The sequence below is a fragment of the Limimaricola variabilis genome, assembly GCF_014195545.1.
Taxonomy (GTDB): Bacteria; Pseudomonadota; Alphaproteobacteria; order Rhodobacterales; family Rhodobacteraceae; genus Limimaricola; species Limimaricola variabilis.
In genome coordinates this window covers 164,393-215,823 of the sequence record NZ_JACIBX010000005.1, presented here as the reverse complement: position 1 = coordinate 215,823, position 51,431 = coordinate 164,393, and the positions used below count along the sequence as shown (strand labels likewise).

General features: G+C 67.4%; 48 protein-coding genes, 2 tRNA genes and 2 pseudogenes (1 of these 52 cut by a window edge). 24 read left to right on the top strand and 28 right to left on the bottom strand.

The window, feature by feature from the left end; translation table 11 throughout:
* Positions 1-465: 465 nt before the first annotated feature.
* A complete protein-coding gene (locus FHS00_RS09055; protein ID WP_183472017.1) occupies positions 466-846 on the top strand; it encodes a hypothetical protein in 381 nt (126 codons plus the stop codon).
* Between the two features lie 566 nt (positions 847-1,412).
* Positions 1,413-1,505: pseudogene (locus tag FHS00_RS17720) on the top strand (IS5/IS1182 family transposase); the annotation flags it as partial.
* A 203-nt stretch (positions 1,506-1,708) separates the two neighbouring features.
* Here the strand turns inward: FHS00_RS17720 and FHS00_RS17970 are convergent.
* The 3 genes and pseudogenes from FHS00_RS17970 to FHS00_RS09040 form a co-directional block, all read right to left on the bottom strand.
* Positions 1,709-2,032 (bottom strand): twin-arginine translocation signal domain-containing protein, encoded by a 324-nt coding sequence (locus tag FHS00_RS17970; protein ID WP_183472015.1) that lies wholly within the window; start codon positions 2,030-2,032, stop codon positions 1,709-1,711.
* 111 nt (positions 2,033-2,143) lie between these two features.
* Positions 2,144-2,260 (bottom strand): annotated as a pseudogene (locus FHS00_RS09045) (IS5/IS1182 family transposase); the annotation flags it as partial.
* Between the two features lie 575 nt (positions 2,261-2,835).
* Positions 2,836-2,925 (bottom strand) — tRNA-Ser (locus FHS00_RS09040).
* 206 nt (positions 2,926-3,131) lie between these two features.
* On the opposite strand from FHS00_RS09040, the gene FHS00_RS09035 reads away from it, so the two are divergent.
* The 7 genes from FHS00_RS09035 to FHS00_RS09005 all read left to right on the top strand — a co-directional run bounded on the left by FHS00_RS09035 (position 3,132) and on the right by FHS00_RS09005 (position 9,627).
* Complete coding sequence (locus FHS00_RS09035) at positions 3,132-3,941, top strand: SPOR domain-containing protein (RefSeq protein WP_183472013.1); 810 nt, start codon at positions 3,132-3,134, stop codon at positions 3,939-3,941.
* 84 nt (positions 3,942-4,025) lie between these two features.
* A complete protein-coding gene (locus FHS00_RS09030) occupies positions 4,026-5,279 on the top strand; it encodes a D-alanyl-D-alanine carboxypeptidase family protein (RefSeq protein ID WP_183472011.1) in 1,254 nt (417 codons plus the stop codon).
* A 4-nt stretch (positions 5,280-5,283) separates the two neighbouring features.
* Complete coding sequence (gene tmk, locus FHS00_RS09025) at positions 5,284-5,916, top strand: dTMP kinase (RefSeq protein ID WP_343064598.1); 633 nt, start codon at positions 5,284-5,286, stop codon at positions 5,914-5,916.
* Entirely contained in the window at positions 5,913-7,004 is a 1,092-nt protein-coding gene (locus tag FHS00_RS09020) for a DNA polymerase III subunit delta' (protein WP_183472008.1), read from the top strand. Before tmk ends, FHS00_RS09020 begins: the two co-directional genes overlap by 4 nt.
* 6 nt (positions 7,005-7,010) lie before the next feature.
* Positions 7,011-7,829: a TatD family hydrolase gene (locus tag FHS00_RS09015; RefSeq protein WP_183472005.1), complete on the top strand. Its 819-nt coding sequence runs from the start codon at positions 7,011-7,013 to the stop codon at positions 7,827-7,829.
* Entirely contained in the window at positions 7,826-8,626 is an 801-nt protein-coding gene (locus FHS00_RS09010) for an MBL fold metallo-hydrolase (RefSeq protein ID WP_183472003.1), read from the top strand. Before FHS00_RS09015 ends, FHS00_RS09010 begins: the two co-directional genes overlap by 4 nt.
* Positions 8,627-8,700: 74 nt before the next feature.
* Positions 8,701-9,627, top strand: a complete 927-nt coding sequence (locus FHS00_RS09005) for an AEC family transporter (protein ID WP_221188766.1) — start codon at positions 8,701-8,703, stop codon at positions 9,625-9,627.
* An 85-nt stretch (positions 9,628-9,712) separates the two neighbouring features.
* Here the strand turns inward: FHS00_RS09005 and FHS00_RS09000 are convergent, their stop codons facing one another.
* The 5 genes from FHS00_RS09000 to FHS00_RS08980 all read right to left on the bottom strand — a co-directional run bounded on the left by FHS00_RS09000 (position 9,713) and on the right by FHS00_RS08980 (position 15,094).
* Complete coding sequence (locus tag FHS00_RS09000) at positions 9,713-10,567, bottom strand: ABC transporter permease (RefSeq protein ID WP_021692072.1); 855 nt, start codon at positions 10,565-10,567, stop codon at positions 9,713-9,715.
* Positions 10,568-10,570: 3 nt separating this feature from the next.
* Positions 10,571-12,127 carry an ABC transporter permease gene (locus FHS00_RS08995; RefSeq protein ID WP_183472037.1) on the bottom strand — a complete coding sequence of 519 codons (1,557 nt, stop codon included), beginning with the start codon at positions 12,125-12,127 and terminating at the stop codon, positions 10,571-10,573.
* Positions 12,128-12,234: 107 nt separating this feature from the next.
* Positions 12,235-13,359, bottom strand: coding sequence for an extracellular solute-binding protein (locus FHS00_RS08990; RefSeq protein ID WP_183472001.1), 1,125 nt, complete (start codon positions 13,357-13,359; stop codon positions 12,235-12,237).
* A 111-nt stretch (positions 13,360-13,470) separates the two neighbouring features.
* Entirely contained in the window at positions 13,471-14,571 is a 1,101-nt protein-coding gene (locus FHS00_RS08985; RefSeq protein ID WP_183471999.1) for an ABC transporter ATP-binding protein, read from the bottom strand.
* 436 nt (positions 14,572-15,007) lie between these two features.
* A tRNA-Leu gene (locus FHS00_RS08980) sits at positions 15,008-15,094 on the bottom strand.
* A gap of 172 nt (positions 15,095-15,266) precedes the next feature.
* On the opposite strand from FHS00_RS08980, the gene lipB reads away from it, so the two are divergent.
* The 4 genes from lipB (at position 15,267) to FHS00_RS08960 (ending at position 18,707) form a co-directional block, all read left to right on the top strand.
* Positions 15,267-15,941: a lipoyl(octanoyl) transferase LipB gene (gene lipB, locus FHS00_RS08975; protein WP_183471997.1), complete on the top strand. Its 675-nt coding sequence runs from the start codon at positions 15,267-15,269 to the stop codon at positions 15,939-15,941.
* A 251-nt stretch (positions 15,942-16,192) separates the two neighbouring features.
* Positions 16,193-17,896: a cytochrome c oxidase subunit I gene (gene ctaD, locus FHS00_RS08970; protein ID WP_183471995.1), complete on the top strand. Its 1,704-nt coding sequence runs from the start codon at positions 16,193-16,195 to the stop codon at positions 17,894-17,896.
* A 71-nt stretch (positions 17,897-17,967) separates the two neighbouring features.
* Positions 17,968-18,471, top strand: a complete 504-nt coding sequence (locus tag FHS00_RS08965; RefSeq protein WP_183471993.1) for a DUF2244 domain-containing protein — start codon at positions 17,968-17,970, stop codon at positions 18,469-18,471.
* An 83-nt stretch (positions 18,472-18,554) separates the two neighbouring features.
* On the top strand, positions 18,555-18,707 hold the full coding sequence (locus FHS00_RS08960) for a hypothetical protein (RefSeq protein WP_183471991.1): 153 nt from the start codon (positions 18,555-18,557) through the stop codon (positions 18,705-18,707).
* Positions 18,708-18,779: 72 nt separating this feature from the next.
* Here FHS00_RS08960 and FHS00_RS08955 read toward each other — a convergent pair whose 3' ends face one another.
* Complete coding sequence (locus FHS00_RS08955; protein ID WP_183471989.1) at positions 18,780-18,962, bottom strand: DUF3008 family protein; 183 nt, start codon at positions 18,960-18,962, stop codon at positions 18,780-18,782.
* 60 nt (positions 18,963-19,022) lie between these two features.
* A complete protein-coding gene (locus FHS00_RS08950) occupies positions 19,023-19,481 on the bottom strand; it encodes a GatB/YqeY domain-containing protein (RefSeq protein WP_183471987.1) in 459 nt (152 codons plus the stop codon).
* 152 nt (positions 19,482-19,633) lie between these two features.
* Here FHS00_RS08950 and carA point away from each other — a divergent pair, with 152 nt between their 5' ends.
* Positions 19,634-20,794 (top strand): glutamine-hydrolyzing carbamoyl-phosphate synthase small subunit, encoded by a 1,161-nt coding sequence (gene carA / locus FHS00_RS08945; protein ID WP_183471985.1) that lies wholly within the window; start codon positions 19,634-19,636, stop codon positions 20,792-20,794.
* Positions 20,795-20,861: 67 nt separating this feature from the next.
* Complete coding sequence (locus tag FHS00_RS08940) at positions 20,862-22,613, top strand: glycosyltransferase (protein WP_183471983.1); 1,752 nt, start codon at positions 20,862-20,864, stop codon at positions 22,611-22,613.
* Here the strand turns inward: FHS00_RS08940 and FHS00_RS08935 are convergent.
* Positions 22,567-23,220 (bottom strand): GntR family transcriptional regulator, encoded by a 654-nt coding sequence (locus FHS00_RS08935; RefSeq protein WP_183471981.1) that lies wholly within the window; start codon positions 23,218-23,220, stop codon positions 22,567-22,569. The genes FHS00_RS08940 and FHS00_RS08935 overlap by 47 nt on opposite strands.
* Before the next feature lie 103 nt (positions 23,221-23,323).
* Between FHS00_RS08935 and FHS00_RS08930 the strand changes: the two genes are divergently transcribed.
* Positions 23,324-23,989: a pyrimidine 5'-nucleotidase gene (locus tag FHS00_RS08930; RefSeq protein WP_183471979.1), complete on the top strand. Its 666-nt coding sequence runs from the start codon at positions 23,324-23,326 to the stop codon at positions 23,987-23,989.
* 37 nt (positions 23,990-24,026) lie between these two features.
* Positions 24,027-25,214 (top strand): FAD-dependent monooxygenase, encoded by a 1,188-nt coding sequence (locus FHS00_RS08925; protein WP_183471977.1) that lies wholly within the window; start codon positions 24,027-24,029, stop codon positions 25,212-25,214.
* Here FHS00_RS08925 and FHS00_RS08920 read toward each other — a convergent pair.
* Positions 25,211-25,666 (bottom strand): Lrp/AsnC family transcriptional regulator, encoded by a 456-nt coding sequence (locus FHS00_RS08920; RefSeq protein WP_183471975.1) that lies wholly within the window; start codon positions 25,664-25,666, stop codon positions 25,211-25,213. The genes FHS00_RS08925 and FHS00_RS08920 overlap by 4 nt on opposite strands.
* A complete protein-coding gene (locus FHS00_RS08915) occupies positions 25,663-26,118 on the bottom strand; it encodes an Lrp/AsnC family transcriptional regulator (protein ID WP_183472035.1) in 456 nt (151 codons plus the stop codon). Before FHS00_RS08915 ends, FHS00_RS08920 begins: the two co-directional genes overlap by 4 nt.
* A gap of 141 nt (positions 26,119-26,259) precedes the next feature.
* Between FHS00_RS08915 and ilvC the strand changes: the two genes are divergently transcribed.
* Together ilvC and FHS00_RS08905 are read left to right on the top strand one after the other, a co-directional pair.
* The gene (gene ilvC / locus FHS00_RS08910; RefSeq protein ID WP_183471973.1) at positions 26,260-27,282 is read left to right on the top strand and encodes a ketol-acid reductoisomerase; all 1,023 of its coding nucleotides are present in this window, start codon (positions 26,260-26,262) and stop codon (positions 27,280-27,282) included.
* A gap of 180 nt (positions 27,283-27,462) precedes the next feature.
* Positions 27,463-28,020 carry a hypothetical protein gene (locus tag FHS00_RS08905; RefSeq protein WP_183471971.1) on the top strand — a complete coding sequence of 186 codons (558 nt, stop codon included), beginning with the start codon at positions 27,463-27,465 and terminating at the stop codon, positions 28,018-28,020.
* Positions 28,021-28,072: 52 nt separating this feature from the next.
* Here FHS00_RS08905 and FHS00_RS08900 read toward each other — a convergent pair whose 3' ends face one another.
* On the bottom strand, positions 28,073-28,414 hold the full coding sequence (locus FHS00_RS08900) for a hypothetical protein (RefSeq protein WP_183471969.1): 342 nt from the start codon (positions 28,412-28,414) through the stop codon (positions 28,073-28,075).
* 424 nt (positions 28,415-28,838) lie between these two features.
* On the opposite strand from FHS00_RS08900, the gene FHS00_RS08895 reads away from it, so the two are divergent.
* Positions 28,839-29,756: a DMT family transporter gene (locus FHS00_RS08895; RefSeq protein ID WP_183471967.1), complete on the top strand. Its 918-nt coding sequence runs from the start codon at positions 28,839-28,841 to the stop codon at positions 29,754-29,756.
* A 2-nt stretch (positions 29,757-29,758) separates the two neighbouring features.
* On the opposite strand, the gene glmM is transcribed toward FHS00_RS08895, so the two are convergent.
* From glmM to FHS00_RS08855, 8 genes are all read right to left on the bottom strand, one after another.
* Positions 29,759-31,102, bottom strand: a complete 1,344-nt coding sequence (gene glmM / locus FHS00_RS08890) for a phosphoglucosamine mutase (RefSeq protein WP_183471965.1) — start codon at positions 31,100-31,102, stop codon at positions 29,759-29,761.
* Positions 31,099-32,097 carry a dihydropteroate synthase gene (folP, locus tag FHS00_RS08885; protein WP_343064597.1) on the bottom strand — a complete coding sequence of 333 codons (999 nt, stop codon included), beginning with the start codon at positions 32,095-32,097 and terminating at the stop codon, positions 31,099-31,101. The genes glmM and folP overlap by 4 nt, the downstream gene beginning before the upstream one ends.
* Positions 32,094-32,978, bottom strand: coding sequence for a dihydroneopterin aldolase (locus FHS00_RS08880; protein ID WP_183471963.1), 885 nt, complete (start codon positions 32,976-32,978; stop codon positions 32,094-32,096). Before FHS00_RS08880 ends, folP begins: the two co-directional genes overlap by 4 nt.
* Positions 32,979-33,060: 82 nt before the next feature.
* On the bottom strand, positions 33,061-33,786 hold the full coding sequence (locus FHS00_RS08875; protein WP_183471961.1) for a cell wall hydrolase: 726 nt from the start codon (positions 33,784-33,786) through the stop codon (positions 33,061-33,063).
* 191 nt (positions 33,787-33,977) lie between these two features.
* On the bottom strand, positions 33,978-36,482 hold the full coding sequence (locus FHS00_RS08870) for a putative PEP-binding protein (protein WP_221188776.1): 2,505 nt from the start codon (positions 36,480-36,482) through the stop codon (positions 33,978-33,980).
* A gap of 124 nt (positions 36,483-36,606) precedes the next feature.
* Entirely contained in the window at positions 36,607-38,667 is a 2,061-nt protein-coding gene (gene glyS / locus FHS00_RS08865) for a glycine--tRNA ligase subunit beta (RefSeq protein ID WP_183471957.1), read from the bottom strand.
* On the bottom strand, positions 38,667-39,188 hold the full coding sequence (locus tag FHS00_RS08860) for a DUF6446 family protein (RefSeq protein ID WP_183471955.1): 522 nt from the start codon (positions 39,186-39,188) through the stop codon (positions 38,667-38,669). The genes glyS and FHS00_RS08860 overlap by 1 nt, the downstream gene beginning before the upstream one ends.
* Positions 39,185-40,105, bottom strand: a complete 921-nt coding sequence (locus FHS00_RS08855; protein ID WP_183471953.1) for a glycine--tRNA ligase subunit alpha — start codon at positions 40,103-40,105, stop codon at positions 39,185-39,187. The genes FHS00_RS08860 and FHS00_RS08855 overlap by 4 nt, the downstream gene beginning before the upstream one ends.
* A gap of 175 nt (positions 40,106-40,280) precedes the next feature.
* On the opposite strand from FHS00_RS08855, the gene FHS00_RS08850 reads away from it, so the two are divergent.
* Positions 40,281-42,029, top strand: coding sequence for a serine protease (locus FHS00_RS08850; protein ID WP_183471951.1), 1,749 nt, complete (start codon positions 40,281-40,283; stop codon positions 42,027-42,029).
* Between the two features lie 3 nt (positions 42,030-42,032).
* Here the strand turns inward: FHS00_RS08850 and FHS00_RS08845 are convergent, their stop codons facing one another.
* The 4 genes from FHS00_RS08845 to metZ all read right to left on the bottom strand — a co-directional run bounded on the left by FHS00_RS08845 (position 42,033) and on the right by metZ (position 47,602).
* Entirely contained in the window at positions 42,033-43,607 is a 1,575-nt protein-coding gene (locus tag FHS00_RS08845) for a thiamine pyrophosphate-dependent enzyme (protein ID WP_343064596.1), read from the bottom strand.
* Positions 43,608-43,657: 50 nt separating this feature from the next.
* Positions 43,658-45,106: a TrkH family potassium uptake protein gene (locus FHS00_RS08840; protein WP_183471947.1), complete on the bottom strand. Its 1,449-nt coding sequence runs from the start codon at positions 45,104-45,106 to the stop codon at positions 43,658-43,660.
* An 87-nt stretch (positions 45,107-45,193) separates the two neighbouring features.
* Complete coding sequence (folE2, locus tag FHS00_RS08835) at positions 45,194-46,318, bottom strand: GTP cyclohydrolase FolE2 (RefSeq protein WP_183471944.1); 1,125 nt, start codon at positions 46,316-46,318, stop codon at positions 45,194-45,196.
* Positions 46,319-46,426: 108 nt separating this feature from the next.
* Positions 46,427-47,602, bottom strand: a complete 1,176-nt coding sequence (gene metZ, locus FHS00_RS08830) for an O-succinylhomoserine sulfhydrylase (RefSeq protein ID WP_183471942.1) — start codon at positions 47,600-47,602, stop codon at positions 46,427-46,429.
* 160 nt (positions 47,603-47,762) lie between these two features.
* Here metZ and FHS00_RS08825 point away from each other — a divergent pair, with 160 nt between their 5' ends.
* Complete coding sequence (locus FHS00_RS08825; RefSeq protein WP_183471940.1) at positions 47,763-48,464, top strand: glutathione S-transferase N-terminal domain-containing protein; 702 nt, start codon at positions 47,763-47,765, stop codon at positions 48,462-48,464.
* Positions 48,465-48,469: 5 nt separating this feature from the next.
* Here FHS00_RS08825 and FHS00_RS08820 read toward each other — a convergent pair whose 3' ends face one another.
* On the bottom strand, positions 48,470-49,081 hold the full coding sequence (locus tag FHS00_RS08820) for an inner membrane-spanning protein YciB (protein WP_183471938.1): 612 nt from the start codon (positions 49,079-49,081) through the stop codon (positions 48,470-48,472).
* Positions 49,082-49,233: 152 nt separating this feature from the next.
* Here FHS00_RS08820 and FHS00_RS08815 point away from each other — a divergent pair, with 152 nt between their 5' ends.
* The gene (locus FHS00_RS08815; protein ID WP_183471936.1) at positions 49,234-49,719 is read left to right on the top strand and encodes an MgtC/SapB family protein; all 486 of its coding nucleotides are present in this window, start codon (positions 49,234-49,236) and stop codon (positions 49,717-49,719) included.
* Here FHS00_RS08815 and ftsY read toward each other — a convergent pair.
* Positions 49,716-50,939, bottom strand: a complete 1,224-nt coding sequence (ftsY, locus tag FHS00_RS08810) for a signal recognition particle-docking protein FtsY (protein WP_183471934.1) — start codon at positions 50,937-50,939, stop codon at positions 49,716-49,718. The two genes, FHS00_RS08815 and ftsY, sit on opposite strands and share 4 nt — an antisense overlap.
* Before the next feature lie 118 nt (positions 50,940-51,057).
* Here ftsY and FHS00_RS08805 point away from each other — a divergent pair, with 118 nt between their 5' ends.
* Positions 51,058-51,431, top strand: partial view of an alkane 1-monooxygenase gene (locus FHS00_RS08805; protein ID WP_183471932.1) — the 5' portion only. The gene runs 673 nt beyond the window's last position; 374 of the gene's 1,047 nt are visible here — the first part of the coding sequence; its start codon is at positions 51,058-51,060; its stop codon lies beyond the right edge, outside the window.

The following is a 51,431-nucleotide window of genomic DNA, read 5'->3' as shown; positions in this document are numbered from 1 at the left end:
CTCGGTCGTCAGCCAGAAAAGGTTGCTCATTGATCATGCTCCTCGGGGAGCCTGAATCACGCAGCCTCATCAAGATCAATGGGTCCTGAGCCTAGTGAATCTGCTCTGGTGACGGATGCGGGGCCATCCCTTTACAGCAGCGAGCGCGATTTTGATTGACCCTAAACGCGGCGCGCAACGTCAAGGATAATGAGCCAACCAATATCACCGTCCTTCGCGGCCGCGCTTCTGATGTAGCCCGGCGCGAGCCCTCAAAGGCATCAATATCCTTGAGACTCCAAGAAGCAGGCTGACACGACACCCCCTCCCGCAGCATTCTCAAGAGTGCAGATAAAAACGAGCAGATAGCGATTAATCCGCAACTTCCGGCCCCACGCGTATCTCGCGTTTTCGTGAGCAGACCTCAGGGAACGGGGTGGCGGCCAACCCGTTGGATTGCGAATATTCGGTTCAAAAGGACATGATATGCTGACCAAGATAATGACTGTCGCCGCCTCGACGGCCTTTGTGTTGAGCGCCACCACTGCTGTAGCTCAGCGCATCCCTTTCGCCGAGATTGACGTCGATTCCGACTCGATGCTGTCGAATGAGGAACTCGTCGCCGCCTTTGGTGCCGATGGTGCCGCGACCCTGATGGCGGATGATAGTAATGACGACGGCATGCTTAGTATGCAGGAAATCCGCGTAACGGCTGACATGGATACAGCGGAACCGACTGAGCGGGCCGAATCACTCGACACTGAAGATCCCGATTATCGGGACGAAGAAACCCCCCTTAACCCGACCACCGATTTCGGTGAAGGCTTCATTGAGGAGGAGGACGAGTCCGAAGGGGATGACGGATAAGTCTATACCCTGACGGTCCTCACGTGAGTTCAAATTGGGCCGATTGGGCGGATGCCTGATCGGCCCTCAATCTTTATGCATTGCCGTATAGCCTATATCCGACTTTCAAGCCTATTCCGGCAAGGTGAAGGACAATCTTGCCACGACTCGCCACAATATATACGCGGCCATACTGCGTCTCCGAAGATCGAGGTGGACGAGCCTTTGAAAAAATTGCCTAGGCTCACAACATTCGTTCCTCTGGCTGGGCCGAGGCGAGAAGAGCGCCGGGCAGGACGTTCAAGCCTTCTGGTTAATAGCACGCAAGACCCGCAACTTGGCTATGGATTGCCAGGAGCGCGAGCACGAAGCTCGCCGCCGCTTGAGCATTCTGCGGGAGACGGCGTAGAGCCTCGAACAGTTTGCAGCCGTCAATCGGCAGCGCCGATCCCAGAATTTTGGGGCCCTGCCTAGTGCAGGGTTTTATGCCTTCATGATGATACGCCCTGAGACCAGCTAGGCTCAGGACCCATCAATCTGTTTACGGTCGCGTCGGCTATGTGACTTGGCCCGGACCTGATGGCGTTATGAGCGATCTGTTCTGCCTGACTGAGGGTCAGATGAACTGGCTTCGGCTATGCTTTCCGAGGAGCCATGGCAAGCCGAGGGTCGATGGTCGACCCCCTCTTCTGGCTCTGAAACTCAATGAGCCTAGAGCCTAGCTATGAGTGAAGGCCATGGAAGCAGCGGGGAAATAATTGCTTCGGGCGCTGGGACGACCGAGATTGCGCGGACTATCTACCTGTATCGGCAGACAGTCTGGCGGATCAAGGCCGACCCAGCGGCTGCTGAAGCAGCGCTAGTGCGGTGGGGATATCGAAGCCTAGCGGTGCCGATCTGAGGTGAGGCTGCTTGCACTCGGTCCGTTGCCCCTTTTGTCGGCTTTTTCAGGTTTGTCGGCTTTTTCAGGTTTGTCGGCTTTTTCAGGTTTATCGGCTTTTCCTGGTAGGGGTGTGGGTTCTCCTATCGCTGGTGGTTTTGGAGGTAGTGGTTCGCCAACAGGCGGTAGTACTACTCTCGGACCGCTGATCGGGGGTTCGACAATAGCAACACGGACTTCGCTTCCATCGTGAACTACTGTCACCGACACAGTGCCCAGAACAGCGGCAGCGGTTAAGGCGCCTACCGTCTTAATAAAATCACGCATGTTGAGCCCTCACATGATGCACAACTATAGCCTGATTCCATCAATCTTGAGGAAACTAAGTTTTATTTAGAATCAAAGTCTATGTTTTTTGAACTAGGCTCTAGACCCGGTAAACTTCAGGTCCAGAAGAGGGGGTCGACCATCGACCCTCGGCTTGCCATGGCTCTTCGGAAAGCATAGCCGAAGCCAGTTCATCTGACCCTCAGTCAGGCCGAACAGATCGCTCATAACGCCATCAGGTCCCGGGCCAAGTCACATAGCCGACGCAACCGTAAACAGATTGATGGGTCCTGAGCCTAGGGCAGGAACGGACCCCGCCTTACGCTTCACGCATACGAGTTGGGGCCTACTGATTCGAGATGGCGGATTGCTCGCTTCCCGCTGCCCGCCTGTCAGATGGCTGGACCCGCCGGGTGTACAAGTGCAAGGCCGAGGCCGCCCCCCAGCCTCGGCCTATTGCTAACCCCAACCCTTGCCATGAAGTACTCCGTAGGGGGTGCAGGGGTATGGTAGCGCGAATCCATGCCAGCTCCCAAACCGGGAGCATAGGCCAGCGTTGTCAGGGCATACGGCTGACAAACGCCTCAACAGCCACCCCGCTGCAACACATATTTCCGGGTTGCTCCGCATCATCAAAGGCGCTGGGCAAGGCCTGAGCCGGACAGTCGCGCGCGGGTCTAGTTACCCGACATTCTACGTCCTGCCTGTCGCATCGCGGCGCATCCAAGCGCAAATGGCATAGCGGGCTTAATGGCGGGTAGAGATGAGAAAAAGAATGATTATCAAATAAAATCAATGCCATTTGGCGGAGGAGGTGGGATTCGAACCCACGGTACGCTCTCACGCACGGCGGTTTTCAAGACCGCTGCAATCGACCACTCTGCCACTCCTCCGGCCGGGATCGCCTAAGCGCTGGAGCGCGATTCGGGAAGAGGCCCGTCTTCGCGAATTTCCGCAAGTCCGCGCAGCTACCGGCTTTCCATGCCGCGAGGCCGCCGATATGGTCGGCTCGCGCCGCCCGTTCCGGCCAGCCCGACGGCGGCGCGCAGAAAACAGTCGGCCGGACAACGGCACGATCGGGGCAAACGAGGAACGAGACATGCCAGCCACCATTCTCGCGCGGCCGGTCATCATGCTGACCGGCGCGCTGCTCACGCTTGGCGCCTGCGGTGAGACCGGTTCCGGTGGCGTGGCCTCGGACACGGCCCGCACCGAGATCGTCTCGCGCGATGTCGAAGCGCCGGGCGTGTTCCAGGTCACCGAGCCGGGCCTGTGGGACGGCCGCCCCTCCCTGGGCGGCGTCTGGGTCGCCTATCCCGAGGTCGACGTCGAGCAGATCGGTCAGGTGGTGATCCGCAACCAGGCCAATGGCCGCTTCGTGATCGGCGCGCTGTTCCGGCGCGAGCGTGAGACGCCGGGTCCGGCGCTGCAGGTCAGCTCCGAGGCCGCCGAAGCGCTGGGCATGCTGGCCGGCGCGCCCGCGACGCTAAACGTCACGGCGCTCCGCCGGGATGATTCCGGCACGCCGCAGGCCCCCGGCGCGATGACCGATTTCGACGCTGCCGAGCCGATCGCCGCTGTGCCGCTGCCGCCCGCCGAAGGCACCGCGCCCGCGACGACGTCCGAGCCTACGCCGACCGCGGCCGCGGCGGCCCCCGCCCCGGCCGCGAGCGATCTCGACCGGCCCTTCATCCAGCTCGGCATCTTCTCGGTCGAGGCCAATGCCCGCAACACCGCCACCGCGATGGAAGTCGAGGGGCTTACCGCCAAGGTCGTGGCCTCCGAGATCCAGGGCGCGCCCTACTGGCGGGTGGTGGTCGGCCCGGCCGCCGATGCGGCGGCGCGCGATGCCGCTCTCGCTCGCGTGAAGGCGCTGGGCTTCACCGACGCCTATTTCGTGCGAAACTGACGCGATCCGGGCCCCGTCGGGCCCGGACCGCCCAACCCGACCGGCCGCCCCGGCGCGGCCCGCCAACCGACCGGAGCGACCCTGATGATCCGTGCCGTCTTCCTCGCTGCCGCGACGCTCGTGGCCCTCGTGCCGCTGGCCCGTGCCCAGAGCTTCGATACGCCCGCCCGCGCGGCCTACGTGCTCGACCACACCACCGGCACAGAGCTTCTGGCCAAGAACGCGGACGAGCCGCTGCCGCCGGCCTCGATGTCCAAGCTGATGACCCTCTACATGGCGTTCGAGGCGGTGGCCTCGGGCCGGCTGTCGATCGACCAGCGCCTGCCGGTCTCCGAACATGCCGCCTCCTATGGCGGCTCCTCGATGTTCCTCGACACCACCGACCGTGTCCGGGTCGAGGACCTGCTGCGCGGCGTGATCGTGCTGTCGGGCAACGACGCCTCCGCCGTGCTGGCCGAGGCGCTCTCGCCCGACGGAACCGAGGCGGGCTTCGCGCAGCTGATGACAAAGCGGGCCCGCGAGATGGGCATGATGAACTCCACCTTTGCCAACTCGAACGGCTGGCCGGACCCGTCGCAGCGCATGTCGATGCGCGATCTCGGCATTCTCGCCAGCCACCTGATCTCTGATTTCCCGACCTTCTACCCGATGTTCGCCGAGCAGGAGTTCGAGTTCGACGGACGCGTGCCCTCCAACAGCCAGAACCGCAACCCGATCCTGGGCTTGGGCATCGGCGCCGACGGGCTCAAGACCGGCCACACCTCCGAGGCCGGTTACGGCCTCGTTGGCTCGGCCAAGCAGGGCGAGCGGCGTGTGATCTTCGTGGTCACCGGTCTCGACAGCAACGAGGCGCGACGGGTCGAGGCCGAGCGGATCGTCAACTGGTCGTTTCGCCAGTTCGCGCAGCGTGACATCGGCGAGGCCGGCACCCGGATCGCCGAAGCCGAGGTCTGGATGGGCGAGCGCGACCGCGTCGGCCTGACGCTGGCCGAGGATGTCTCGCTGCTGCTGCCGATCACGGCGCGCGACGATGTCGAGGCCGAGGTGGTCTACCAGGGTCCGATCGAGGCGCCGATCGAAGCCGGTCAGGAACTGGCCGAGCTGGTGATCGCGCGCGAAGGCATGCCGGCCACCCGGGTGCCGCTGGTGGCCGAGAACGCGGTCGCGCGCGGTGGTTTCCTGCCGCGCGTCCGGGTCGCGGCCACGGTGCTGTTCGACCGCTTCGGCCCCGAGGGCGTCTCTCTTCCCGGGCTGGACCCGTTGGGCGGCGTGCCGCGGGCGGAGCCCGAGGCCGAGCCCGCCCCGGATGCCGAGGCGGCGACCGGCGACGAAACCTGAGCACGTGGCACGCAGCCTCTTCATCAGCTTCGAGGGCATCGACGGCTCGGGCAAGTCGACCCAGGCGCGTCGCCTGCATGACAGCCTGCGGGCCCGGGGGCTCGACCCCGTCCTGACCCGTGAGCCCGGCGGCAGCCCCGGTGCCGAGGAAATCCGGCAGCTCCTGCTCACCGGCGATACGGCCCGCTGGTCGGCCGAGACCGAATTGCTGCTGTTCACCGCCGCGCGGCGCGACCATCTGGAGCGGACCATCGGACCGGCGCTGGAGGCGGGCCGCCCGGTGATCACCGACAGGTTTGCGGATTCCACCCGGGTCTACCAAGGTGCGACGCGCGGCGATCTGCGCGACATGGTGGACCGGTTGCACGCACTGACGATCGGCACCGAGCCTGATCTCACTTTCCTCATCGACATGGACCCGGCGACCGCGCTGGCGCGCGGGCTCGCCCGCGGTTCCGGAGAGGATCGGTTCGAAGAGATGGGCCTCGGCTTCCAGCAGACGCTGCGCGCCGGATTTCTTGAACTCGCCGCCGCTTCACCCGACCGCTTCAGGGTGATCGATGGCGATCGCGCGCCGGAGGCCTTGGCCCGGGAGATCGCCGCCATCGCCCTGCCCCGCCTCGGTCTCGCGCCGTGAGCGAGGATCTCCCCGATCCGACCGGCCTGCCGGGCCTGCCGCATCCGCGCGAGACGGCACAGCTCTTTGGCCAAGACGCCGCCGTCGAGGAGTTCCTCGCTGCGCAGGCGGGAGGGCGGCTGCATTCGGGCTGGCTGCTGACCGGCCCGGCGGGGGTGGGCAAGGCCACGCTCGCCTATCGCATCGCGGCGCATCTGCTGGGCGGACACGGCGCCGATCGCGGTCTCGACCTGCCGGCGGATGACCGCGATCTGCGGCTGATCCGGGCGGGGTCGCACCCGCGGCTCTTCGTGCTGCGGCGCGGACCGAACGACAAGGGCGACCGTCTGTCGGCGCAGATCCGTGTCGAGGAAATGCGCAAGCTGCGCAGCTTCTTCCACCTCAGCTCCACCGATGGCGGCCACCGCGCGGTCATCGTCGACGCCGCCGACGAGATGAACGTCTCGGCCGCCAACGCGCTGCTCAAGGAGCTGGAGGAGCCACCCGCCGACACCACGCTCATGCTGATCGCGCACCAGCCCTCGGCGCTCCTGCCGACGATCCGTTCGCGCTGCCGCGTGCTGCGACTGCGCCCGCTCGCGCCCGAGCCGATGGCGCGGGCCTTGGAACAGGCCGGGGTGACCGGCGCGGCGCCCGAGGCGCTGTCGGTCCTCGCCGCGGGATCGGTGGGGGCCGCTGCCCGGGTCGCGCAGGCCGAGGGCGTCGCGCTTTATGGCAAGTTGGTGGCGCTGCTGTCGGGGCTGCCGCATCTCGACCGTCCGCGCGCGATCGCCATGGCCGACAGCTGCGGCGGCAAGGGGGCCGAGACGCGCTTTCCCCTGCTGCTCGACCTGATCGACCTGCTGCTGGTACGCGCGGCGCGGGCCGGACTCGCGGGCGCGCCGGAGACCGAAGCTTCGCCGGGCGAGGCGCGCCTTCTTGTCACGCTGGCGCCTGATCCGGCGGCGGCACGGCGCGTCGCCGGGCTGCAGCAGGAGCTGTCGGCGCGGGCGCGGCACGGGCGGGCGGTCAACCTTGACCCATCGGCGCTGCTCCTAGATATGCTGCTGAGGATCGAAGCGATGGCGACCGGTGTCGCCGCAGCCTGAGGCCAGATGACTTCTCCAGATTTCCAACTTGTCGACGCGCATTGCCACCTCGACTTTCCCGACTTTGCCGAGGAACGGGACGCGGTGATCGCCCGCGCCATCGAAGCTGGCGTGACGCGGATGGTCACGATCTGCACCCGGCTGACGAACGTGGATACCGTGCGCGCCATCTCGGACGCGCATGACCCGGTGTTCTGGGCCGCGGGCACCCATCCGATGAGCGCCGCGGACGAGCCGCTGGCCTCGGTCGAGGATCTGCTCGCGCTGGCCGAACATCCCAAGATGGTCGGCATCGGCGAGACCGGGCTCGACTACCACTACACCGCCGACAGCAAGAGCGTGCAGCAGGAGAGCCTGCGCATCCATATCGAGGCGGCCCGGCGCAGCGGCCTGCCGCTGATCATCCATGCGCGCGATGCCGATGACGACATGGCGCGGATCCTGTCGGAGGAACACGCGGCCGGGGCGTATCAATGCATGATGCACTGCTTCTCCTCCTCGGCGGCACTGGGCCGCGCGGCACTGGATCTCGGCTTCTATCTGTCCATGTCGGGCATCGCCGCCTTCCCGCGCTCGAAGGAGCTGCGCGAGATCTTCGCCTCGGCGCCGCTCGACCGCATTCTCGTGGAGACCGACAGCCCCTATCTCGCGCCGCCGCCCCATCGCGGCCGCCGGAACGAGCCCGCCTACACCGCCCATACTGCCAAGGTGGGTGCCGAGCTGTTCGACCTGTCCCTGCCCGATTTCGCGGCCCGGACATCGGCCAATTTCGATCGGCTCTTCGCCAAGGCGGCTGCCTGGTCCTCGCTGAGGAGCCAGGCATGACCGACCGGCTGGAGGCGCGCATTCTCGGCTGCGGCTCCTCGGGCGGCGTGCCGCGGCTCGGCAATCTGTGGGGCGACTGCGACCCGTCGGAGCCGCGCAACGCCCGCACCCGCTGTTCGCTGCTGCTGACCCGTCACGGCGTGAACGGCGCAACCCGCGTTCTGGTCGACACGTCGCCGGACCTGCGCGCCCAGCTTCTGGCAGCCGAGGTCGGCGAGCTTGACGGCGTGGTCTGGACCCACGCCCATGCCGACCACGTGCACGGCATCGACGATCTGCGGATGATCGCCTTCAACATGCGGGCGCGGCTGCAATGCTGGGCCGACGCGCCGACGCGCGAGGCTTTGCTGGCGCGTTTCGGCTACGCCTTCGAAACGCCGCCAGGTTCCTCCTACCCGCCGATCTGCGACCTGCACATGCTCGAAGGCGAGGCGACGATCGACGGCGCCGGCGGGCCGATCAGCCTGACCGCCTTCGATCTCCAGCATGGCGACATCACCGCGCTCGGCCTGCGCTGCGGGCCGCTGGCCTACCTGCCCGACGTGAAGGAGATCCCGGACGCGGCATGGTCCCACCTGGACGGGCTCGACTGCCTGATCGTTGATGCGCTGCGCCGCAAGCCGCATCCGAGCCACGCGCATCTCGAGCTGACACTCGACTGGATCGCCCGTGCAGCGCCTGCCCGCGCGGTGCTGACCAACATGCATTTCGATCTCGACTACGCCACCCTCGCGGCCGAAACGCCCGATCATGTCGTGCCTGCGCATGACGGAATGACCCTCGGCTTCGACATCTAGGCGCGCGGGCCCCGCCCCTTCGCCGTTCCGACCATACGCATTTCCGCGGCATCCGCCCGCGCGGAGGCCCGATCATGCTGTTGCTGACCGTCACTCTACCGGTCTTTCTGGTGATGGGTTTCGGCTACCTCGCCTCCTGGCGCGGCTGGATCGGTGAGACGGCGATCGACGGGGTGATGAAGTTCTCCCAGGGCTTCGCGATCCCCTGCCTGCTGTTTCTGGCCATCGCGCGCCTCGATCTCGCGCAGGAGTTCGACCTCGCTTTGCTCGGCAGCTTCTATGCGGGCGCCCTTGCCGGCTTTTTCGCGGGGCTGTTCGGCGCCCGGCTGATCTTCGGCCGGAGTTGGGAGGACGCGGTGGCGATCGGCTTCGTCGGATTGTTCTCGAACTCGCTGCTCCTGGGCCTGCCGATCACCGAGCGGGCCTACGGGCCGGATGCGCTGCAGGCCAATTTCGCGATCATCGCTCTGCATTCGCCGTTTTGCTACGCGGTCGGCATCACCGCGATGGAGTTGGTCCGGGCCCGCGGCGGCGGGCTGCGGCAGCTGCCCGGCAAGGTGCTCAAGGGCATGGGGCGCAACGCGCTGATCCTCGGTATCGCACTGGGCGCCCTGGTCAACGTGTCGAACCTGCCGATGCCCGAGGTGCTCCTCGAGGCGCTGGAGCTGATGGCGCGGGCTGGCCTGCCGACGGCGCTGTTCGGGCTGGGCGGCATTCTCTACCGCTACCGGCCCGAAGGCGACATGCGGGTGATCCTCTACGTCGTCGCGGTGTCGCTGGTGCTGCATCCGGCGGTCGTCTGTGGCCTCGGCTCGTTGGCCGGCCTCAAGCTCGAGGCGTTCCGTTCGGCGGTGATCACCGCGGCCATGGCGCCGGGCGTCAATGCCTATCTCTTCGCCTCGATCTACGGCACGGCCAAGCGGGTCGCGGCCTCGGCGGTGCTGATCGGCACCGCGGCCTCGATCGGGACCGCGACGCTCTGGCTGGCGCTGCTCCCCTAGGCTTTGGACCCCAACCCGAAGGGCCGACAGCAAAATGCCCCGCACGCGGGCGGGGCATTTAGAGTTCTGCGAATAGGTCGGCGGATCAGCCCGGCGACATGCCCCGGAGCCGCTCGGAACGGCGCCGCAGCACCTCGAGCGTGACCAGCAGCACCACCGAGATCGAGATCAGCACCGTCGCGGCGGCGAGGATGGTCGGCGAGATCTGCTCGCGCAGGCCGGTGAACATCTGCCACGGCAGCGTCTTCTGCCCGGCGGAGCCGACGAAGAGCACCACCACCACCTCGTCGAAGGAGGTGATGAAGGCGAAGAGACCGCCGGAGACCACGCCCGGCAGGATCAGCGGCATCTGCACCTTGAAGAAGGTGCGCACCGGCCCTGCCCCGAGGTTCGCCGCCGCCCGCGTCAGCGAGCGATCGAAGCCCACCAGCGTCGCGGTCACGGTGATGATCACGAAGGGGATGCCCAGTGCCGCATGCGCCAGCACGACGCCCCAATAGGTCCCCTGCAGGCCGATCCGGCTGTAGAAGAAGTACATGCCCGCGGCCGAGATGATCAGCGGCACGATCATCGGTGAGATCAGGATCGCCATGATCGCGCGCCGGAACGGCACATGGGGCTGGCTCAGGCCGATCGCCGCGAGCGTGCCCAGCGCCACCGACAGGAAGGTCGCGACCGGCGCGATCTTCAGCGAGTTCCACAGCGGCACCTGCCAGTCGGGGTTGGTGAAGAAGTCGCGGTAATGCTTGGTCGAATATCCCTCCGGGTCGAGCGCCAGCATCTCCGGGGTGAAGGTGAAGAAGTTCTCGGCGTTGAACGACAGCGGGATGATGATGAGGATCGGCGCGATCAGGAAGAAGAAGATCGCCGCGCAGATCACCAGGTAGGAATAGTGCCAGACCTTCTGGCCGGTCGAGGCATAGGGGGGAAGTCCAGCCATGTCTCAGCCTCCCAGCTTGACGTTGTCGATGCCGACGATCCGGTCGTAGACCCAGTAGAGGGTGAGCACGAGCGCCAGCAGGATCGTGCCCAGCGCGGCCGCGAGGCCCCAGTTCAGCGACGACGAGATGTGATAGGCGATCCGGTTCGAGATGAAGACACCCTCGGTGCCGCCGACGATCTCGGGCGTGATGTAGTAGCCGATCGACAGGATGAAGGCGAGGATGCTGCCCGCACCGATGCCCGGCACCGAGAGCGGGAACCACACCCGCCAGAAGGCGGTCCAGTCATTCGCGCCCATCGACTTGGCAGCGCGCATGTAGCTCGGCGGGATCGTCTTCATCACCGAATAGAGCGGCAGGATCATGAAGGGCAGCAGGATGTGCGTCATCGCGATCACCGTGCCGGTGGCGTTGTTGATCAGCGCGAGACGGTTGGCGTCGGACACGATGCCGAGCCAGACGAGCGTGTCGTTGATCACGCCCTGCTGTTGCAGCAGCACCTTCCAGGCCGAGGTTCGCACCAGCAGCGACGTCCAGAACGGCAGCAGCACGAGGATCATCAGTACGTTGGCCGAGCGCAGCGGCAGCGTCGAGAGCAGGTAGGCGATCGGGTATCCCAGCAGGATGCAGGAGAAGGTGATCGCCAGCGACATCCACATCGTGCGCCAGAACAGCTTGAGATAGATCTGTTCGTCGGCGGGGCGCCATTGGGCATCGCCATCGGGGCCGTTCATCATGTCGACCGAGTTCAGGAAATAGCCGTCGGTATAAGCCGGGCTGTAGGTCTTGATGACTTGCCAGATCTCGGGATCGACCCAGTCCTCGTCCGACTCTTCGAACAGCGCCTTGATCGAGACGCTTTCGAAACCGGAGACGTCGACGTCGGGGAAGCCGGCGGGTGCGGCGCCGTTCGAGAGATCGCGATAGAGCGCGGTATAGACGAAGTCCTCGACATCCTCCTCGAGCGGGTCGTCCTCATTGGCCTCGACGGTCAGCTTGACCCAGGCATCCCAGGCGTCGGCGGTCGCGGGCAGCGCCGCGCGGATCTCGTCGTCCGCCATCCAGTTGGACCACGCCACGGGGTCCTCGAGCGCAGGCTCAGCCTCGACGAACTGGTCGGTGTAGATATCGGTGTCGAAACGACCGACATCGCGGCCTGTGCCGCGGAACAGCGAGCTGAGGCCGGTCATCTCGTAGTTGAGACGGCTGCCGAGGCGCGTGTGCGACTTGTACTCGGCGGCGATGAAGAGGTCGGTGTAGAGCGCCTCGTAGACCGGCTCGCCGGGAGCGGCCTCGGGCAGGTTCTGGTCCTCGCGCAACGCCACCACCGTGCGGGGCAGCGTCTCGGAGACGATCTGGTTCTCGACCGAGCGGAACAGCATGTCCGCGATCGGGGCCACGAAGGCCACGAGGATGAAGATCAGCAGCGGCGAAACCAAGAGGAAGGCGCGCAGCTTCTCGCGCCGGAGCGCCCGTTTCAGGCTGTGCTTGAGAGGCCTGCCGTCGGCGGCCAGCATCGGGCCTCCTTCGGTCACCTCGCCGCCCGGGAGCGCCGCCATCGGCTGTCTCGGGGGTGTCGTCGCGCTGTCGGTCATCATGCCTCCGGTATTGGGGGGTGGGACGGGGCCGTGGTGGCCCCATCCCTCATGCGCTCAGGCGCGCGACGTCACTGGGCGAGCCAGGCCTGGAACTTGCTGTCCAGATCGTCGCGGTAGTCGGCCCACCACTCGTAGTTCTGCACGAACGCGCCCTTGGCGTTCTCGGGGTTGGTCGGCATGTGCGGCGCCATGTCGATCCCGAGTTCGGCGTGCTCGCCGACGAGCGGCGCGGAGGATTTGCGGGCCGGGCCGTAGGAGATGTACTTGGCCTGGTCCGCGAGACGCTGGGTGTCAGTCGCGAAGTATAGGAAGTCCTTGACGCGGGCGAGCGACGCCTCGTCGAGACCCTCGGGGATGATCCAGCCGTCGAGATCGTAGGACTGGGTGTCCCACATCATGTTGACCGGCTGGTCCTGCTCGACGATCAGGCTGAACAGGCGACCGTTGTAGGTCGAACCGAAGACGACTTCGCCATCGGCCAGCAGCTGCGGCGTGTCGGCGCCCGAGGACCACCAGATGGTCTCGTCCTTGATGGTGTCGAGCTTGGCGAAGGCGCGGTCCTGGCCTTCCTCGGTCTCGAGCACGTCGTAGACGTCCTCATAGGCGACGCCGTCACAGATCAGCGCCCATTCGAGGTTGTTGTGCGGACGCTTCTCGAGCGACCGCGTGCCCGGGAAGTTTTCCAGGTCGAACACGTCGCAGATGCTGTCCGGCTCCTTGCCGTTCCACTCGGCCACGTCGTTGCGGTAGCCGAAGGTGTAGGAATAGGCGATCTGCGGGATGAAGCAGTCGGAGACCAGCATCTCCTCGCCGAAATCCTCGGAGGCCGGGGTGCCGTCCGGCGCCGGGGCGAGATCCTCATCGGGATCGATTTCCATCGCGAGGCCTTCGTCACACAGACGCATCGCGTCGGCGGCGGTGGCGTCGACGAGGTCCCAGGTGACGTTGCCGGCTTCGTTCTGGGCGCGCAGCTTGGCCACGGCCTCGGCCGAGCTTTCGTCCCAGGTGACGGTCACCTCGGGATGCATCTCGAGATAGGGCTCGACATAGGCCTTGAGCTGGCTCTGCTGGTAGGCGCCGCCCCAGCTGACGATGGTCATCTCATTGGCCATTTCGACATGGCTTTCCGCCCCGGCGACGGTGGCGGAGGCCACGAGCGCGGTGGTCGCGGTCAGAAGACGAGTGATGTTCATTCAGAACTCCCGTTGTTTACCCGGTTCTTGGTTTCACAGGGGACGCGGTCCGGGTGACGACGCCCCGCATAGGCCGCGCCCCTATTGCGGGGCACGGTGGCGCGATCGACGTCAGGCGTCGAGCGCGCGGCAATCCTCGGCGAGCCAGCCGATCCGGATCTGCTCGCCCGGCTTCAGGCGCGGCTGGTCGGGGGCGTTGCGGGTCTTCATGATGAAGTCGTCGCGCCCGGCGACATTGAGCCGCGTCCGGAAGGTGTCACCCATGTAGATGAACTCCTGCACCGTGGCCGGCAGCGTGTGCGCGTCGGGATGCAGGCGATCAAGGTTGGATTCGACCCGTTCGGGGCGGATCGAGACGCGGGTGCGCTCGCCCACCTTCGAGACGTTGACCGGCAGCGCGTCGATCACCTCGCCACCGTCGAGCCGCACCAGGCAGGAGGTCGCGTCGATTTTCTCGACCACGCCCTCGAGCGTGTTGTTCTCTCCGATGAACTGGGCGACGAAGCTGTTCTGCGGCTTCTCGTAGAGCTCGTCAGGTGGCGCCAGCTGCTGGATCCGGCCGTCGTCGAACACGGCGACGCGGTCCGACATGGTCAGCGCCTCGGTCTGGTCATGGGTGACGTAGACCACGGTGATGCCGAGACGATGCGCCAGCTCGGTGATCTCGAACTGCAGGCTTTCGCGCAGCTGCTTGTCGAGCGCGCCGAGCGGCTCGTCCATCAGCACCAGCTCGGGTTCGAACACCAGGGCGCGCGCCAGCGCGATCCGCTGCTGCTGGCCGCCCGAAAGCTGGGTGGGACGGCGGTTCTTGAACTCGCCCATCTGCACCATGTCGAGGGCGCGGGCGATCTTCTGCTCGCGCTCGGACTTGCTCAGCTTGCGCACCTCGAGCGGGAAGGAGAGATTCTCCCCCACCGTCATGTGCGGAAACAGCGCGTAGTTCTGGAACACCATGCCGATGCCGCGCTTGTGCGGCGGGATGTTGTTGATCGACTTTCCGTCGAGCCGGATCTCGCCATGGGTGGCGGTCTCGAAGCCCGCGAGCATCATCAGGCAAGTGGTCTTGCCGGAACCGGATGGCCCCAGCATGGTCAGGAACTCCCCCTTGGGCAGAGACAGGTTGAGGTCCTTCACGACGAGCTTCTCGCCGTCATAGCTTTTCTGCACGCGTTCGAACTCTACGAACGCCTCCGAACTCGAGCCGTTGGCCAAGCCTTGCTCCCCGTTGTTGTGCCGGCGGATTGGTCCGCGCTTGTCTGGGGAAACTAAAACAAGCCGCCCTCCGCATTGCAACCGAATAGCCGAGAAGTCGATATGACGCCGGGTCACTCGCGCTGCGGCGCGGCATCAACCTCCTGCGCTGCAAGCCTCTCGCGCTTCGCAACGCGGTGCAATGCCGCAGGCAGATCAACGGAAACTTAGCGCAATCTTAAGATGTATTTTGATGAATTTTTCTCGAAATACGATTCTCACCTGTCTCATGGCGACATGCGAATGTCGCGAAACGACATGATCGGCGAGCCGGAATGCGGTGGACCCAATGAGGCCGCAAACACGAAAAAAGGGCCTGCGTTTCCGCGGCCCGGCATCCGGTTCATCAAGTCATCGAGGAGGCTGTCTGCCCGCCACTCCAGCGGGCCCTCCTGAATGGTGCGGTCGAGAAGACTCGAACTTCCACGGGTGTTACCCCACAGCGACCTCAACGCTGCGCGTCTACCAATTCCGCCACGACCGCACGTGATCAGGTAGGATGGCGGCCTCATAGCCTTGGCTCTCGGGGGAGCGCAAGAGCGAAAATCACCCCTACCCCACGTCAAGCGCGAGAAAACGCATCGCGCCACCGGCTTTGACTTTTCGCCCCGCCCACGGCACCTCATTCGCAGGGAAATCGGATCGGAGTACCGGCAATGGTGGACTGGATCGTGAGCGACGGGCTGACGCCCTATGAGAACGCCCTCGCCGCCATGGAAAGCCGGGCGCAGGCCATCGCCGCCGGCGAGGCCCCCGAGGCAATCTGGCTGCTCGAACATCCGCCGCTCTATACGGCCGGCACCTCGGCCAAGCCCGCGGACCTGGTCACGCCCGACCGCTTCCCGGTCTTCGAGACGCGGCGTGGCGGGCAATACACCTATCACGGCCCCGGCCAGCGGGTCGTCTACGTGATGCTCGACGTCGGCGCGCGCGGCCGCGACGTGCGGGCCTTCGTCAAGGCGCTGGAAGGCTGGGTCATCGACACGTTGGCGGAATTCAACGTCACGGGCGAGCTGCGCGACGGCCGGGTCGGCGTCTGGGTCCAGCGGCCGGACAAGCCGCTGACCCCCACGGGCGCCGTCGCCGAGGACAAGATCGCGGCGCTGGGCATTCGCCTGCGCAAATGGGTGAGCTTTCACGGGCTGGCAATCAACGTCGAGCCGGATCTGGAGCACTTCGGCGGCATCGTCCCCTGCGGCATCGCCGAGCACGGGGTGACCAGCCTCGTCGATCTCGGCCTTCCGGTGACGATGGCCGATCTCGACACCGCGCTGGAGCGCTGCTTCGCGGGCCGGTTCGGAGGGGAGCTTCGGCGCGCCCCGCATCTGTGAAAGGGGCAAGCTGCGCGGCTTGGTGAGCGCTTCGTGGGCCAATGGATCGCGCGCGACGATGTCGCGCGGTGGCAGCTGCGCTGAAAACCATGCGCTGGCCCCTCGCAGACAGGACCAAAAGGGCGCCACGACCCCCATACCTGCGGCACCGTGACCGTTGCCCTGCCCGGCATCTCCTTCTAGAAGGGCGCCAATTGCCTGCGCGAGTCTGCGTGCGGGCCCGTCAGGCAACCAAAACTCGGGAGAGCCACATGGCAGACGCCGCCATCCACGGCCACGGGCATGATGACAAGCGGGGGTTCTTCACCCGCTGGTTCATGTCCACCAACCACAAGGACATCGGGATCCTCTACCTCTTCGCGGCGGGCTTCGTGGGCCTGCTGTCGGTGATGCTGACACTGCACATGCGGCTTGAGCTGATGCAGCCGGGCGTGCAGTTCATGTGCACCGAGAACGTCGGCGCCAACCCGATCATGACCGTGCTGCGCTCCTGGGTGCCGACCGCATCCGAGGCCTGCACGCCCAACGGCCACATGTGGAACGTCGCGATCACCTATCATGGCGTGCTGATGATGTTCTTCGTCGTCATCCCCGCGCTGTTCGGCGGCTTCGGCAACTACTTCATGCCGCTCCAGATCGGCGCGCCGGACATGGCCTTCCCGCGCATGAATAACCTTTCCTTCTGGATGTTCATCGCCGGCGTCGCGCTGGGCGTGGCCTCGCTCTTCTCCCCCGGCGGCAACGGCCAGTCCGGTTCGGGCGTGGGCTGGGTGCTCTACCCGCCGCTCTCGACCTCCGAGCCCGGCATGTCGATGGATCTCGCGATCTTCGCGGTGCACGTCTCGGGCGCCTCGTCGATCCTCGGCGCGATCAACATCATCACCACCTTCCTCAACATGCGCGCGCCCGGCATGACGCTGCACAAGGTGCCGCTCTTCGCCTGGTCGATCTTCGTCACCGCCTGGCTGATCCTCCTCGCCCTGCCCGTTCTGGCCGGCGCGATCACCATGCTGCTGACCGACCGCAACTTCGGCACCTCGTTCTTCCAGCCCGCTGGCGGCGGCGACCCGATCCTGTACCAGCACATCCTGTGGTTCTTCGGTCACCCCGAGGTCTACATCATCATCATCCCCGCCTTCGGCATCATCAGCCACGTGATCGCGACCTTCTCCAAGAAGCCGATCTTCGGCTACCTGCCGATGGTCTACGCGATGGTGGCGATCGGCGTGCTGGGCTTTGTCGTCTGGGCGCACCACATGTACACCGTGGGCATGTCGCTGACGCAGCAGTCCTACTTCATGATGGCCACCATGGTCATCGCGGTGCCCACCGGCGTTAAGATCTTCTCTTGGATCGCGACGATGTGGGGTGGCTCGGTCGAGTTCAAGACGCCGATGCTCTGGGCCTTCGGCTTCCTGTTCCTGTTCACCGTGGGCGGCGTCACCGGCATCGTGCTGTCGCAGGCCGGCATCGACCGCGCCTATCACGACACCTACTACGTCGTGGCGCACTTCCACTACGTGATGAGCTTGGGCGCCGTGTTCGGCATCTTCGCGGGGATCTACTTCTACTTCCCCAAGATGACCGGCAAGATGCTCCCGGAGCTCGCGGGCAAGATCCACTTCTGGCTGATGTTCATCGGTGCGAACATCACCTTCTTCCCGCAGCACTTCCTGGGCCGTCAGGGCATGCCGCGCCGCTACATCGACTATCCGGAGGCCTTCGCCACCTGGAACATGGTCTCGTCGATCGGTGCCTTCATCGCCTTCGCCTCGTTCATTTTCTTCATCGTGGTGCTGTTCTACACCCTCGCCAAGGGCAAGCGGATCAACGTCGCGAACCCCTGGAACGAGTATGCCGACACGCTCGAGTGGACCCTGCCCTCGCCGCCGCCGGAACACACCTTCGAGACGCTCCCCAAGCAGAGCGACTGGGACCGCAGCCACGCCCACTGAGGCACGGCCCGCGCGACATCACTGGAGGGCCCGGCGGCAGCGCCGGGCCTTTTTCGTTCACGAGGATCTCCATGCCGCATGAATGGACCCGCCCCCCTTCCGAGACCGGCCCCGTCGAGGCGGAGCTGCAACTCTGGCCCTATCGCTCTCTCCCGAAGCGCGGTTTCGCAGGCTTTGTCGGCGGCACCGCGGCGCTGATTGCCCTGCCGCTGCTGATGGTGCTGGGCACGCCGGTGTTATGGGCACTGCTGCCCTTCCTCGCCGCCGCCGTCGCCGCGATCTGGTGGGCGCTGGCGCGCAGCTATCGCGACGGCGAGGTGATCGAACGGCTGGAGATCCGCCCCGATCGGATACGGCTGACCCGGCGCGACCGCGGTCGGCCCGAACGTGTCTGGGAGGCCGATCCCTATTGGGTCGAGTTGCGGCTGCACGAAGGGGAACGGCCGGTACCGGGCTACCTCACGCTGCGGGGGGCGGGCCGCGAAGTCGAGCTGGGCGCCTTTCTACCCGAGGACGAGCGCCGCGCGTTGGCCGAGGATCTGCAGCGTCTGCTGGCCCGGATCGGCCGGCGGTGATCCGCATTCCGACCCCGCGTCGTTACGTCGCCATGGAACTCCGGGCCCGGGATGGGCATTTTCATGACAACGGAGGATTCGACATGCCCAAGCACACCGCCCAGAAGGAAACGATCCGCAGGCTGGCCGAGGCCGGTCGTGCCCTCGCCGATGTCATCACCGGCGCGCTGCTACCGCAGCCCCGGCCTCAGCATCGACCGATCCCGATTCCCGTCAACAAGCCACGCCAGCGCTGATTTCGCGCGGCATTTCCGGGCCCAAATGACGAGGGGCGGCTTCTTTGCAGAAGCCGCCCCTTTCTTTCGCGGTCAGCCCTTCTTGTCGGGCAGGTCCTTGCGCTTGGTATGGGCGATATCCTCGAGCTCGGATTCGCTCATGTCGTCATACATTTCCTTCGACGCCCCCTTGAGGTCCTTGACCTTGGTGTCGCCGCGCTTGGCCGAGAGCGCCGCCCCGGCCGCCTTCTGCTGCGCCTTGGACTGTGCCGGCATATCGATCCTCCATAGCCAGAGTCTCGAAAACGCCCGAGGGTTGCGCCCCGTTCCCGGCCCTCAGCCGAGCCGGTCGCGCACCAATGGCCCCACCCGGCCGAAATCCATCCGGCCCGCATAGCGCGATTTGAGCGCCGCCATCACCCGGCCCATGTCGCGGATCGAGGTCGCCTCGGTCGCGGCGATCGCCTCGTCGACCGCGGCCTCGGTCTCCGACTCGCTGAGCGGGCGCGGCAGAAATTCCTCGATCACCGCCACTTCGGCGCGTTCCTTTTCGGCCAGTTCGATCCGACCGGCTTCGTCATAGGCACGTGCACTCTCCTGGCGCTGCTTGACCATCTTGGCCAGAATCGCCAGCACTACCTCGTCCGAGACCAGCCCCTCTTCGCCTTCACCCCGCGCCGCGATGTCGCGATCCTTGATGGCGGCGTTGATGAGGCGCAGCGTGGACAGCCGATCGGCTTCCTTGGCCTTCATCGCATCCTTGAGCGAGGCGTTGATCTTGTCGCGCAATGTCATCGGGTCCGTTCCGGATTGTTGCAGACACAAGCGCGCAAGCTACCCGGTTCGGCGGAGCCTGACAACAAGCCGCGCCGGATGCCGCCGCGTCTTGATTCTTTCCGCCCCTGCCCCTAGGTAGCGGCGGGTTTCAAAACAGGAGCAATGACGCCATGCCGCAAAATGTTTCCGGCAAGCCGACCGCCTGCCTCGCGCTCGCGGACGGAACCGTGTTCTACGGGCAGGGCTTCGGCGCTCCGGGCCGCGTCGTGGCCGAGCTGTGCTTCAACACCGCGATGACCGGCTACCAAGAGATCATGACCGACCCCTCCTATGCCGGGCAGGCCGTGACCTTCACCTTCCCGCATGTCGGCAATACCGGCACCACCGAAGAGGATGACGAGGCCGCCGACCCGGTCGCCTCGGCGATGATCGTCAAGTGGAACCCGACCGAGCCGTCGAACTGGCGTGCCACCGACACCCTGTCGGGCTGGCTGGCGCGGCATGGCCGGATCGGCATGGGGGGCATCGACACCCGCCGCCTGACCCGCGCGATCCGCCAGCAGGGCGCGCCGCATGTCGCGATCGAGTTCAACCCCGAGGGCAACTTCGACCTTGAGGCGCTGGTCGCCGAAGCGCGTGGCTTCAAGGGCCTGGTCGGTCTCGACCTCGCCAAGGAAGTCAGCTGCGTCCAGTCCTACCGCTGGGACGAGATGCGCTGGGCTTGGCCGGATGGCTTCAAGAAGCAGGACAACCCGCGCCACAAGGTCGTCGCCATCGATTACGGCGCCAAGCGCAACATCCTGCGCAGCCTCGCCTCCTCGGGCTGCGAGGTCACCGTGCTGCCCGCCACCGCCACCGCCGAGGAGATCCTTGCCCTGAACCCGGACGGGCTGTTCCTGTCGAACGGCCCCGGCGATCCGGCTGCGACCGGCGAATATGCGGTTCCCGCGATCAAGGCGGTGCTGGACCGGTCCGACATCCCGGTCTTCGGGATCTGCCTCGGCCACCAGATGCTGGCGCGGGCGCTTGGCGCGCAGACCGTGAAGATGAATCATGGCCATCACGGCGCCAACCACCCCGTGAAGGACCAGGAGACCGGCAAGGTCGAGATCACCTCGATGAACCACGGCTTCACCGTCGACAGCCAGACGCTGCCCGACGGGGTGATCGAGACGCATGTCTCGCTGTTCGACGGATCCAACTGCGGCATCCGCATGACCGACCGGCCGGTCTTCTCGGTGCAGTATCACCCCGAGGCCAGCCCCGGCCCGCAGGACAGCTACTATCTGTTCGAGCGCTTCGCCGAGGCGATGGAAGCGCGGCGCGGCTGACCCCTTAATGACGCGTTAACTACGCGCGGGCGAGCATCGGGGCGACATTCCCAGGAATGGCGTCCCGATGACGAAGAGTCCTGCACCGAGCCGGGCGCAGCCCGCCCGGCCGCCCCCTGATGCGGTCGCTGCGAGCGAGGCCCAAGGCCCCGATCCGCTGCGCCAGCCGCCCGATCCGCGCCTGTTGCGCCGCTTCGGCACCCTGCGCGCCTGGCGCTTGGGCGTTCTGCCTTGGCGGCGGGTCGGCGGCGCGGTGGTCGTGCTTGGCCCCCCCCCGCCCGACCCGGAGCTGCGCCGCGTGGTCGCGCTGACCGGCTGGACAGATCTTCGGTGGGCGCCCTGCCGCCCCGACCGGATACGCGCAGCCCTGCTGCCGCATGTGGCGCCCCTCCTGCTACTCATGGCCGAGGCACGGCTACCGTTCGACCTGAGCTGCCGGGCGGTCGGCCGCAGGCCTTTGGCCCTCTTGGGCGCAGGCGCATTCATCGTCGCCGGAGTTGCGGTGGCGCTCGCCCCTTCGGCCGCTATGGCGCTGCTTTGTGCCTTGGGCGCCTTGGTCCTGATCCTCAATGGCGGCCTGAAGCTCGCCGCCGCCATCGCCACGCTGCTGCGCCCTCCGATCAGGCAGGATCCTGCGATGATCACGGGCGCGCAGTTGCCAATGATCTCGCTGCTGGTTCCCTTGTTTCGTGAGTCGGCGATGATCAAGCCGTTGCTCGAACGCCTGGAGCGGCTCGATTATCCGCCCGACCGTCTCGAGTTGCGGCTGATCGTCGAGGCAGGTGATCGCCGAACCCGCGCCGCGCTCGCCCATGCCGCATTGCCAGATCGCGCCGAAGTCGTGGTGGTGCCAGAGGGCCGTGTGCGGACCAAGCCGCGTGCACTCAACTACGCGCTTTTCTTCACCACCGGCACGATCATCGGCATCTATGACGCCGAGGATGCGCCAGCGCCCGATCAGCTTCTGCGCGTCGCCGCGCGCTTCGCGGTGTGCGGGCGCGCCACGGGCTGCCTCCAAGGCATGCTCGATTTCTACAACCCACGCTGCAATTGGATTGCGCGCTGTTTCGCGCTCGAATACGCGAGCTGGTTTCGGGTCATGCTGCCCGGGCTCGAACGGCTCGGTCTGGTGGTGCCGCTGGGCGGTACGACGCTGTTCCTGCGGCGCCACGCCATCGAGGCGGTCGGCGGGTGGGATGCCCACAATGTCACCGAAGATGCCGATCTGGGCGTCCGGCTCGCCCGGCACGGCTTTCGTACCGAACTGATCGATACGGTCACGCGGGAGGAGGCCAATGCCCGCGCCTGGCCCTGGATCAAGCAACGCGCGCGCTGGCTAAAGGGTTATGCACTGAGCTGGGGCGTGGCGATGCACGATCCGGGCCGTCTCTGGCGCGAATTGGGACCTTGGCGCTTTCTCGGGGTGCAGGCGCTGTTTCTCGGCACGCTGACGCAATTCGCGCTGGCGCCGCTGCTCTGGTCGTTCTGGCTGGTGGTCTTCGGCCTGCCGCATCCCATGGCGCCTTGGCTGCGGGAGGGAATGCTATGGGGGCTGGCCCTGCTGTTTTTGCTGGCCGAATGCGTGACCTGCTCGATCGCCGCGCTGGCCGCGTGGCGGGCCGGGCAGCCCAAGCTGGCGCTCTGGGCGCCGGTGCTGCAGGTCTATTTCCCGCTTGCGACGATCGCGGTCTGGCGGGCGCTGTGGCAGGTGCTGCGCCGCCCCTTCCACTGGGACAAGACGCGGCACGGCATCTTCACCCCGGCCGGATCGCTTAGCGAGCCGCCTCCACCTTCGCCGCGTCCAGCTTCAACCGCGTGACGAAGGCATGGCTGATGTGATCGCGCAGCGCCCGGTCCGCGGCATCGCCATCCCCCGCCTCGATCGCCGCGACAATGGCAGCGTGCTCCTCGAGCGCGCCGCGCCCGCGCCCCTCGGCGGCGAGCGAGGTCGATGCCAACAGCGCCATGGAGCGGTGCACGAGGTCGAGCTGCCGCACCAGGAACCGGTTGTGGCTGGCGAGGTGGATCTGCTTGTGGAAGCGCCGGTTGGCGCGCGCGAGCGCGTCCGGATCGTTCACCAGCGCCTGATCCGCCTCAAGCATGTCGCGCAGCACCCGTACCTCCTCGGGCGCGGCGTGCCGCGCCGCGAGCCGCGCGGCCAGCCCCTCGAGTTCGCCGCGCACCACGTAGAGTTCCGCCAGCTGCGTGTGATCGAGCGACGCCACGATCAGTGAACGACCGTCGCGAGTCAGCATACCTTGGGTCTCGAGCCGCTGCAGCGCCTCGCGCACAGGGGTGCGTGACACGCCGAAGCGATCCGCCAGCTCGCTTTCGACTAACCGGTCGCCGGGCCTGTAGATGCCCTCGTCGATCGAATCGAGGATCAGCCCGTAGGCGTCCTTCTGCGCGGGTCTGGTATCCTGCATCCGCCGCCTTTCCCTGGATCGACGGAAGATAGACCCGCAGGCGGCCGCGGTTCAACCCGCGACCCGCTTGTGACGGTCCCGCCGTGCCCATAGGGTCGCGCGCATGACGCACCCCCTCACCGACATCGCCGCCGATTTCACCCATGTCCGCGCCTGGGTGTTCGATCTCGACAACACGCTCTACCCGCCCGAGGCGCGGCTGTTCGACCAGATCGAGGTCCGGATGCGCGACTGGATGGTGCGGATGTTGCGGATCGACGCAGTCGAAGCCGACCGGCTGCGGGCCGATTACTGGGCCCGGCACGGCACCACGCTGGCCGGGCTGATGGCGGAGCACGGCCTGCCGGCCGACGATTTCCTGCGCGACGTGCACGAGATCGACCTCGGCGGGCTCGCCGCCGATCCCGGCCTGGCCGCCGCGATCGCGGCCCTGCCGGGGCGACGTATCGTCTACACCAATGGCTCGAAGCCCTATGCGCTTCGGGTGCTGCAGGCGCGCGGCCTATCCGACGTGTTCGATGCGGTCTACGGGGTCGAGCATGCCGGGCTGGTGCCCAAGCCCCAACGCGCGGCCTTCGAGGCGGTCTTCGCGCTCGACGGGCTGGCGCCCGAGCAGGGCGCGATGTTCGAGGATGATCCGCGCAACCTCGCCGTGCCGCACGCGATGGGGATGCGGACGGTGCTGGTAGGGCCGCCTGCCGTCACCCGCCATGACCACGTCCATCACCATACCGGGGACCTGCGGGACTTCGTCTCGCGGCTGGTCTGACCTTTCCCCGCCCCCCGGCCCGGCCTATCTGTGAGCCATGACAGCACGCGTCGACATTCTGGTATCAGGCGGCGGCATCGCCGGTCTCTCCGCCGCGGCCGCCTTCGGCGCGGCGGGCTTCTCGGTGCTCTGCGTCGATCCCGCGCCGCCGGTGCGCGAAATGGCCGATACCGGCGCCGACCTGCGCTCCACCGCCTTCCTGCAGCCCGCCCGCGACCTGCTCGAACGCGCCGGCTTGTGGGCGGCGTTGACCCCGCATGCGACGCCGCTGCAGGTCATGCGGATCGTCGAGGCCGGGCGCGGCGCGCCGGTGATCCGCGATTTCGATGCCGCCGATCTCGGCCCCCTGCCCTTTGGCTGGAACCTACCCAACTGGCTCCTGCGCCGCGAGATGGCCGCCCGGCTGGACGAAATGGAGCGCGTTGAGTTCCGGGCCGGCTGCGGCTTCGCCGGGCTCTCGACCTGTGAGGACCGCGCCCTAGTTCGGCTGTCGGACGGCACCTCCGTGGCCGCCAAGCTGGTGGTGGCAGCGGATGGCCGCGCCTCGCCGGTGCGCGAGGCCTGCGGCATCGGCCTGCGCACACGACGCTACGGCCAGAAGGCGCTGGCCTTCGCGGTCACCCATGAGCGCCCGCACGAGAATGTCTCGACCGAGATCCACCGCTCGGGCGGCCCCTTCACGCTCGTCCCTTTGCCGGATCATGAGGGACAGCATTCCTCGGCCGTGATCTGGATGGAGCGGGGACGCGAGGTCGAGCGGCTTGCGGCCCTACCGGTGCCGGATTTCGACATCGAGGCCACGGCCCGGTCGGAACGCATTCTCGGCCGGCTGCACCTCGTGACCCCGCGCCAGAGCTGGCCGATCGTCATGCAAACCGCGCGGGCCCTGACTGCCCAGCGCGTGGCCTTGGTGGCCGAGGCCGCACACGTGATGCCCCCGATCGGCGCGCAAGGCCTCAACACCTCGCTCGCCGACATTGCCTGCCTCGTCGATCTGGCTGCGGCGCGACCCCAGGGGCTCGGCGATGCGGCGATGCTCGACGTCTATGCCAAACGGCGCGCGGGCGACATCGCACTCCGCGAACACGGCATCGACGCGCTCAATCGCCTCGCCATGGTGGGCGGGCCCGTGGCCCAAGGCCTGCGCGGCCTTGGCCTCGGCGTGCTGCACGATGTGGCGCCCCTGCGGCGGCGGCTGATGCGTCTCGGGCTCGGGGCGCGCTAGAGCGGCCCGGGCAGCCGCTCCTCCGAGAGCAGCACGTTGGCCTCGACCGGCCCGATCCCCGGCAGCGTCATGATCCGCCGCCTGAGCACCCGTTCGAAATCCTCCAGATCGCGCGCCACCACCCGCAGGCGGTAGTCGTAGAGACCCAGCACGTGCTCCACGGTCTGTACCTCGCGAATCGCGCAGACCGCGCGTTCGAAATCCTCGAGGCTGGCACGACCCCGGCTGGCCAGCTTGATGCCGAGAAATACGGTCACGCCAAACCCCAGCGCGGCCGCGTCGAGATCGAGACGACGCCCCTTGAGCGCGCCGATCTCGCGCAACCGTCGGATCCTGCGCCAGGTGGCGGGCTGCGACAGGCCCAACTCGCGGCCCAGATCGGCGGCAGGACGCGAAGCGTCGAGGCTGAGCGCGCGCAGCAGACTGCGGTCGATGGCGTCGAGATCGTTCACAGCGGCAGCTTTTCGTCTGACTTCACCACGCTGACCGTCATCAGGCTCTCGATGTCGGCGATATGCGGCAGCGCGAGGATCCGCTCGCGGTAAACCGCCCGGTAATGCTCCAGATCGCGCGCCACCAGCTGCAGCCGCACATCGACCCGCCCCAGAAAGGTCTGGATCTCGATCACCTCGGCGACCTCGCGGGCGCGGGCGAGAAATTCGTCGAAGGCGCGCGGCTGGGTCTTGTCGAGGGTCACCCGCAGGCTCACCGCCACCTCGAAACCCAGCGCCTTCCAATCGATCACCGCGCGTTGGCCGCGCAGCACGCCAGCATCCTCCAGCCGCGCGAGGCGTCGCGCGCAGCGCATCGCGGTCAGGCCAGCGCAGTCCGCCAGCTCGGATGTGGTGAGGTCAGGCGTCTCTTGAAGGAGGCGCAAAAGTCGGCGGTCGGTATCGTCCTGCATGGAAATCACGATAATAGTCATATCGGCGCATGACCAGCACCATCATAGCGCGAAAAACATGCGCTGCGTTCCTCGCATTGCCGTCACCATTGCGTATTGTGCCGACAGAACCAGACACGGCACTGCATTAGGGAGCAGATCATGCGCGTTTATTACGACCGCGATTGCGACGTGAACCTCATCAAGGACAAGAAGGTCGCGATCCTCGGCTATGGCAGCCAGGGCCATGCCCACGCGCTGAACCTGCGCGACTCGGGCGCCAAGAACCTCGTCGTGGCGCTGCGTGACGGCTCGCCCTCGCGCGCCAAGGCCGAAGGCGAAGGCCTGCAGGTCATGGGCATCGAGGAGGCCGCCGCCTGGTGTGACGTGATCATGTTCACCATGCCCGACGAATTGCAGGCCGAGACCTACCGCAAGCACGTGCATGACCATCTGAAGGAAGGCTCCGCCATCGCCTTTGCACATGGCCTGAACGTGCATTTCGGCCTGATCGAGCCGAAGCCCGGCGTCGACGTCATCATGATGGCGCCCAAGGGTCCGGGCCACACCGTGCGCGGCGAATACGTCAAGGGCGGCGGCGTGCCCTGCCTCGTCGCGGTGCACCAGGATGCGACCGGTAAGGCGATGGAAATCGGCCTGTCCTACTGCTCCGCCATCGGCGGCGGTCGTTCCGGCATCATCGAGACCAACTTCCGCCAGGAATGCGAAACCGACCTGTTCGGCGAGCAGGCCGTGCTCTGCGGCGGTCTCGTCGAGCTGATCCGCATGGGCTTCGAGACGCTGGTCGAGGCCGGCTACGAGCCCGAGATGGCCTATTTCGAGTGCCTGCACGAAGTGAAGCTGATCGTCGACCTGATCTACGAAGGCGGCATCGCGAACATGAACTACTCGATCTCGAACACCGCCGAGTACGGCGAATATGTGTCGGGCCCGCGCGTCCTGCCCTACGAAGAGACCAAGGCGCGGATGAAGGCGGTTCTGACCGACATCCAGAACGGCAAGTTCGTGCGCGACTTCATGCAGGAGAACGCGGTCGGCCAGCCCTACTTCAAGGCCACCCGCCGTCTCAACGACGAGCACCAGATCGAGCAGGTGGGCGAGAAGCTGCGCGCGATGATGCCCTGGATCTCCAAGGGCAAGATGGTCGACAAGTCGCGCAACTGATCCGCGCCTCGGCGGACCACAGCGAACACAAGGATCGGGGCGCCAATCGGCGCCCCTTTGAATTCAATGGGATAGAACCCTACCCCGTCGGTATAGTTCAGAGCTGGGGCCATGATTTTCGTCAATTGTTGCCGCAATCGCGGTCGAGAGAGTGACGAATTCATGCAAGGAGCATCTGTAATGATCAGTGGAATCGTCTCTACCGCCCAATCGGTTCTGTCGCCCAGCCCGACGAACCAGCAGCAGGCCGCGCAGACCGAGACGGCCGCCGCCGAGGAACCGGCGCCCACCGCCAACGATCCGGACGCCGCCGTCGCCAGCGCGACCAGCGCCAACACCCAGTCCAGCCTCTCCGTCGCCGGAGCCCAGGCAGTGGAAGCCGAGAACCAGGCCTCCGCGAATGATCAGGGCACGAAGAGCGCCTCTGGCAGCGGCACGACCGCCAATACCAGTGCCAGCGCCAGCGCAGGGGCCAGCAACGGAGCGGTCGCGGCAGAGGCCGAGGCGACCGTCAGCGCGGACGACATCGCCCGCTCGCGCGCCGAAGCGATTGCCGCACAGAACAAGATGAAGACGGCCTCGCTCGTGGCCTCGGTGTCGGAAGGCGGCGCCAAGGCACCGAACATCGCCCCGATCGAATCCGCGAAGGCGGCCAAGTCCGCGGCGAATTCCTATGCCGCCAACAGCTCGGCCGCGCCGACCGATACGGCCAAGGCCACGGCCGAACTGCGTGCCTGAACGAATTGGGGCCGGCTCCTTGACCGGCCCCTTCCACGCCAGATGACGCGCATCAACGGTTGATGACTTCGAACTGCCGCGTCGCGACGATCTGTCCGTCGACCCGTAGCACCGCCGTGACATCCCGCCGCATGGGCTGGCTAAGCGGGACTCTGACATTGCTGTTGGCGCCCGCATGGAGACGCTGGGTGCCGATCAGGGTCTGGGTGCCGTCCGGTCCCTTGACGTAGAGTTCGACAGTGCCATCTCGCTCGATCAGAACCCGGCCGATATCAACAACCGATTGCTCTTCTTGGAAACGATGGAGCGAGGTGAAACCGTTATGGCCGATCATCGCCTGCGCTCCGGTGACCGTGGTGGCGAGAACCGCCGCCATGAGAAGCTTTGCATACATGGTATGGACCTTCCTGTGACTCACCGGGTCCGCGACCCGCAGGAACAGGCTGCGCCTCGTTCATTCACAGCGCGAGCGCTGTAACATCACGAAACCGTACCGCAGATTTGAAGAGCGTGACCACTTGCGCCGAGGCTCAGCGCGAGCAGAGGGGGGATTCGGCGCGGCAGAAAACAACCGAGTTTTCCGTGGCGCACCGGTTTCAACCTAGAGCGTATCACCCCTGCCTATATTAGCTCGCGATCTCGTGATCGTTTCGTGAGGATCACGAAGATCTGCCTTGGCGGATGTGAGGACCGGTGAGCATGCGTGAGCTATGTTGCTCACAGATTGTGCATCGATGGGGCAATTCGCCGTGCAAGGCGAGTCGCGGATCCGTGCTACACGCATGGACTTTACCCGTCAGGCGTGCTCAAGCGGTGCCATGACCGCGCGCCCGACCACCGCCAACTGGCTCTCCATCCTGCTTCTCGGCCTGATCTGGGGCGGCACCTTCGCCGTCGTGCGGGTCGCGCTGGATGGCTACGGGCCGATCACTGTAGCCTGTGCCCGTACCACGCTCGGCGCTCTGGCGATGCTGGGGCTGATGCAGGCCATGGGCCGGCGGGTGCCGCGACTGGATCGGCGTCTCGCGGGCTATCTCGCCGCGATCGGCGCGCTCTCGACGGCATTGCCCTTTTTGCTGCTGGCCTGGGGCCAGCAATACGTGCCTTCCGCCTTCGCGGGGATCTCGATGGCGGCACTTCCGCTCTTCGTCCTGCCATTGGCCGCCCTCTTCTCCGACGAGCCGTTCAGCGCACGCGCCGCCACCGGGGTCGGCGCCGGCTTTGCCGGCGCGCTGGTCCTGATCGGGCCGGGCGTGCTGGCGCCGGGCGCGGGCCTCGCGGCCTGGGGCCAGATGGCCTGTCTCGCCGCGGCGCTGTCCTATGCGGTGGCTTCGATCCTGACCCGGCGTTGCCCGCCGGTGGACGGGATCGTGCTGACCGCCCTCAGCCTCGCAGTAGGGGCGGTGATCCTGCTGCCGATGATGCTGTTGACCGAAGGCGTGCCGGGCTGGGACAGCCCTGCCACCGGCGCGGCGCTCATCTTCCTCGGTCTTTTGCCGACTGCGCTCGCGGCGCTGATCCGGGTGACGGTGATCCGTTCGGCCGGATCGGTCTTCATGACGCTGGTGAATTACCAAGTCCCGGTCTGGTCGATGGCGATCGGGGCGCTGGCGCTCGGCGAGGCGCTGCCCTGGCGCTTCTTCGCGGCGCTGGCGTTGATCCTCACGGGCCTCGGGATCAGCCAGGGCCGGAACCTGCAGGCGCTGTTCGCGCGCGCAGGCTCCAGGCCCGCCTGAGGTCAGGCGACCGACTGCACCTCGGCGACGATGCCCTCGACCACCTGGTTGAGCAGCGAGTCGTCCTCGCACTCCGCCATGACGCGGATCAGCGGCTCGGTGCCCGACTTGCGGATCAGCAACCGCCCCTTGCCTTCGAGCAGACCTTCGGCCTGGGCGATCGCGGCCTTGACCGCCGCCGCACCGAGCGGGTCCTGACCGGGCGCATAGCGCACGTTCTTGAGAAGCTGCGGCACCCGCTCGAACTGCCGCACCAGCGCGCTGGCGGGCCGCCCGGTCTCGATCATCGCCGCGAGGAACTGCAGGCCGGCGAGCAGGCCGTCGCCGGTGGTGGCATAGTCGGTCATGACGATATGGCCCGACTGCTCACCACCGAGGTTCCAGCCGCCGCGTCGCATCGCCTCAACCACGTAACGGTCGCCGACCTTGGTCCGCTCCAGCTTGAGGCCCTGCGCGGTCATGAAGCGCTCGAGTCCGAGATTGCTCATCACGGTGGCCACGAGCGTGCCGCCGCGCAGCCGGTTCTCGGCGGCCCAGCGGCCCGCCATAAGCGCCATCAGCTGGTCGCCATCGGCGATCTGGCCGGTCTCGTCGATGATCATCACCCGATCGGCGTCGCCATCGAGGCAGATCCCGAGATCGGCCCCCTCCTCCAGCACCCGCGCGGCGGCGTGGCGCGGTGCGGTCGAGCCGCAGTTCTGATTGATGTTGGTGCCGTCCGGCGTGACCCCGACCGGGATCACCGTGGCGCCCAGTTCCCACAGCACCTCGGGCGCGACCTTGTAGGCGGCGCCATTGGCGCAATCGATCACCACCTTCAGGCCGTCGAGCCGCTTGCCCTGCGGGAAGGTCGATTTCAGCCGTTCGGCATAGCGAAAGCGGCCATCGTCGATCCGCCGGGCGCGGCCGATATTGGCAGCCTTGGCCGGTTCGATCTGGCCGGCGACGATCGCCTCGATCTCGGCTTCGGCCTCGTCCGAGAGCTTGAAGCCGTCGGGTCCGAAGAATTTGATGCCGTTGTCATGATGCGGGTTGTGGCTGGCCGAGATCATGATGCCCATGTCGGCGCGCATCGAATGGGTGAGCAGGCCCACCGCCGGCGTCGGCACCGGGCCGAGCAGCAGGGCGTTCATCCCCGTGGAGGTCAAGCCGGCGGTCAGCGCGTTCTCGAACATGTAGCCCGAGAGCCGCGTGTCCTTGCCGATCACCACCCGGTGGCCGTTCGAGCCGTCATTGCGGAAATACCGCCCGGCGGCGGCGCCGATCCGGAGCGCGATCTCGGCCGTCATCGGCCAGGTATTTGCGGTGCCGCGCACCCCGTCGGTGCCGAACAGCTTGCGAGTCATCCCTCATTCCCCATCAAGGCGGCCTGCAGCGCCAGCGCCTGCCGCGTTTCCTTCACATCATGCACACGGATCACCTGCGCGCCCTGCCGCGCGGCCCACAGCGCAACCGCAATCGAGCCCGGCATCCGGTCCTTTGGCGCCTCGGCGCCGCCGATCGTGCCGATGAAGCGCTTACGCGAAACGCCCACCAGAAGCGGCAGCCCGAAACCGTGGAACGCCGTCAAACCGCGAAGCAGCGTCAGGTTGTGATCCAGATCCTTGCCGAAGCCAATACCGGGATCGACGATCAGCCGCGACCGGTAGATGCCCGCCGCCTCGGCAGCAGCGATGCGCCGCTCCAAGGCCTCATACACCTCGGCGAGCACATCGTCATAGCGCGGCGCCTGCTGCATTTCGGCGGGGCTGCCTTGGGCATGCATCAGGCACAGCGGCACCCCGGCCTCGGCGACCACCTCGGCCATGCCGGGGTCGTGGGTCAGCGCCGAGACGTCGTTGATCATGTCGGCGCCCTCGGCCAGCGCGGCCTTGGCGCAGGCGGCGTTGCGCGTATCGACGGATATCGGTGCCGCGACCCCGGCCGCCCGCAATGCTGCCACCACGGGGACGACACGGGCGATCTCCGCCTCCACCGGGACAGGCGTGGCGCCGGGACGCGTCGATTCGCCACCGATGTCGAGGATCTCGGCGCCTTCGGCCAGCAGCGCCTGCGCATGCGCCACGGCAGCGGCGCGATCGGCATGATCGCCACCATCCGAGAAGCTGTCCGGCGTAACGTTAAGAATACCCATCAGCCGCGGCTGATCGAGCGACAGCCCGGCGATGGGAGCGCGCGCCCGGCCCAGACGTTCGCGCAGATCCGGATCAAGGCTGTCAAACGGGACGACCCGCCCGGTCGCGTCGAGCGCCTCGGCGAAATGCAGCCCCTCCACCCCCGCGAGGGTGGTGGCGCGCGCCTCGCCCAGCGGCCAGAGCGGCAGCGGGACGACCGGTCTCACGTCCCGGTCTCCAGTCGTCGCAGCGGGCGGGTGGTCTCCGGGGCGTCGGCCCCGACCAGCACGATCTCGGAAGCGTCGAGTGCATCGGCCAGCCACAGGGCCAGATCGACGCCACGCGTGCCGTTGGGCCCCGACACCGCCGAAACGGCCATCCTCGCGGGCGCCCAGAGGGTCGGCGCCCCGCGGCGCTGGGCCCAGTCGATCTCGGTGCGATTGTCTCGGACTTCCACCTCGGGCAGCGCCGGCGCCAGCCGCCAGGCGGCCTGGTCATGGGCCAAAAGCTCGATCCGGTCGCGCGCAGCGGGATCCGCGACGTCGCCCGCCACCGATCCGGCCTCGACGCACAGGATGAGCGGGCCCGGCATGGCCAGCAGTTCCGCGCGCCAGCTTTCGGGCCACGCGGCGGCATCGACCGAGATCAGCGCCAGCACCGGGCGCGGCGCGGCCGAGGGGGCGAGGCTGCTCGGTCCCGCGCGCACAATCTCCACCCCCAACGCGCCGGGGCCGCGATCGAGCTTGCGGATCCGCACGAAGACGCGTTCGGCCTGCGGCTCCGCGAGGATGCGGTCGGCGATGCGCTCCGCGAGTGTCTCCAGCAGGTCGAGACGCTCGGTCGCGAGCGCGTCGGCCACCGCTTCGGTCAGCCGGTCATAGGAGAGGATGCGGTCGACATCGTCCCCGGCGGGCGGCGCGGGGGCCAGTTCGGCCACGATGTCGAAGGCAAGGCGCTGGGTCGCGCCACGTTCGGCCCGGAACGCACCGATCTCGACCTCGACCACATGATCCTCGAGCAGGATGCGATCGCGGGGGCTGTCGCCGTGGGGGGTGGCGGCGGCACGGGCCTGCGGATGGGCAAAGGCGTGGCGAGTCTCGTCGGTCATCGGGCCCCTCCGGGCTTGCGGGCATGGGGCATCTAACCGCCCTCCGCCCGCCCGGCAAGCGCCCGGCGCGTTACCGCGTCGATCAGTTCGACGCGGTGCGCGTCGCCTCGCGATAGAACAGATGGGCGCCGATCGCGGCGGTGCGCGGAATCCGCTTCGACCAGGAGGGGTTAACCGCGGTGGTGTGGTAATGCGTCGCCCCGGCGGTCAGCTCGCGCGGGCCGTCATCCATCATGATCGCCGCGATCCGGCCCAGCTTGGTCCAGGAGCGCCGATCGTTGACGGTGTCGGGAATACCGTCGCAGGTATAAGAGAACTGGCAGGCATATTTGCGACCGGTGCCTTGGTTGACCACGCCGCAGATGTCATCGGGGTAGTCGGGGCTGTCGACGCGATTGAGGATTACCTCGGCCACAGCGAACTGGCCCTTCACGCTCTCGCCGCGGGCCTCGAAGTACAGCGCCTCGGTCAGGCATTCCCACTGCGCGTTGCCCTTGGCCTGCGGCAGCGAGGCGAGAAGCACGTCGTAATCCTGGCTGCTGCCCGAAGCGATGCTCAGCCCGCGCTCCGCGGCGGCCGGCAGCGGCTCCACCTCGGTCGTCGCAACGGCGGGAACAATTTCCACGTCGTCGCGTTGTTGGCCCAGAAGCAGAGAGAGCCGGGTATCCGCCGCCGGGGCGGAGATCTTCGAGATTCGCGCCGCTGCGGGGGCTTCCCCGCTGGCGGTGGCTGGTGCTGCGGCCGCAACCGCCGCAAGACAAGCCATCGCGCCGAACATCGGCAGGCGCAGAAAGTTCAATCGCTTCATTGCAGTATCCCCGGTTCCTCGCGGTCGGCCCCGCGCTGGCAGTGGGGAGGTATGGGATCGCTTCCGAAGTGTCTACCTTCGGGTCAGGCAATCGGTATGGAACCGGCGATTCTATGCCACAGTTGCAAGCAGAAAATCGCCATTTCCCGAAAATCGATATACGTTGGTGGTATTCCTGCCATGCCCAAAGGTCATGTATTGGGCTTGGCCTCCCGGTCGCGCAGCGCAAGCTGCGCCGCGCCGAGCCGCGCGACAGGCACGCGGAACGGCGAACAGGACACGTAATCAAAGCCCTGCTTGCGACAGAACTCGATCGCCGAGCGTGATCCCCCATGCTCGCCGCAGATCGACAGCGTCACATCAGGCCGTCCGGCCCGCCCGCGCTCCGCGCCGATCTTCAGCAACTCGCCCACGCCTTCGAGGTCGAGGCTGTGGAACGGGTCCTCTTCATAGACACCGTTCTTGACGTAGATCGACATGAAACGACCCGCGTCATCGCGCGACAGCCCGTAAGTCATCTGGGTGAGGTCATTGGTGCCGAAGGACAGGAACGCCGCATGCTGGGCGATGTCGGCGGCACGCAGCGCGGCGCGCGGCGTCTCGACCATCACGCCGAGGCGATAGTCGAACTCCACCCCTGAATGGGTGCGGACCTGCGCCGCGATCGCGTCGATGCGGGCCTTGACCAGTTCGACCTCGCGCATCGCCGAAACCAGCGGGATCATCACTTCAGGCACCACCGGATCGCCGTCGCGGCTGGCCTGCACCGTCGCCTCGAAAATGGCGCGCGCCTGCATTTCATAGATCTCGGGCACGGTGATCCCGAGACGCACGCCCCGCATGCCCAGCATCGGGTTGTATTCTGTCAGGGCCGTGACCCGCGCCTCGACATCCGACAGCGACACGGCGAGGCCGTCGGCTAGGTCCCGCATGCCGGCGCGATCCGACGGCAGGAACTCGTGCAGCGGCGGGTCGAACAGCCGGATACAGACCGGCTGGCCCTGCATGATCTCGAACAGCCTCGCGAAATCGGCCCGCTGCATCGGCAGCAGACGCTCCAGCACGGCGCGACGCGCGCCTTCGTCCTTGGCGAAGATCATCTCGCGCATCATGCCGATGCGCCCCTCCTCGAAGAACATGTGCTCGGTCCGGCACAGCCCGATGCCCTGGGCCTGGAAGTTACGCGCGGTCTGCGCGTCGGCAGGGGTGTCGGCATTGGCGCGCACGCCGATGTCGCGGAAATCGTCGGCCCAATCGAGAAGCGTCCGGAAGGCGCCGTCGAGCACCGCCTCGAACATCGCGGGCTCACCGGCCAGCACCTCTCCAGAGGTACCGTCAAGGGTGATGATCTCGCCCTCCGACAGCCGACGTCCGCCAGGCGCCACGATCTGCCGCTTCTTGCGGTCGATGGTTAGGTCGGAGGCCCCCACCACGCAGGGCAGGCCGAGACCGCGGCCGATCACCGCTGCGTGGCTGGTGATGCCGCCGCGGATCGTCAGCACGCCTTCGGCCGCATGCATGCCACGGATGTCCTCTGGCGTGGTCTCGCGCCGCACTAGGATACAGGGCTCGCCGCGCGCCGCCGAAGCCTGCGCCGCGTTGGCCGAGAACACGATCCGGCCCGTGGCGGCGCCGGGCGAGGCGGCGATGCCCGATACCACGAGATCACGCGGTGCCGAAGGATCGACATGGCGGTGCAGCAGCTCGGACAGCGCCTGCGGCTCGACCCGGAGCACCGCCTCTTCGCGCGGGATCATCCCATCCTCGGCCAGCGCCACGGCGATGCGCACCGAGGCCCGGGAGGAGCGTTGCACCCGCACCGCGTCGAGCACGTGCAGCTTGCCCTCCTGCAGGGTGAACTCGATCTGCATTTCCTCGCGCAGGCGTTCGCGGCACAGATCTCCCATCCGCAGGAGCCGCGCGAAGGCGTCGGGGCAGAGTTCCTCGAAGGAGGGGCCGCGATCGTCGCGGGTAAGATAGATCGCCCCTGCCCCGGCCTTGAGCGCGTCGCGCCCCTGGCTCTGGCTGAGATAGCGGCCGGTCACCTGCGGCTTTCCGGTCTGGCTGTCGACGAACTGGATCACTCCAGAGCCGCATTCGCCCTGGCCGACGCCGAGCGCCATCTGCTGGACCACGAGCCCCAGCCCTGCATCGGCGGGCGCGCCTTTTGCCTGGCGCAACAGCCGCGCGGTCGTCCCCTCCCAGGCGCGGGCCATGGAGCGGAGCACCTCGCAAAGCTGCACGCCCGGGTCCTGCGGAAAGGGCTCGTCAGCCTCGGCCTCATAGGCCGAGAGCAGGCTGCGCAGGGTCTCCGGTCCCGGCGGGCCGGAAAGGTCGAAACTGTCCGGATCGAGCCGCGCCACATGCACTGCCCAGGACTGGATGAAGCGCATATAGAGCGAGGTCGCCGCCTCTTCGCCGATCTCCTCGCACAGCCGGGCATGGCTGTGATCGGTCATGCCGATGTTGAGGATCGCGCCGGGTCCACCCCAATCGGGATCCTGGCTCGACGGGCGCACCGACAGGAGAGGAGACTCGCCGAAATGGCGCATGATCTCGTCCATGTCGGGCATGCGGCCATTCGCGATGCCGTGCACGCAGGAGAAAGACAGCGCCACGGTGGTCGGCACCGGCAGCCCCATCCGCACCAGCCGCTGCAGGCATTTCGCTCGGCCGCCATGACGCGCCGCCGACATGTCGGCCTCGTCGGTGATCAGCAGGATCTTTGGGTCGCGCGGAAATTGCTGCACTGCGGCACTCCTTTGGACCGCAAGATAGGCCGTGCCGGGCGATCCGCCAAGCACGGCCTTCGTATCGATCTCAGCCTTCGATCTTCGACAGGTCGGCGACGGCGCCGCAGATGCCGCGAATCCGCGACAGCAGGTTGAGCCGGTTGCGCCGCAGCACCTGGTTCTCGCTGTTGACCTGCACCGCCTCGAAGAAGGCATCGATCGGGGCCCGCAGCCCCGCCATCGCCGCCATCGCCGCGCCGAAATCTTCGGCGGCCATCGCCGCGTCGATCTTCGGCTGCGCCGCGCCGAGCGCGGCGAAGAGCGCCTTCTCCTCGGGATCCTCGGCGAATTTCGCGTCGGCACCGTAGGAATACTCCACCCCGTCGCGCGCCTCGGCCTGCGTCAGGATGTTGTTGGCGCGCTTGAAGCCCTGCACGAGGTTCTCGCCATCCTCGGTCTTGAGAAAGGCTGCCAGCGCCTCGGCCCGCGCGACCAGCAGCGCGAGGTCATCATTGCCGGGCATGGCAATACAGGCGTCAATGACGTCATGCGGAATGCCCTCGGCGCGCAGATGGACCTTGAGCCGGTCATGGAAAAAGGAGAGCAGGTCGTCCGCATCGGCACGCGCATCCGCCTTGCCGATCAATTCGCGCAGCTGCAGCCGCAACCCGTTCGACAGGATGAGACGGATCACGCCCAGCGCAGCGCGGCGCAGCGCGAACGGGTCCTTGGAGCCGGTGGGCTTCTCGTCGATCGCCCAGAACCCCGCCAGCGTGTCGAGCTTGTCGGCGAGCGCCAAGGCGACCGAGATCGGCGCGGACGGCACCGCGTCCGAGGGGCCAAGCGGCTGGTAATGTTCCTGCACGGCGGCGGCAATTTCCGGGCTGAGACCCTGAGCGTCCGCGTAGTAGCGACCCATCAGGCCTTGAAGCTCGGGGAATTCGCCCACCATCTCGGAGCGCAGGTCGGCCTTGGCGACCTTGGCCGCGCGTTCGGCATCATCGGCATCGGCCGAGACCTGCGGCGCGATCGCGCGCGCCAGCGCCGCGACGCGGGCGATGCGGTCGGACTGGCTGCCGAGCTTGTTGTGGAAGGTGACGTTGGACAGCCCCGCCGCCATGCCTTCGAGCCCCTGCTCGCGGACTACGCGCAGGTCGTTCTCCCAGAAGAACTTGGCATCCGAGAGCCGCGCGGCGAGCACCTTGCCATTGCCGGCGAGAATCGTTGCGCCGTGATCGCGGGTCTCGATGTTGGCGACGGTGACGAAGCGGGTGATCTTGCCGCATTTCGGATCACGCACCGAGAAGAACTTCTGGTGCTCCTTCATCGAGGTCTGCAGCACCTCTGGCGGCAGGTCGAGGAAATCCTCGCCGATCTCGCCCATCAGCACCACGGGCCATTCCACGAGCCCGGCCACCTCGTCGAGCAGGCCGCGATCCTCGACCAGTTCGAGGCCTTGCGCAAAGGCCTGCGACGAGGCTTCGGACCAGATCGTTTCGGCCCGCTCCTCGGCGCGCAGCACCACGTTGGCGCGCTTGAGCTTCGCCTCGTAATCCTCGAAGCCCGTGACGGTGAAGGCGTCAGGCCCCATGAAGCGGTGACCGCGCGTCTGCGCGCCCGCCTCAATGCCGCCGACGCCCATCGGCACGACGCGGGCGCCCTGCTCGTCCGACAGGATGCACAGGATCGAGTGCAACGGCCGCACCCAGCGCAGGTCGCCCGCGCCCCAGCGCATGGATTTGGGCCAGGGGAAATCGCGGATCGCGCCCTCGAGCACCTCGGCGACGATCGCCTCGGCGGGCCGCCCCTTGTGGGTGATCCGCGCGAAATAGGCCTGGCCCTTCTTCTCGTCGCGAATCTCGAGCTGCTCGCGGGTCAGCCCGGTCGAGCGCAGGAAGCCTTCGAGCGCCTTTTCGGGCGCATCGGTGCGCGGGCCCTTGCGCTCCTCGACGGTGTCGCGGCTGGCCTCGGAGAGCCCCTCCACCGACAGCGCGAGGCGGCGCGGCGTATGGAAGGCCCCGGCGGAAGCATAGGTGAGACCGGCTTCGACCAGCCCGTCGGTCACCATGCGCTTGAGGTCCTCCGCGGCACGCGCCTGCATGCGGGCGGGGATTTCCTCGGAAAACAGTTCGATCAGCAGGTCGGGCATCAATTGGTCCCTTCGGGTGGGGTCGGACAGCCCGGCGGTACCGGATCGCCGTCGAAGACGATCTCGCCGCAGGCGTTGATCTGGTTCCAGGCGAGGCCGCGCCCGTCGGGCATCACGGCCAGCACGCGGTCGATGCCGTAGGGCTCGTTGAGCTTCCAGACATAGGCCTTGGCCTGCCCGCTCTCGAGCGCCTCGCCCACCTCGCGCGCGTCGAAGCAGTCGAACCAGCCGGGCGCGACCAGCGGCTCGGCGCGTTCATGCTCCACGGCGTGTTCGAAAGGCGTGACATCCTGGACGGTCATGCAGGCGCGAAAGCGGATCGGCGAGCTGTCGGCATCGATGGCCCGCAGTTCGCTCACCGCGACCGGGATCGGCGCCGCCCGGTCGTCGAGCACCACGACCTCGCCGACCTGCGCCGGGGTCAGTTCCTCGTAATAGGCATAGACCTGCAGGTACCACATCAGCACGCCAGACAGCAGCGCGAAGGCCAGCAGCGCCGAGATGACGATGCGGGTGATCACGCCTCGGCCCCGCCGGCGCGGGTGGTGACGAAGGCGTCGGCGCAGGCCTTGGCCAGCGCGCGCACGCGGCCGATATAGGCCTGCCGCTCGGTCACCGAGATTACGCCGCGCGCATCGAGCAGGTTGAAAAGATGCGACGCCTTGATCGCCTGGTCATAGGCGGGGTGCGCCATGACGATACGCTTGCCGCTGCGCGGGTCCTCGGCCGGGGCCGCGAGGATCTTCGCGCATTCGGCTTCGGCATCCTCGAAATGCCGCAGCAGCATCTCGGTGGTCGCGGTGTCGAAGTTGTGGCGCGAATATTCCTCTTCGGTCTGGCGGAACACGTCGCCGTATTTCAGCGCGATCGGCGCGTCAGGGTCGTTGAACGGCATATCCATGACGTGATCGACGCCGAGCACGTACATCGCCAGGCGCTCCAGACCATAGGTCAGCTCGCCCGAGACGGGGCGGCAGTCATGCCCGCCGACCTGCTGGAAATAGGTGAACTGCGACACTTCCATGCCGTCGCACCAGACCTCCCAGCCCAGCCCCCAGGCCCCCAGCGTCGGGCTTTCCCAGTCATCCTCGACGAAACGGATGTCGTGCAGCGAGGTGTCGATGCCGATCGCGTCGAGCGAGCCGAGATAGAGCGCCTGCAGGTCCGGCGGCGAGGGTTTGATGATGACCTGGTACTGGTAGTAGTGCTGCAACCGGTTCGGGTTCTCGCCGTAGCGGCCGTCCGTGGGGCGACGCGAGGGCTGCACATAGGCCGCAGCCCAGGGGTTGGAGCCCAGCGCCCGCAGCGTCGTCGCCGGGTGGAAGGTGCCGGCGCCGACCTCCATGTCGTAGGGCTGCAGCACGGCACAGCCCTTGGAGGCCCAGTAGGACTGCAGCCGCAGGATGATCTCCTGGAAGGAACGGGGAGCGTCGGTCATGGGGCCTCTCGCGGGTTGGCGGATCGCGGGCCTGCTTACGGCGCGCCGCCGTGACGGTCAATCATGGCGCGGCGGCGCAACAGGCCGGGCCGAGGCGGCCGGTTCGGCGTGGCCCCCGGCGGTGGGGATGCTATGCTCTCCCGCCACATCCAGAACCACGGGACGCGCGATTCACATGAAACGACTGCTTGCAGCCCTGCTCGCCTCCGGCTTCTTCAGCGGCGCCGGCTGGGCCCAGGACGGCGGCGTCTGGCTGCAGGTCGAGGCGCGCCCGACCCTGAACCAGGCGCAGGCCCGCGCCCGCGCCTATGCCGGGCGCTTCGACGCTGTGTCGGGCTACGCGCTCGGCTCGGGCTGGTACGGCATCGCGCTCGGCCCCTATGACCCGAGCGAGGCGCGGCGCCTGCTCGAGGAGCTCAAGTCGAGCGGCGCCATTCCCGGCGACGCCTTTATCGCCGATGGCGGGCAGTACCGCAGCCGGTTCTGGCCGGTGGGCGCGCGCGGCGATGCGCCGGGTGCAGGAACAGCCACCTCCCCCGCCCCGCAACAGGCGGCGCAGCCAGCGCCGGAAATTGCCGAGGAGACGTCAGAGCCTCCGCGCGAGACGCTGGCCCAGGCCCGCGCCGCCGAGGCCGCGCTCGATCAGGCGGCGCGCGAGCGGCTTCAGACGGCACTGCGCTGGGCCGGTGTCTACGACGCGGCGATCGACGGCGCCTTCGGGGCCGGCACCCGTTCGGCCATGGCCGATTGGCAGCAGCGGAACGGCTTCGAGGCGACCGGCGTGCTGACCAGCTCGCAGCGGGCGGCCCTCCTCGGCGCCTATGACGCGGTGCTCGAAGGGCTCGGCCTTGAGGCGGTGCGCGACGAGGAGGCCGGGATCGAGATGGTGATGCCGACCGCCCTGGTCGGACGCGGCGACGTCGAGCCGCCCTTCGTGCATTACGACGCCAAGGGCGACGTCGCGGCGCGGGTCTTGCTGATCTCGCAGCCGGGGGACTCGCGGCGGCTGGCTGGGCTCTATGAGATCATTCAGACGCTCGAGATCGTGCCGACCGATGGGCTGCGCGGCCTCGAATCCCGCAGCTTCGTCATCGAGGGCACCGATGACAGCCGTGTCGCCCATGTCGAGGCAACGCTGATCGACGACGCAATCAAGGGCTTCGCCCTGATCTGGCCGGCTGGCGACGAGGGCCGGCGCGGCCGGGTGCTGGCCGAGATGGCGTCGAGCTTCCGCGCCCTGCCCGGCGCGCTGGAGCCCGCCGTCCTGCCCGCCGATGACGCCCCCTCCGTCGATCTGGTCGCCGGGCTCCGCGTTCGCAGGCCGTTGCGCGAGGCAGCAGGCATTTTCGTGGATGCACAGGGCCACGTTGCGACGGCGGCCGCCACCGTCGAGGGTTGTGGCGAGCTGTCGATCGACGGGCAGTCGGGCGCTACCGTTCTGGTTGAGGACGAGGCCACCGGGCTCGCGCTGCTGGCCCCGGCCGGGAAACTCGCGCCGCGCGACGTCGCCAGCTTCCGCACCGGCGCGCCGCGGATCGGCGACAAGGTGGCGGTTGCGGGCTTCCCCTATGGCGGTGCGCTGCCGCGTGCGGCGGCCACCTTCGGACGGCTGGCGGACACGCGCGGCCCCGGCGGCGAGGCGGATCTGCGACGGCTCGACATGCGCGTCCAGCCCGGCGATGCCGGTGGTCCTGTGCTCGACATGGGCGGCGCGGTGCTGGGGCTGACGCTGCCCGGCGACCGGCAGGCCGACCGGGTATTGCCCGAAGGCGTGGCGCTGGCGCTCGACGCCGAGACGCTGGTCGCAGCGCTCGAAGCACAGGGCATCACGGCGCAGCGCAGCGAGGTGCGCGACGACCAGACGGTGCAGACGGTGGCCCGTCGCGCCGGCGAAATCACCGCGCTGGTCAGCTGCTGGGACTGAGCCTCAGATCAACTCGGGGGTAAGCCGGATCAGCGTTGGCCCGTCCGCGGCCAGCGCCCGCTCCAGCGCGGGGCCGATCGCGTCGAGGCTGTCGGGCGTTTCGGCACGCGCGCCCCATGCGCGGGCCAGCGCCGCGAAGTCGGGGTTGCGGGCCCGGGTGGCGAAGGGCGCGATCTGCGCCGCGCGCATGCTGTCCTCGATCTCGCCCAGCGCCGCGTTGTCCCAGACCAGCAGCGGCAGCGGCAGGCCCAGCTCGACCGCCGTGCCCAGTTCGGAGATCGTGTATTGCAGCCCGTGATCGCCGGCGAGCGCCACCACCGGTGCGTCCGGACGCCCGATCTTCGCACCGATCGCGGCGGGCAGCGCATAGCCCAGCGTGCCGAAGCCAGAAGGGTGGTGCCACAGCCCCGGTTCGACGGCGGGCCATGTCTCGACCGCCGCATAGGCGATCTGCGTCATGTCCGAAAAGACCATCGCGTCAGAGGGCAGCCCCGCGCGCAGCGCGTCGATCACCGCCAGCAGGCCGGGCCGTTCGGCGTCGATCTGCGCAAACCAGCGACGGCGGGCGGCGTCGATCCGCTCCGGCGACCAGTCGCCATGCGGCGCGCCAGCCCCCAGCACCGCCGTCATCGCCCCCAGCCCCGCTGCGGCGTCGCCGGTCAGCCGCAACTCAGAGCGGCGGTCGGCTGCGAGGATCGCGGGATCGATGTCGAGCCGGATCACCCGCGCCGCCGGGTCGAAACCGCATTCGGCGCGCCACAGATCGGTCTCGGACAGGGTACAGCCGGCGACCAGCACCGCATCTGCACGGGCGATCTCACGCGCGCTGTCCGGGCGGCCGAGGAAGCAGCCGTAATGCAGCGGATCGCCCGGTGCGATCACCCCGCGCCCGGCGATGGTGGTGAAGCTGGCCGCGCCGAGCCGCTTGGCCAGCGCCCGCGCCTGCGGCGCGGCATGGCGCGCGCCGCCGCCCAGGATCAACAGCGGACGACGTGCCTCGCCCAGGATGCGCGCCGCGCGGGAAACCAGCCCGGCATCGGGCGGCCCGGGCGGTTGCGGCCGGGATGGCGGCGGCGGTGGCGGCGCCATCGCCTTGAGCAGCGGCACCGGCAGCTGCAGGTGCACCGGACGCGGCCGCCGCGCGGCGAAACCCGCGAAGGCCCGATCGAGCAGACCATAGGCATGCTCGGCGTCGCGCGCCTCCTCGGACCAGGCGGTGACGGCGGCCGCCGCGCCCCGCTGGTCGCGCATCTCGTGCAGCCGGTGATCCGGCGGGCCGCCATTGGGCAGGCATGAGGACAGCGCCAGTATCGCGACGCTGTCGGACCAGCTTTGGCCCAGCGGCGTCATCAGGTTGCACAGCCCCGGCCCGGTGATCACACAGGCGATGCCGGGCCGACCGGTGGCGCGCGCATAGCCATCGGCCATGAAGCCCGCGCCCTGCTCGTGCCGCGCCAGCACATGGCGCAGCCCCGCCTCCTCGATACCGCGATAGAGTTCCTGGTTGTGAACGCCGGGGATCCCGAACAGCACCTCGGCGCCGCGCGCCGCCAGCGCCTGCGCGATCCGCGCGCCCAACGGCCGCCGGTCTTCCCCCGCGCTCGGCGGCGCCCCTGCCCCAGCCCTGCTCATGGACGCCAGAACTCGCGGGTGACGACGACCAGCACAACCAGAAGTTCGAGCCGTCCCACGAACATCGCCAGCGTAAGCGTCCACTTGGCAGGATCCGGCAGCGGCTGGAAATTGCCCGCGGGGCCGATGATCGGGCCGAGACCCGGGCCCACATTGGCGATCGCCGTCGCCGCGCCGGAAACGCTGGTGATGAAGTCGAGACCGGCGAGCGACAGCAGCACCGAGGTGATGCCGATCGACACCACGAAGACCACAAAGAAACTCATTACCGAGGACAGCACGTCCGGCGGCACCGGCCGCCCGTCATAGCGCGGGGTGAAGACGCCATGCGGCTGGTGGATCTTGCGGATCTGCGCGGCGATCGAGGCGAAGAGGATCTGGTAGCGGAAGATCTTGACCGAGCAGGCCGTCGATCCGGCGCAGCCGCCGATCAGCCCGATGAAGAAGAACATCGCCACCGGGAACGGGCCCCAGGTCATGTAGTCGGCGCTGGCATAGCCGGTGCCGGACATGATCGAGACCACGTTGAACAGCGACTCGCGGAACGCGATCTCGGTGAAGCCGTGGCTGTAATTGGCCAGCGACAGCGCGATCAGCAGTACGCAGACCATGATGGTTAGAAAGAAGTCCCGCACCTGACTGTCGCGCAACAGCGGCCGGGGCTGGCCTGCGGCGAACTGCACGTAACGGACATAGGGCAGCGCCGATAGGAACATGAACAGGGTGCCGACATAGTGCGGTCCCGCCCCATACGCCCCGAAGGAGGCATCGGTATTCGCGAACCCGCCGGTGGACAGCGTGGTCATCGCGTGCACCATCGCATCGAATGGCTCCATCCCGGTGGCGATGTAGGCCAGCGCGCAGGCGAGGGTCATCCCGACATAGATCACCGCGATGCCGGCGGCGATCTCGGCGGCGCGGGGCAGGATCTTGCCCATCGTCTCGAACGCCTCCGAGCGGAACACCTGCATGCCGCCGACCTTGAGCTCAGGCAGGAACACCATCGCGACGACGATGATGCCGATGCCGCCCAGCCACTGCAGGATGCCGCGCCACAGCAGCAGGCCACGCGGCAGCTCCTCGAGCCCGGTCAGCACCGTCGCCCCGGTTGTGGTGATGCCCGACATCGCCTCGAAGAAGGCGTCGGTGAAGCTCGAGTCGGTGGCGCCGAGCACGAAAGGCAGCGCGCCGAAGGCCGGCAGCGCGATCCAGACAGAGGAAGTCAGCAGGAAGGTCTGTCGCAGAGACAGCTTGGGCTTCACGCCGTTATGGCACGACAGCGCCATCAGCATCCCGGTCAGCAGCGTCAGCACGGCGCTCTCGAGGAAGACCGGCCAATGCCCGTTGCCAGCCGCGAGATCCGCCAGCATCGGGCCCAGCATGGTCAGCCCAAGCACCGAGAGCAGCAGGCCGTTGACGTATCCGACGGGACGCAGGTCGATCATGCGGGAGCGTTGGCCCAGCCCCCCGCCCCTGTCAAGCGAGCGGCGCAGCCCGGTACCACGTCGTGGTTTCCGCGCCGCGCCGCCGCTTCAGCCGGCGTGCAGCAGGCTGGCGAAGAGCTGCGGGTCGAGGCTCTCGGAGGCGAAGGTCGGTCCCTCGGTCAGCATGCTCACCGCGTCATGGCTGTGCAGGCTTTCCTGATGGCTGGCCATCACCCGGAAATCGCCGATCCGCGGATCCGCCATCAGCTGCTCGGCAAAGAGCCGGGCCGCGTCCTCGACGAAGATCGGGTTGGCGGCGTTGAGCTCGGCAAAGGCCTGCTCGTCCTCGCGCTTGACCATCACCTGCGTTTCGGTGGGCACCGCCGCGCGGGCCATCTCGACCAGATCCTCGAACCACAGCACCGGACCGGGGTTGGTCACCACCGAAAGCCGCGCCACCGAACGCTGCGAATGCGGCGTGGCGAGCTGGCCGCGATACTGCCGGGCATGCTCGCTGAGTTCCAGCGAGCAGGGGCAGGTCGAGGAATAGACATAGTCGAGATGCAGGATCTTCTTGGCCACACCGGCCTGCTCCACCAGCTCCAGCGTCAGGTCGTAATACTGGTAGCCCGCCAGCCCCGAACGCAGCGATGGGCGCAGCATCGGAAAGCGCACCCGCATCTGGATACGGGCGTCGAAGCTCTTGAGATCGGCGATGTAGTCGGCCAGCGCCGCCTCGATCACCTCGAATGAGAAGGTCTTGTCGGCATGGCGGTAGAAGGACCGCATGATGCGCGACATGTTGATGCCCTTCTTCTCGGCCTCGAGGCTGACCGTTCCGGTCACGCTGGCCTCGAGCGCGAGATCGCCGCCGTCACGGGTGTGGAACTTGATCGGCAGGCGGAAATTCGAGATCCCGACATGCTGGATCGGCCGCGCCGCCCCGCGGATCAGCGAGGAAGGCCCGTTCTGAAGGTCCGGCAGCAGCGCGCGGTAGTCGTCATCGACGACGAAATCCTCGGGATAGGCACGGCCCAGCGCGGGATAGTTCGACAGCTCCTGCCCTGGCAGAAGGCGCCCGACCAGCGGGTCGAGCGTGGCCACTTCCTCGGGGCTGGCCGTGGCGGCCCATTCGCGCAGGAGGCGCAGCGCCGCCGCCGCATCGGCGCGGTCGGGCGCGTCAGATTGGACGGCCGCCGCCGGGCGATGCAGGTCACGTGTGGCTTTGGTCACGATGGGGTCCTCCGGCGGCGCTGTTACTTAAGTATAGTTTTCTATACCTATAGTGAGGGGAGACTTAGCCTTTTCGTCAAGCCATTTTCGCCCAGTTTCAGACAAAATTCACATTTCACCAATAGCTTGCCGCAGATCCTCGATCAGATCCTCGGCATCCTCGAGCCCGACCGAAAGCCGGATCAGCCCCGGCGTGATACCGAGCGCCGCCTTTTGGGCCTCTGGCAGCCTCTGATGCGTGGTCGAGGCGGGATGCGTCGCGATCGATTTCGCGTCGCCGAGGTTATTGGAGATGATGACGATGTCGAGCGCGTTCAAGAGCCGGAAGGCCGCTTCGCGGCTTCCCGCGTCGAACACCACGACGGTGCCGCCAGCCCCCATCTGCCGCATTGCCAGATCATGCTGGGGATGCGCGGGCAGGCCCGGATAGGCGACATGCGCCAGCTTGTCTTCGCGCGACAGCGCCTCGGCGATGCGTTGCGCGCTTTCCGCCTGCGCCTTCACCCGCAGCTCGATCGTCTCCAGCCCCTTGAGCATCAGCCATGCGCTGAAGGGCGAGAGCGAGCCGCCGGTATGCTTCATGTAGGGCTCGACCACGCCGCGAATATGCTCCTCGGTGCCCAGGATCACGCCGCCCAGCGCCCGGCCCTGCCCGTCGATATGCTTGGTCGCGGAATAGACGACGACATCGGCCCCTTGGGCGATCGCATCCGAATAGACCGGCGTGGCAAAAACGTTGTCGCAGACCACCTTGGCGCCGACCGCGTGGGCCAGCTCGGACACGGCGGCGATGTCGACCACCTCGAGCGCGGGGTTCGACACGCTTTCGAAGAAAACGGCCTTGGTGTCGGCGCGGATCGCCGCCTTCCATTCTTCGAGGTTCTTGCCGTCGACGAAGCTCACCTCGACACCGTAGCGCGGCAGGATCTCCTCAAGGATATAGAGGCAGGAGCCGAACAGCGCCCGGCTCGACACCACGTGGTCGCCCGCCCGGAGCATCGAGGTCAGCGCGCCGTTGACGGCGGCCATGCCGGAGGCGCAGGCGAAGGCGGCCTCGGCGCCCTCCAGCGAGGCGAGCCGGTCCTCGAACATCTTGACGGTCGGGTTGCCGTAGCGGGCGTAGATGAACTCGTCGCCCTCGATCTTGACGAAGCGCTGCTCGGCGGCTTCAGCGGTCTCGTAGACGAAGCCCTGCGTCATATAGATCGCCTCGCTCACCTCGCCATACTGGCTGCGGCGGGAGCCGGCGTGGACGGCGCGGGTGCGCTTGCGATACTCGGTCATGTCGGGGCCTCCGGGCCTAATTGTCTTGGCCGGCGGTGACCGGCGCCGCAGTTCCCTGCCGCGATAGCCCCCGGCCCGGTTTCGGTCAAGCGCGGGCCACGCTTGCATCGGGCGCGGTGCGCGGTCAGGCTCCGCCCGTCGCCACAGGAGGACCGCAGACATGACCGCCCCGATTGACCTGCATTACTGGCCCACCCCGAATGGCTGGAAGGTGTCGATCGCGCTCGAGGAGATGGGCCTGCCCTACCGGGTGCGGCTGGTGAATATCGGCGCGGGCGAGCAAAAGCGCCCGGAGTTTCTCGCGATCTCGCCCAACGGGCGGATGCCGGCGATCACCGATCCGGAGGGGCCCGACGGCGCGCCGATCTCGATCTTCGAAAGCGGCGCGATCCTGCAATACCTGGCCCACAAGACCGGCCGCTTCTGCGGCGCGACCGAGCGCGACCGCATCGACGTCGATCAGTGGCTGATGTGGCAGATGGGAGGCTTGGGCCCGATGGCCGGCCAGGCGCATCACTTCCTGCATTACGCTCCGGGCATGACGCCGCCGCAGGACATTCCCTATGCAAAGGACCGATATCGGGATGAGGTCGCGCGCCTTTACGGCGTGCTCGATCGCCAGCTGGCCACGCATGAATACGTCGCGGGCGGCGATTACAGCATCGCCGACATGGCGATCTTTCCGTGGGCGCGGCTGTGGCAGCGCCAGGAGCAGCAGATCGAGGCGTTTCCGAACATGCGCCGCTGGCTGGAGACGCTCGAGGCGCGCCCGGCCGTGGCGCGCGGCGTGGCGCTGCATCTCGAGTTGCGCCAGGGCACGGCGAACCGTGACCAACAGGCGCATCTCTTCGGGCGTCGCTGAGGGCCTCAGCCCTCGGCCTTGCCCTCGGGCTCGATCATGTAGCGCTGCAGGCTCGCGATCTGCAGCCAGAGGAACAGGAACAGCGCCGCGGGGAAGGCGAAGGTCTCGATCTTGACCCAAAGCTCTTCGGATTGGGTGCGCCAGACGATCTCGTTGGCGACGGCCAGAAGCGCGAACATCGCGGCGAGCCGGCGGGTGAGCAGCATCCAGCCCTCGTGGCGCATCGGCAGTGCCTCGCCCATCACCCATTCGAGCCAGCTCTTCTTCAGCACCAGCCCGGTCACGAGGATTGCCGCGAACAGGCCGTAGACGATGGTGGTCTTCATCATGAAGAACCGCTCGTCGTTGAACCAGGCGGTCAGCCCGCCGAAGAAGATCACCATGAAGGCGGTGAACACCTGCATCCGGCTCAATGCCCCGGTCAGCGCCCAGAGCGCCCCCATCGCGGCGAGCAGGATCGGGATGAAGATCAGCGTGGCGAGGATGAAGCCCGAATACTCGGTCCCCGCAATCACGAAGCTGCCGTCCTTGAGCCTGAGATAGACAAGGAAGAAGGCCAGCGTCGGGCCCAGCTCGAGCGCCTGCTTGAGCCAAGGATTGATGTCGCGTTTCGCCATGCCTGCGGTCCCCTCGTCCGGCTGCCCGGCGCATCAGAGCCGGTCGGGGCCAGACATAGGTGTTCGGAGGCCGCGAAGCCAGTCTCGCCGATGCAGGAACAGTCGAGCCGCCCTCGCCGTTGTCACGAAAACGTCAGGGAGACCCGAAACCCATGCTCGAAGCCCTGCAGGCCGATCTCTCCACCGGGTTCCGCGCCACCGGCCCATGGGTCGCGGCGATGCGGCTGATGGCGGCCATCGTTCTGGCCGGGCTGATCGGGGTGGAGCGCGAATGGCGAGGCAAGCCCGCGGGCCTGCGCACCCATATCCTCGTCGGGCTGGCAGCCTCGCTCTTCGTGATGCTGGGGCAGGAGGTCACGCAGCTCGATTTCGGCGGCACTGACGACAAGCGGATCGACCCGCTGCGCCTGATCGAGGCGGTGACCTCGGGGGTGGCCTTCCTCGCCGCCGGGATCATCTTCACGGCGCGCGGCGAGGTGCGCAACATCACCACCGGCGCGTCGCTATGGCTCGCCGGGGCCGTGGGCCTCGGATGCGGCGCGGGTCAGATCCCTCTCGCGGCGATGGCGAGCCTGATGGTGGTGGTGGTGCTGATGCTGCTGCGCGAAGTCGAGCGGATGCTCGGCTGGCACGATTAGGCGAGCTCGCCTTCCGCCCCGGTCAGCGCGCGCGCGAAATCCTCGGGATCGAACGGCGCGAGATCGTCGATCTGCTCGCCCACGCCGATCGCATGGATCGGCAGGCCGAAACGGTCCGCCAGCGCCACCAGCACGCCGCCACGGGCCGTGCCGTCGAGCTTGGTCATCACGAGACCCGAGACATCGGCAATATTGCGGAAGATCTCGACCTGGCTCAACGCGTTCTGGCCCGTTGTGGCGTCGAGCACGAGAAGCGTGTTGTGCGGCGCATCGGGGTCCTTTTTGCGGATGACACGGACGATCTTCGACAGTTCCTCCATTAGGTCCTGCCGGTTCTGCAGCCGTCCAGCGGTGTCGATCAGCAAGAGGTCCGCACCCTCCGCCTGCGCCTTGGTCATAGCATCGAAAGCGAGGCTCGCCGGATCGGTGCCCTGCGGCGCGGTCATCACCGGCACGCCGGCGCGGTCGCCCCAGATCTGCAGCTGCTCGACGGCGGCGGCGCGGAAGGTGTCACCCGCGGCGATCACCACCGACTTGCCGGCCTCGCGGAACTGGCTCGCGAGCTTGCCGATGGTCGTGGTCTTTCCCGAACCGTTGACGCCCACCACCAGCACCACCTGCGGCGTCTTGGCATAAATCGGCATCGGCTTGGCCACCGGCTCCATGATCCGGGCGATCTCGGCGGCGAGCAGGTCCTTGATCTCGGGCACCGACAGCTTCCGGCCCATCCGCCCCTCGGCGATGTTGGCGGTGACGCGCAGCGCCGTCTCCACCCCCATGTCGGACTGGATCAACAGCTCCTCGAGCCGCTCGAGCATCGCGTCGTCAAGCTCGCGGCGCGGTGCCGCCGTCTCACCCCGGCCGAACAGGCGACCGATCAGGCCGGGCTTCTGCGGTGCCGGCTCTGGCACGGGTTCGGGCGCGGGCTGCTCGCGCACCGGCGGCGCGGGCGGCGTCACCGGCGCGGCGGGCATGCCCGGAGTGACCGGCGGCGCGACCGGCGGTTCGGCATCGGGCGTTGCTGGACGGGGTCCGGCCGGGGCGCTGGGCTCTGGCCGGGCCTCGGGCGCTGGCTCGGAAACCGGTTCGGGGGACGGCTCGGCTGCCGTCTCGGCGGGCCCTGTGGCCTCCGCCCCCTCCTCGACGATCTCCTCGAGCCCACGATCGAGCTTGGAGGAGGAGGTGAAGAGCCGATCCTTGAGTTTTCCGAAAAAGGACATGCGCCGTCCGGTCCTGCTGTCGCGTCTGGTCCCTTTCACCTAACCCTTGCAGGGGGTCTTGGAAAGGGAGGGCGGGCCGCGCGAGGATGGCGCCAGTGCCCTGCCCCGGGAATCGCCCATGTCGCCTGCCTCGCTCGCCTTTGCCACGGCCACGCTGTCGCCCCTGCTGCTGACCGGTGCGGCGACCATCTGGGGTGGTGCCTGGGCCTTGGCCGCGGTGCTGGCGATGACGCTGCTCACCGCCCTGCTTGACGAGATCGGGGCACGGCTCGCGCCGCCCCGGTTGGGGGTCGAGTTTCCCGCCTCCGGCCTCCTGTCAGGCATCATCGGCCTCGCCCATTTCGCGCTGCTCGCGGCGACGGTGGCGGCCCTCTCGCATGGCTGGCTCGGCCCGGCGGAAAAGGCAGGCCTCTTCGCCGCCGCCGGTCTCTGGCTCGGGCAGGTGAGCAACGCCAATGCCCATGAACTGATCCATCGCAGCGGGCGCGGCGC

Bases quoted from the DNA above. Each gene is read 5' to 3' on its own strand.
- FHS00_RS09055 (WP_183472017.1), top strand. From the start codon at position 466: ATGCTGACCAAGATAATGACTGTCGCCGCCTCGACGGCCTTTGTGTTG.
- FHS00_RS17970 (WP_183472015.1), bottom strand. From the start codon at position 2,032: ATGCGTGATTTTATTAAGACGGTAGGCGCCTTAACCGCTGCCGCTGTT.
- FHS00_RS09035 (WP_183472013.1), top strand. From the start codon at position 3,132: ATGCCAGCCACCATTCTCGCGCGGCCGGTCATCATGCTGACCGGCGCG.
- FHS00_RS09030 (WP_183472011.1), top strand. From the start codon at position 4,026: ATGATCCGTGCCGTCTTCCTCGCTGCCGCGACGCTCGTGGCCCTCGTG.
- FHS00_RS09015 (WP_183472005.1), top strand. From the start codon at position 7,011: ATGACTTCTCCAGATTTCCAACTTGTCGACGCGCATTGCCACCTCGAC.
- FHS00_RS09010 (WP_183472003.1), top strand. From the start codon at position 7,826: ATGACCGACCGGCTGGAGGCGCGCATTCTCGGCTGCGGCTCCTCGGGC.
- FHS00_RS09005 (WP_221188766.1), top strand. From the start codon at position 8,701: ATGCTGTTGCTGACCGTCACTCTACCGGTCTTTCTGGTGATGGGTTTC.
- FHS00_RS09000 (WP_021692072.1), bottom strand. From the start codon at position 10,567: ATGGCTGGACTTCCCCCCTATGCCTCGACCGGCCAGAAGGTCTGGCAC.
- FHS00_RS08995 (WP_183472037.1), bottom strand. From the start codon at position 12,127: ATGGCGGCGCTCCCGGGCGGCGAGGTGACCGAAGGAGGCCCGATGCTG.
- FHS00_RS08990 (WP_183472001.1), bottom strand. From the start codon at position 13,359: ATGAACATCACTCGTCTTCTGACCGCGACCACCGCGCTCGTGGCCTCC.
- lipB (WP_183471997.1), top strand. From the start codon at position 15,267: ATGGTGGACTGGATCGTGAGCGACGGGCTGACGCCCTATGAGAACGCC.
- ctaD (WP_183471995.1), top strand. From the start codon at position 16,193: ATGGCAGACGCCGCCATCCACGGCCACGGGCATGATGACAAGCGGGGG.
- FHS00_RS08965 (WP_183471993.1), top strand. From the start codon at position 17,968: ATGCCGCATGAATGGACCCGCCCCCCTTCCGAGACCGGCCCCGTCGAG.
- FHS00_RS08960 (WP_183471991.1), top strand. From the start codon at position 18,555: ATGCCCAAGCACACCGCCCAGAAGGAAACGATCCGCAGGCTGGCCGAG.
- FHS00_RS08955 (WP_183471989.1), bottom strand. From the start codon at position 18,962: ATGCCGGCACAGTCCAAGGCGCAGCAGAAGGCGGCCGGGGCGGCGCTC.
- FHS00_RS08950 (WP_183471987.1), bottom strand. From the start codon at position 19,481: ATGACATTGCGCGACAAGATCAACGCCTCGCTCAAGGATGCGATGAAG.
- carA (WP_183471985.1), top strand. From the start codon at position 19,634: ATGCCGCAAAATGTTTCCGGCAAGCCGACCGCCTGCCTCGCGCTCGCG.
- FHS00_RS08940 (WP_183471983.1), top strand. From the start codon at position 20,862: ATGACGAAGAGTCCTGCACCGAGCCGGGCGCAGCCCGCCCGGCCGCCC.
- FHS00_RS08935 (WP_183471981.1), bottom strand. From the start codon at position 23,220: ATGCAGGATACCAGACCCGCGCAGAAGGACGCCTACGGGCTGATCCTC.
- FHS00_RS08930 (WP_183471979.1), top strand. From the start codon at position 23,324: ATGACGCACCCCCTCACCGACATCGCCGCCGATTTCACCCATGTCCGC.
- FHS00_RS08925 (WP_183471977.1), top strand. From the start codon at position 24,027: ATGACAGCACGCGTCGACATTCTGGTATCAGGCGGCGGCATCGCCGGT.
- FHS00_RS08915 (WP_183472035.1), bottom strand. From the start codon at position 26,118: ATGCAGGACGATACCGACCGCCGACTTTTGCGCCTCCTTCAAGAGACG.
- ilvC (WP_183471973.1), top strand. From the start codon at position 26,260: ATGCGCGTTTATTACGACCGCGATTGCGACGTGAACCTCATCAAGGAC.
- FHS00_RS08905 (WP_183471971.1), top strand. From the start codon at position 27,463: ATGATCAGTGGAATCGTCTCTACCGCCCAATCGGTTCTGTCGCCCAGC.
- FHS00_RS08900 (WP_183471969.1), bottom strand. From the start codon at position 28,414: ATGTATGCAAAGCTTCTCATGGCGGCGGTTCTCGCCACCACGGTCACC.
- FHS00_RS08895 (WP_183471967.1), top strand. From the start codon at position 28,839: ATGACCGCGCGCCCGACCACCGCCAACTGGCTCTCCATCCTGCTTCTC.
- glmM (WP_183471965.1), bottom strand. From the start codon at position 31,102: ATGACTCGCAAGCTGTTCGGCACCGACGGGGTGCGCGGCACCGCAAAT.
- FHS00_RS08880 (WP_183471963.1), bottom strand. From the start codon at position 32,978: ATGACCGACGAGACTCGCCACGCCTTTGCCCATCCGCAGGCCCGTGCC.
- FHS00_RS08875 (WP_183471961.1), bottom strand. From the start codon at position 33,786: ATGAAGCGATTGAACTTTCTGCGCCTGCCGATGTTCGGCGCGATGGCT.
- FHS00_RS08870 (WP_221188776.1), bottom strand. From the start codon at position 36,482: ATGTCGGCGGCGCGTCATGGCGGCCGAGCGAAATGCCTGCAGCGGCTG.
- glyS (WP_183471957.1), bottom strand. From the start codon at position 38,667: ATGCCCGACCTGCTGATCGAACTGTTTTCCGAGGAAATCCCCGCCCGC.
- FHS00_RS08855 (WP_183471953.1), bottom strand. From the start codon at position 40,105: ATGACCGACGCTCCCCGTTCCTTCCAGGAGATCATCCTGCGGCTGCAG.
- FHS00_RS08850 (WP_183471951.1), top strand. From the start codon at position 40,281: ATGAAACGACTGCTTGCAGCCCTGCTCGCCTCCGGCTTCTTCAGCGGC.
- FHS00_RS08840 (WP_183471947.1), bottom strand. From the start codon at position 45,106: ATGATCGACCTGCGTCCCGTCGGATACGTCAACGGCCTGCTGCTCTCG.
- metZ (WP_183471942.1), bottom strand. From the start codon at position 47,602: ATGACCGAGTATCGCAAGCGCACCCGCGCCGTCCACGCCGGCTCCCGC.
- FHS00_RS08825 (WP_183471940.1), top strand. From the start codon at position 47,763: ATGACCGCCCCGATTGACCTGCATTACTGGCCCACCCCGAATGGCTGG.
- FHS00_RS08820 (WP_183471938.1), bottom strand. From the start codon at position 49,081: ATGGCGAAACGCGACATCAATCCTTGGCTCAAGCAGGCGCTCGAGCTG.
- FHS00_RS08815 (WP_183471936.1), top strand. From the start codon at position 49,234: ATGCTCGAAGCCCTGCAGGCCGATCTCTCCACCGGGTTCCGCGCCACC.
- ftsY (WP_183471934.1), bottom strand. From the start codon at position 50,939: ATGTCCTTTTTCGGAAAACTCAAGGATCGGCTCTTCACCTCCTCCTCC.